This window comes from Paracoccus gahaiensis, assembly GCF_005048225.1.
GTDB lineage: Bacteria > Pseudomonadota > Alphaproteobacteria > Rhodobacterales > Rhodobacteraceae > Paracoccus > Paracoccus gahaiensis.
Map to the genome: position 1 here is coordinate 1 of NZ_SUNI01000011.1, position 54,601 is coordinate 54,601.

Genomic DNA, 54,601 nt, shown 5'->3' on the forward strand with positions numbered 1-54,601 from the left:
TCGGACCGATGGCGGACCATGGCTGGCCCTCACGCCTTCCGAATACATCTGCAGGATCTGGACATCCGAGCCAGACAGATTCATCCTGAACCCGATCCACCAGATGCCGGGACTGAACACCTCGGCAATATCGATATGGAAAGAGCCGATGGGGTAGCGCTTGAACCTCTGCCGCTTCGGCTTGTCGCCTCCCATGTCAAGCAGTCAAGAGATACCGTGACGCGTGCCGGGCACCGATGCAGTGCCGAGCGCGTCAGATCGGGATAGATGGCTGCAGGGCAGAGAGGCGTTCGGCGCCGCAAACGATCCCCCGGATCGTTTGCTTGACGCTTGAACTCCAGCGGCAGCAGCGTGTGCCGCCGGAAAGCGATGATTGTCGCCTCCTCCGCCTCGGTCAGGATCGTCGTGCGCGGCTCCTTCGGCCCGGTCCTGAGATCCTCAACCGTCTGGCGCTTGCGCCATTTCGCAACAGTCTTCAGGTTGATGCCAAGGTCCCGGCTCAGCGTCGCGAGCGAAGCTTGCCATCATTCGGGCCGACCCTCGGACCGATGGCCGGCCAGCCCTCATTATTGCAGCTCTGACAGCGTGCTTGGTCGTGGCGCTTCCGTGACGAGCTTGTCCCATAGGGCATCCTTCCATTCCTGAGAAAGGATCGCACCATCAAACCGTCGGATCAAGCACGCGGAATGACCGACGAACTGAGCTATCTGATCGCCCGCGCCAACCGGATGGTCGAGGATGATCTGGCGCGCCGACTTCAGCCCGGCGGCCTTGCCATCGAACAGCTCCGGGTTCTCAAGGCGCTGGAACAGGACGGCCCCTCGCCCATGGGCGCGCTGGCCACGCGGGTTGTTGTCGAGCCCGCGACCCTGACCAAGATCATCGACCGGATGATATCCGAGGGGCTGGTCTTTCGGCGGGCCGACCCCAAGGATCGCCGCAAGGTGATGGTTGCCCTTGCCCCCAAGGGCATCGCGCTTGGTCGCGATCTGCGCAACATCAGCACCGCTCATGACGACCATATCGCCCAGGCCCTTCCCCAGGTCGAGCTGTCGCGCATCACGCGCATCCTGCTGGATCTGGACCTGTCCTGACATCGCCTCAGAGCGCCGGACGGCGATGCCGCGTCGCCACCTCATAGGCATGGGCCTGTGACAGCAGCGCCGCCTCGGACCAGAGGGGGCCTACGAAGATCAGCTCGAACGGCGCGCCCGAGGCGTAATGGCCCGCCGGAACCGTGACGCCGGGAAGACCCGCGATGTTCAGCTCTCCCACGGTGGTTTCCTGGATCGTCTCGGTCCCGTGCAGGGGTGGCAGTTCCTGACGCATCTGCGGAAAGGCCAGCGCGTCCAGCTGGTGATCATGAAAGACGGCGTCGATGATGCGCAGATAGCTGGCCTTCAGGGCGATGAATTCGGGCAGGGCGGGGGGACGGGTGGGGTCTTCCATCGCGGCCCGGAAATCGGGCAGGCTGTGCAAATAGGACAGCACGCCGCCGGGGCCGAAGGCGTCCTCGGCCGCGGTGGCCTGCGCGAATTCGGCAAAGGTCTTCAGCGCCGCATCCGGTCCGAGCCGCCGCAGATAGCAGCCCATGTCATAGGCCACCGATTCCATCCCCCGCGCATCGAAATTGGCCAAGGGTCCGGTCGGCTGGCGCAGATCCGCGAATCCGGTCCCGGCAAGGGGGTCGGCGATCAGGATCGCCCCGGCGGCCTCCAGCTCCGAACAGGCGCGCCGATAGAGGTCGGTCGTTTCCGCAGACAGAGGCTGGTCGCGCCAGCCCGGTCCGTACAGACCGATGCGCTTGCCCCGCAGCCCCTCGGCCGACAGGCCCGCCGCATAGCCGCCGGCGGGGATCTTGCCGGTGCTGGCCAGGGTCTTGGGGTCTTCGGCGCTGTAGCCTGCCAGAACGTCCAGGCACAGGGCCGCATCCGTGACCGTGCGTGCGATCGGGCCGACCACGTCGCGATTGGCCGACAGGGGCACCACGCCCGCATTGGGCACCAGCCCGATGGTCGGCTTGATCCCCACCAGCCCCTGCGCCGAGGCCGGGTTCTGGATCGAGCCGCCGGTTTCCTCGGCCAATCCCACCACGCACATGCAGGCGGCCACCGCCGCCGCCGTTCCCGCACTGGACCCGCCCGGCACCCGGTCGGGGATCACGGGATTGATCGTCGGTCCCGCCCAGCTGTCATTGGCATGGCTGCCGGTATGGCTGAGGACCGGGACGTTGGTCTTGCCCAGAATGACCGCATCCGCGGCGCGTATCCGGGCGACGACCGGGCTGTCGGTGGCGGGCATCAGATCGACCCCGCCGGTCCCGGAATAAAGCAGCCGCCACCCCGCCGTGGTCGGAAATCCAACCATGTCCATCGGGTCCTTGACCACGACCGGCACCCCGGCCAGAGGTCCCATGGGCTCGCCCGCCGCCAGCCTGCGGTCGATGTCGCGCGCGGTCTCCAGCGCCTTTTGGTTCTCGAAAATGATCGCGTTGACAGTGCCGTTCAGCCGCCGGATCTGCGCCAGATGCGCCTCGGCCAGCGCCTCGGCGGTGAAGGTCCCGTCGCAAAGGCCGTCGCGGATGGCGCCGATGGTCAGCCCGTCCAGATCCTGCAGGGGATCGGCCTTGGACATCGGAAGCGGTGCCCCGGTCACAGCTGCACGCCCTTGGTCAGCGCCCCGTCGATCACCAGATTGGTGCCGCTGGTGAAGCTGGAGGCGGGGCTGGCCAGAAACACCACGCCCCGGGCGATCTCTTCGGGCGTGGCCATGCGGCCCATCGGGTTCAGGCCAAGGGCGGTGGCGAACAGGTCGGGGTTGCCCGTCTCGATCTGCTGCCAGATGCCGCCCTCGAAATAGGTGTTGCCCGGAGAGACGGTGTTGGCCCGGATGCCCTTGGGCGCCAGCTTGAAGGCCAGCCCCTGCGCGTAATGCACCAGCGCCGCCTTGAAGGCGCCATAGGCCGCGCCGGTGAAATCGATCTCTCGCCCCGAGACCGAGGACACCAGCGTGATCGAGGGCGCCTTCGACGCCTCCAGCCAGGGCATCGCGGCATTCACCAGCCGTACCGAATGCATCATGTCGGTGTCGAAGCCCGCCTGCCACGCGGCCTCGTCATCGGCCACCGCCAGGGCCGAGACATTGCCGATCACGATGTCGATGCCGCCCATCGCCTGCGCGCTCTCGCTGACCCAGGCCTCCAGCGCGGCCTTGTCGGTCACGTCGACCGCCGTGCCACGCACGCCCAGATCGGCGGCTGTCGCATCGACATCGGCCTGCGTGCGGGCGCAGATCGCCACCTGCGCGCCCTCTGCCGCCAGAATTTCGGCGCAGCGCCGCCCGATGCCCTTGCTGCCGCCGGTGATCACGGCCCGTAGGCCCGTCAGTCCAAGATCCATTGTCTGCCCCTCACTTCACATAGCGCTTCAGGATCGATGCCCCGACGCTGTATTTCGGATCGACCATGTTGCCCAAGCGGACCTTGCCGCACATCGTCAGCAGCATATAGGCGTCGGCCTCGGACTGTCCCGTCTCGGCCGCCAGCCAGCGGACCAGCTCGCGATAGGCGATGCGCGAGGCATCCTCCAGCGGGCGGGCCGAGCCGATGAACATCATCATCTCCTTGGTCTCCAACTGCGGCCAGCTGTTGCCATGGCCTTTGATCAGGTCGATCTGCAATTCGACCGTGGCGGGGATCTCCAGCGCGACGCCGCACAGCTCTCCGTCGCCCTGGATCGCATGGCAGTCGCCCAGATACAGATAGCCGCCCGGCGTGTTGACCGGCAGATAGATGATCGCGCCCGGCCCCACATCCGGCAAGTCCATGTTGCCGCCGTAATAGTCGGGCTGCAGGGACGAGATCGCCTCGATCTCGGGCGAGGTGCCGATGGTGCCGATGAACGGCTCATAGGGCAGGGTCAGGGTGTCGGACCAATGCACGCCGCCCTCGTCCACAACGATTTTCTTGACCTTCTCGGGCAGGGGGGCGTTCAGCATCGCGGTGTTGCCGGTGCCGACCAGACCGCCGAATTCCGGGATCAGGCAGGTGGTGCCCACCGGCTGCGCGCCCCGCGGCGTGATCGAGATGATCCGCACCGCCAGCGCATCGCCCTTTTCCGCGCCCCGCACATGGATCGGCCCGGTCTGCGGATTGAGGAACGGAAAGTTCAGGATCTCGGACGGCTTGTCGCTTTCCGAAGTGATCTTGCCCTCGAACGCATCATGGGTTTCGACCGTCACCACCGCGCCCGGATCGACCTCCAGCACCGGCTGGACATAGGGGCCGTAGACATAGTGGAACTTGCCCTGATCGGCGATGGTGATGGTGTGGCGGTCGCCCGCCCGGCCCTTGGCGACGCCCTTGCGCGCCATGATCGAAGTGTCCAGCCAACTCATGTTTGCTCCTTCCAGCTTTTCGTTTTGCGCGCTCAGATGGTCAGATGCCGCCGCACGGCGTCGCGCGACGATATTTCGTCCGGCCCCAGTGTGGCCACGATGCGGCCCTTTTCCATGACATAGCCCCGCTGTGCCATCGACACGATCAGGTCCAGGTTCTGTTCGACCAGCAGCACTGCCACCCCCGTCTGCGCGTTCAGTTCGCGCATGTTGCGCGAGATATCCTTGATGATCGAGGGCTGAATGCCCTCGGACGGCTCGTCCAGCAGCATCAGGCGGGGATGGCTGACCATCACCCGCCCAATGGCCAGTTGCTGCTGCTGGCCGCCCGACAGGGTACCCGCCCGCTGCCGGGCGCGGTCCTTGAGGATCGGGAAGAACCGGTGGATCAGGTCGTAGTCGGGGGCCGGACGCCCTGCGCCCGCGACCTCGCCCACCATCAGGTTCTCGCGCACGCTGAGGTCGGGGAACACGTCGCGGCCCTGCGGGATATAGCCGATGCCCTGCAGGGCGCGGTGGTTGGCGCCATCCTGCGTCACGTCCTGTCCGCCAAAGCGGATGCTGCCCCCGCTGGCGGGCAACAACCCGATCAGCGTGCGCATCAGGGTGCTTTTGCCCACGCCGTTGCGGCCGATGACGGCCACGATCTCGCCCTCGTTCAGGGTCAGGTCGACGCCTTGCAGGACCTGTTCGCCGCCATAGCCGCTGCACAGGCCGGTGGTCTGCAAAAGGACGGTGTCATTCATCTGCGGCCCCCAGATAGATTTCCTGCACACCGGGATGGGCGGTGATCTGGTCGATGCTGCCTTGGGCGAAGATGGCGCCCATGTGCAGGACGGTCACGCTGTGGGCGATCTGCTGGACGAAGGCCATGTCATGTTCGACGGCCAGGATGGTGATGCCGCGCGCGTTCAGGTCGTGCAGCATCTCTCCGGTCTTGCGGGTCTCGTCGGGGGACATGCCCGCCGTGGGTTCGTCCAGCAGCAGAAGGCGCGGCTCGACACCCACGGCCATGCCGATCTCCAGCCATTGCTGCTGGCCGTGGGACAGCACGCCCGCCGGGGTCGCGGCCTCGGCGGTCAGGCTGGTGAACTCCAGCACCCGGCGCACGGTCTCGGTCAGGCTGGCGCCGTGCAGATGGTGCTGGAAGGCGATCTGAAGGTTCTGGCGCACGCTGAGCGCCTTGAAGATGCCGGGGACCTGGAACTTGACGCTGATCCCCTCGCGGATGCGCTGGAAGGACCGCAGGGGGGTGATGTCGCGGCCGCGAAAGGTGATCGTGCCGCTGTCGGGGGCATGTTCGCCCAAGAGCAGCCGGAAGAAGGACGACTTGCCCGCCCCGTTCGGTCCGATCAGGCAATGCATCGCGCCTTCGTCCAGTGCAAAGTCGATGTCGCGGGCGACGGTCACGCCGCCGAAGCGCTTGTTCAGCTTGCTGACCTGCAGGATCTGGGTCATCGCCCGGCCTTTCCGAAGATGCGCCCAAGGCGCTGCATCAGCGTCGCCACCACGCCATCGGGCGTGACCATGACGGTGAAGACCAGAAGCGCGCCCATCACGACCAGCGCATATTGGCTGCCATAGATGGTGAGGGCCTGGAACCCTGCGATGACCAGCACGCTGCCCAGGAGCGTCGCGGTGATGTCGCGCCGTCCGCCGACAGCGACCCAGACAATCGGCAGCGCCGCCGAGGTCAGCCCCATGCTGGAGGGTGTGATGTACTGCCCCCAGGCCGTGTAAAGCGCGCCCGACAGCCCGGCCAGAGCGCCCCCCAACCCGAAGGCCAGCATCTGGTACAGGCGGATGTCATAGCCCAGCATCTCGGTCCGTTCGGGGTTCTCGCGGATGGCGACCAGCACATTGCCGAAGGGCGCGTTCAGCAGCATGCGCAGGCCCAGATACACGATCACCACCATCGCCAGCAGCACGTAATACAGCGCCGTCCCGGAATAGAGGACCACGTCCCCGCCGAACCACGGCACCGTCAGGGGCGGCATGCCGGACATGCCGTTGAATCCGTTCAGCCGCGCCGTCCCGATGGCCCATTGCGGGCCTGCGGTCTGCGCCATGAACGTCTCCAGCACCAGCGTGACGGACAGGGTGACGATGCCGATGAAGACGCCCTTGATGCGGCCATAGAACATGAAATAGCCGATCAGCAGGGCGAATGCTGCGCCAAGGCCCACCGACAGGATCAGCGCCAGCCATGTCAGCCCATAGGCCGATCCGATGTTGATCGTGATGACCCCGTAGGCATAGCCCGCCAGCCCGAAGAACGCGGTCTGCCCGAAGCTCAGCGCGCCGCAATATCCCCAGACCACGCCCAGCCCCATCGCCATGAAGGTCCAGACGAGGAAGTAGGCGGCATTGCCGACCGTATAATCGTTGCTGAACAGCGGATAGACGGCCGCAGCCAGCACGACCGCCGCCATGGCGACCCAGAAGGCCGGGCCGCGGCCCATGGTCTGCGGCCCCTCCAGACGCGACAGCCACTGGCGGGCGCGCGACCGGGCGGGGGCGGCCAGGGCGTCCAGCGCCTCGGCGCGGCTCATCGCTGCCACCGCTTGACGACGGCGGACAATCCGCCGGGCATGATCCGGATGACGACGATGACGGCGACCAGCAGGCCGATCTGGCCGAAGAGCTGCCCATACCATGCGGTCAGGCTGGCCTTGATGATGGCGAGGATCGCGGCGGCAGGGGCGGCGCCCAGGAAGATGTCCGCGCCGCCCACGACCACGGTCACGAAGCTTTCCACGATGAAGGTCGCGCCCATGGTCGGCACCATCGTCATCGTCGGCGCGTAGAGCCCGCCCGCCAGCCCCGCCAGCCCGGCACCAAGGCCGAAGGTCAGTCCGTAGACGCGCCGCGTGTCGACCCCAAGCGCGCGCGCCATGGCGGGCCGCTGGATCGTCGCGCGGGCGATCACGCCGAAGCGGGTGTGGTAGAACAGCAGATAGAGCCCGCCCAGCAGCCCCACCGCCGCCGCGAACAGCACCAGCCGGTAAAGCGAATAGGACCGATCCCCCAGGGCCATGCTGCCCAAAGGCGTGCCCACCCCCTGCATGGTCGGCCCCAGCAGGATCAGCACGCCCTGCGTGGCGATCAGGCTGATCCCCCAGGTGGCGATGATGCTGTCCATGGGCCGGTGATACAGATGCCGCATCACGGTGCGCTCGAGGACCATCCCGATGGCCGCCGCCGCCAGCGCCCCGCACAGGATCGCGATCGGCAGGGCCAGCCCCGCCCGCGCGGTCGCGGCGGTGACATAGGCGCCGCACATGATGAATTCACCATGCGCCAGATTGATCACCCCCATCATCCCGAAGATGACCGCAAGCCCGGCGCAGGAGATGACCAGGAAGGCGAAGGCATCGCCGAACTGATAGGTGATGGAAAAGATCGCCGTGAAGAACTCCACGTGCCGCGCCTCCGTCGATGGATGGGTGGGGGATCCGGGCGGGACCGGCGCGGCCCCGCCCGAGGGTCCGTGTCAGGGCGCCGGGGGCGGGCTGGAGGGCGTGTATTGCGCACTGGGATCGTTCTGGGTCAGATCGCAGCCCGCATCGCCCAGCCAGTAGGGCTCGATGTTCTCCCATGTCTCGGGGAAGGTGATCGAATGGTCATCCTCGACCTTGGCCAGGAAGATGGTGTGGGACATGTGCTGGCTTTTCGGGTCCAGGCAGACATTGCCGGACGGCCCGTCGAAGCAGACATCGCCCTCGGCCAGCACCGCGCGGATCGCGTCGTGATCGGTGCTGCCCGCGCGTTCCACCATCTGCTTGTAGAGGTTGATCCCGATATAGGAATTCGCGGCTTCCTGGTTGATATAGGGCTCGTCGGGGAACATGGCGCGGAAGCGCTCGACGAAATCCTGCGAGGCGGGGCTGTCGATCTCCTCGATATAGTTCGTCGTCACATACATGTCGGCAAGGCTGGGCGGGGTGAAGCGCTTGTGCTCGTAGCCCTGTCCCACGTTGACGGACGACGCCATCGGCAGCCCGACATCGGCGGCATTCGCCTGTTCGTAATACGAGGCCTGCGCTGCACCGACCAGCAGGGTCACCACGAAGTCGGCCTCGCTTTGCTGGATGTTCTGGATGGTCTGCGAGAATTGTGACACGCCAAGCGGGATGAATTCCTCGCCCGCCATGGTGCCGCCGTTCTCCTCGACGATCTGGCGCACCCATTCGGCCGAGATCTGGCCGAAGTTGTAATCCGCCGCCAGCGTGTAGACATTGGGGCCGTAGGTTTCCATCATCCACGGGATCAGGGTCGAGAACTGCTGTTCGGGAACGGCGCCCGTCACGATCATGTTGGCATCGCAGACGCCACCCTCGTACTGGTTATTGTAGAAGGCCAGCCCGTCGAACTGGTTCACGATGGGCCGATAGGCCTCGCGCGAGGCCGAGGAAAAGCCCGCGAAGACGACATCGACCTCGTCCTGCTGCAGGACCCGGCGCATGAATTCCTGATAGCGGCGGTTGTCGGACTGGGTGTCATAGACCACCAGCTCGATCGGGCGCCCGTCGATGCCGCCCGCATCGTTGATCTCCTTGGTGGCCAGCTCGATGGCATGGACCTTGACGGCGGTGGCGGCGGCGAAATCGCCCGACTGGTCCTCGAGGACGCCGATCTTGATCGGGCCGTCCTGTGCCAGGGCGGGCTGCCCAGCCATGATGGTTCCTGTCAGCAGAGCGGCAAGCAGAGGGCGGTTCGGTGACTGTCTCATCTGGTCATTCTCCTGTTGGGGGCCGGGGTGTCGGGGCGGTCTTCGGCGGGGACCCAAGAATGCGCGGAAGGCTCCGCGGCATGAGGGGCCCGGGCCAGATGCTCGCGCGCCAGTTCGTCGATGGGCAGGCGCCGGTTCATGGCGGCCAGCCGCAGCCGTTCATATGCGTCATCATGGTTCAGGCCATGCGCCAGCATCAGGTCCAAGACCGCCCGGGTGACGATCCGGCGCCCCGCCATGCGCTGGCGCAGGCTGTGGATCTCGCGATCCGCCTTCCGACGCTGGTCGTGCTCGTTCACCGCCAGAAGCAGGGCAGTGAACACCCCGGAACTGCGGATCGGCTTCATGATGTGGCTGGCGCAGCCCTGGGCCACGACACGGGCCAGCTGGCTGGGCGCCTCGCTGCCGATCAGCGCGATGCAGGGCAGGGCGTCCGGCGCCGTGCGGGGTGGCAGCCCCTCGGTGACCAAGTCGGCCAGCACGATGTCGCTGCCCGCCAGCGCGTCAGGCAGGGCCGGGTCCTGCGGGTCGATGCTGCGCACGTCCAGGCCAAGCCTGCCCAGCACGCCGACCAGCATCTGCCGGTTGGCATCCTCGGCATGGATCACCAGCGCCCGCAGGCCACGGAAATTCTTGGTGATCGCGCCCTTCATCGCACCACCCGCAGGTGGCCGGGGGCCTGCCGGGGGGCAATGTCGCCGACGCTGGCCCAGACCAGATAGGGGTCGGGCCAGACGGGGGCCGGATCCTCGTGCAGGATGTCGAAGGTTCCGTGATCGGTCGACCGGCCGATGCGCGGGCGCAGGCAGCAATGCAGGTTGTCGGGATCGACCGTGACCAGCCCCTGCGGCGCCGCGAACCGGATGCCGCCAAGGGCTGCACGCACGTCGGCAAAGCCCGTCGACCCGGCCTTTGCCACGGCAAGCGCCAGCAGATGGATGGCGATATAGGCGGCTTCGGCATCCGCGCAGGCCCGACCCAGATGCCCATAACGGCGGTCCCATTGCGCGGTGAAGCGGTCGTTCGCCTCCGACCGGATGGTCGAGAAATAAACCGACGAGGACAGATGCCCCGCCGCGCTGTCCCCGATCATCGGCAGTTCCGCCTCGGACAGGCTGCAGCTGGCGATGGGCAGCGCACGCGGCTGGTCGATCCCTGCCGCCGCCGCTTCGGCCCGCAGCAGCCGGAAGAACTCGTAGCAGGAATTTCCGATTAGCGTCGTGAAGATGAAATCGGGCCGGTCCGACACGATCTGGCGGGCGACGGCCCGCAGATCGGTCTCGCCCACCGGGAAATACCGCTCTCCGATGACGGCGCCGCCGACCTCGGACAGGGCCTCGCGCAGGATACGGTTGTTTTCCCACGCCCAGATGTAGTTCGAGCCGACCAGCCAGCCGCGCTTGCCGTGATGGCACAGCAGATGGCGCACCAGGGGGATGATGTGCTGATTGGGGGCCGCGCCGGTATAGACGACGTTCTCGCTGGTCTCGAACCCCTCGTAATGGGACGGGTACCACAGCAGGGAGTCGTTCTTTTCGAACAGCGGCAGCACGTCCTTGCGGCTGGAGGACGTGTAGCAGCCAAGGACGTGGGTCAGCCCCCGGTCCACCAGCAATGCCTGCATGGCCTCGCCATAGGCGGACTGCACGCCTCCGGGATCGACGGCCACGGGGTGCAGCGTGACGCCAGCCTGTCGGTCGGCATTCACCTCGGCGATGGCCAGGTCCGCGCCGGCGCGCATCGACCGGCCGACGGCTGCGTAGGATCCCGTGGTCGAAAGCACGATACCGATGTCCAGCTGCCGTCTTGTCATCGCCGGGTCCCACCATACAAAAAGCCCCCATGGCGACAGGATTATCGCTCAAGGAGGCCATGTTGCCGTGCGCATCATGCGCTATGTTCAGGAATTCAGGTCGAAGCCGCATCGTTGAGGCTGACCCTAAGGACGCCAGACGGAGCAGGGGTTTGTCAATCAAAAATGACCTGGCATTTCCTCATATGAGCCGACAGTCATGGATGCTGGTTTTTTTGGCAGACGGGGCAGGGAAAAGGTGCGAACGGCACATCTGGCACGCAGTGTCCTGTGTCGGTCCCGTCTCAGATGCACGGGAACCGCCGTTGGTGTCGGGGATGACCTGAACATTGGGGCGGTCAAACGATGCGTCGTCGTAGCGGCACTGCATGACCCGATGAGTGCCGGCTTACGAGGCTGTCGGCCACGGGCTCTACACCGTTCCCAAGCATGCGCGGCTCCAAAGACCGCCGTCCACATCCGTGATGTCGATACCGGATCGTGGGGCATCAACGCCGAGCTGTTTTCCGATGGCGCGTGCCCGGGACGATGTCTGGACGTTGATCCTGGCGGGTCAGCCTATGCAGATCATCGGGCTGAATCGAGTTGCCGGTGGCGATGCTCATGCACGGCCCGCCGGTCGGCCCGGGAAAGGGTCGCCGAAGCCTTCGAAGACCGGGCGCGACAGCAGGAAGCCCTGCATCAGTTCGACGCCCAGATCGCGCAGCACGTCGAACTCGGCCGCGGTCTCGATGCCCTCGCAGATGATGGTGATGTCGAGGTCGCGAAACAGCCCGACAAGGTTGGTGACGATGGCGCGGCGCACCGGATCGCGGTCGATGCCCCGGATCAGTGCCATGTCCAGTTTGACGATGTCGGGCTGGAATTCTGACAGCAGCCCCAGATTGGCATAGCCCGCGCCGAAATCGTCAATCGCGGTCTTGAAGCCGATGCCGCGATAGGTGTGCAGGATGTTCAGCACTTGGGCCGTGTCCAGCTGTTCGGACTCGGTGAACTCGAAAATGATCCGCTCGGGGGGCAGCCCGAAGCGCTCGGCGGCGATCAGGGTCTGGCGGATGCAGGCGCGCGGCTCGTAGACCGCGTTCGGCATGAAGTTGATCGACAGCAGGGCCGGGCCGTCGGTCAGGTTCAGCCCCGCCGCCAGCTCGATCGCCTTGGAGCGGCACTGCTGGTCGAAGGCATAGCGGTTCGCCTCGGTGACCTGAGACAGCACGCTCTGGGCGCCTTCCGCATTCGGGCCGCGCACCAGCGCCTCATGCGCGAAGATGCGCGAGGCGCCGATATCGACGATTGGCTGGAAGGCCATGGAGAAGGGCAGCGCGAAGGCCGCCCCGTCCTTGCAGCCGTGGCACGTGCTGGGCATGGCAGGGGACTTTCGCGTTGGGGAGGAGGGTGCGGATCGGCGATTGTGAACAGAACAGTTTACACTGTCTGCAAATCAGGCCCCGATCAAGCCTAAAAGAGCAGACAAATCCATCAGGCGCAAGGAAGGGTCCGCTGGTGCGCCAAGCCCGTTTATCCGGCACGAAAGCGACCGCAGATCCCGCGTCTGATGTATTCTGCTGCAAGTCAACCTGGGCGTCGCGACATCTACCTACGCGGCAAATGGGCCGCTGCGACAGGCGGCACGACCATGACCCCGACGACACCACCGTGCCGCGTGAGGGTGACGCAATCGTCCCTTTTCTAAAGCACATCTGACAGGCCGGTCGGATCGCCTCAGCTCCCCCGCGTCAGCGCATGTTCCAACGCCTTGATGACCCGCGCCGTCAGCCCCTGCGGGTCCGGCGGGACGACGTCGGCCCAAGCCCGCTCCAGCGCGGCCTCGGTCGAGAAGGCCGAGGCCTTGCGGATCCGCGCCAGCTCGTCCCAGCTGACCGGGCAGGCGACCGGGGCGCCGGGGCGGGCGCGGACCGAGAAGGGGGCGATGGCGGTGGCGCCGCGTTCGTTGCGCAGCCAGTCGATGAAGATGCGGCCCTTGCGGCGGGCCTTGGACATCTCGGCGGTGAAGCGCTTGGGCTCGGACTGCGCCGCCAGCAGGGCCACGCCCCGGCTGAACAGCCGGACGGTGTCCCACCCGGCCTGGCGGCGCAGCGGCACGACGATATGGATGCCCTTGCCGCCCGACAGCATCGCCCATGACGCCAGACCCAGACCGTCCAGCCTGTCGCGCAGGTCCAGCGCGGCGCGGCGGGTGGCGGCGAAGCCCAGCCCCTCGTCGGGGTCCAGGTCGAAGACCAGACGGTCGGGCCGGTCCAGCCGGTCGCGCCGTGCGCCCCAGATGTGGAACTCGACCGTGCCCATCTGCACCGCGCCGACGATCCCCGCCGCATCGGTCGCATAGGCATGGGGGCTGGTCTCGCCCGCGCTGTCCGCGATCGCCTGGATCCTCAGCGCGTCGGGAAAGCCCTTGCCGGGGTGCTTCTGGAAGAACCGCTCGCCCGCCATGCCCTCGGGCAGGCGCAGCAGGGACAGGGGGCGGTCGGCCAGCTCGGGCAGCATCAGGGGGGCCGCGGCGGCGTAGTAGTCGGCCAGCCCGGCCTTGGTCAGGCGGGGCTTGTCGAAGATCACCCGGTTGGCGCTGCTGATCGCGATCCCGGCGGTGATGGGGCGGTCCTTCCGGGCCTGTACCGGGGGGCAGGGCTCGGACGGCGGATCGGCGCGCAGGCCCAGGAAGACGGCATGGCGCAGGCGGCCCTGGGCGGTCGTCTCGGCATAGTCGACCTCGATGCGCAGTTCGGGCGCGATCCAAGTCACGCCCGCCGCCTCGCGGCGCGGGACCTTCAGCGGGGCCGTCCCCCGCACCAGCGGCGCCATGCGGCGGGCCAGATCCGCCATCGCCTCGGCATCGAAGCCGGTGCCGACCTTGCCCAGATAGGCCAGCGCCTCCCCCTGCCGGTCCGCCACGGCCAGCGAGGCGAAGGGCCGCCCCCGGCGGTCGCTGGCCTGCCATCCGACGATCAGGAACTCGCCCCGCCGGCGGCACTTGATCTTGAGCCAGTCGCGGCTGCGCCCGCCGCGATAGGGGGCATCCACGCGCTTGGCGATCACCCCCTCGCCGCCCATGCCGCAGATCATCGCGAAGGCCTCGTCGGCCTGGCCGTGGATGATCGGCGACAGGGTTACCGCGCCCATCGGCGGCAGGGGGCGCAGCAGCTTCTCCAACGCCTTGCGCCGCTTGGTGAGGGGCAGGGCGGTCAGGTCGCGCCCGTCCAGATGCAGCAGGTCGAAGGCGACATAGCGGAACGGCCCGCCCGCCTTGATCGCATCCTGTAGGGTGCCGAAGCCCTGCAGGCCGCCGCCCGCGACGATTTCTCCGTCCAGCAGGGCGGCCTTGCAGGGCAGGTCGCGCAAAGCGGGCAGCAGCTCGGCGAAACGGTCGGTCCAGTCATGGCCCCCGCGCGTGAGGATGCGGGGCCCGCCCTGGCCCAGGGCCACCTGCGCGCGATAGCCGTCCAGCTTCAGCTCGTGCCAATGGGCACCGGCGTCGGCCAGATCGTCGGTCAGCGTGGCCAGCTGCACCGGCTGGTGCCGGGGCAGGGCGCCCGGATGCACGGGCAGGGCGGCGGGCTTGTCGGCCCGGATCGCCGCGAAGGTCCGCCCCGAGGCCACGCTGGTCCTGTGGCGCGCCACGGGGTCGCGCTGATGCGCCGCCTCGTCGTCGATCTTGACCAGCAGCCAGTTCTCGCGCTTGGCATCCGACGCCTTGCGGCCCTTCATGCGGATCAGGTTCCAGTCGCCGGTCATCCGCTGGCCGTGCAGGCGGAACTTCAGGTGCCCCTTGGACAGGCCGCGCGCGGCGGGCTCCAAGGGCTGCCACCAGCCCAGGTCCCACAGCAGGACGGTGCCCGCGCCGTAATGGCCCTTGGGGATCAGCCCCTCGAAGGTCAGGTAGGACAGGGGATGATCCTCGGTCCGCACCGCCAGCCGCTTGTCGGCGGGGTCCAGCGACGGCCCCCGCGTCACCGCCCAGGACAGCAGCACGCCGCCCCATTCCAGCCGCAGATCCCAGTGCAGCCGCGTGGCGTCGTGGTTCTGCATGGAATAGCGCAGCCCGAGGCGCGAGGGCGTGCCATCGTCGGACGGCTCGGGCGTGGCGCCGAAATCGCGCTTGTCCAGATAGATGCCAAGGCCCGCCATCAGGCGGATTTCGGCTTGGCGCGGGGCTTGCGGGCGGGTTTCTTTGCCGCCTTGGGCTTGCCGCCGTCCTTTTTCAGGCTGTCCTTCAGCGCCGACATCAGATCGACCACGTTCCCGCCTGAGGGGCGCGCCTCGTCATCGTCGCCCGCCTTGGCGCGCGGGGTCTTGCGGTTCTTCCGCTTGGCCTGGATCAGGTCGCGCAGGGCCTTGTCATAGTGGTCCCGGAACGCCTCCGCGTCGAACGGCGACGATTTGCGCCGGATCAGCTGCGTGGCGACTTCCAGCAGGTCCGCGTCGCTGGCGCCGTCCTCGATCGAGGCGAAGAGCGGCTCGGCCTCGCGGATCTCGTCCTCGTAGCGCAGCGTCTCCAGCAGCAGCCCGTCGCCGCAGGGGCGGATCGCGCAGAGATATTCGCGGCCCCGCATGGTCAACTGGCCAAGCGCGGTCTTCTTCTCGGCCCGCAGGGCGTCGCGGACGACGCGGTAGGCATCCTCGGCCAGATCGTCGGTGGGCACGACGTAATAGGGCTTGTTGTAGTACAGCGGCGGGATCTCGGACTGGTCGACGAACTGCACCAACTCTAGCGTCTTCCGGGTGTCCAGCTTGATCGCGTCGATCTCTTCGGGGTCCAGCAGCAGATAGTCGCCGCCCTCGACCTCATAGCCCTTGAGGATGTCCTCGGCCTTGACCGGGCCCAGCCCCGCCACCGTCTTCTGATAGCGCACCGGCTTGCCGGAGGGCCCGTGGATCTGGCGGAACGACACCCGCGCGCCCGATTTGGTCGCGGGATGCAGTTCCACCGGAATGGCGACAAGGGACAGGCGCAGCTGACCCTTCCAGACGGCGCGCGATGCCATGGCGATCTCCGGGTTGGCGGCGGTGAGGGTCAGACTGCACCGGACCGGGGGGCAACGCAATGCGGCGGGTGACAGGGAGACCGATCCCCAGTCCCCCCGAGGGACTATGCCCTGTCCGAAACGGAAATCCTGATGACCCTGCAGAACGAGGAAACCCGGCCTTTCGACACGATGTCAGTGGCCCTGGGCACGACCCCGCGCGCCGATCCGGCGGGTACCCTTGGCGTCGATCTGGATGACAACGGCCATATCGCCATCGATGCCATGCAGAGAACCAGCCTGGACGGTGTCTCCGCGATCGGCGACGTCCCGAACGGGATCGACCAGATCGCCGTCGCGACGGGACAGGGCGCCGTGGCCGCGAGCGCGATCCACGATGACCTGTCCGCATCCAGATCCTGACCGCCGCCACGCGGACTGCTTGGGGGGCCAAGCGACCCGGTCAGGCCTTGGCACGCGCGAAGGCCTCGGTGATGGCCCGCATGACGGCGGCCGCATCGGTCTGGTGCACCATGTGACCGCTGCCCGGGACCGGATGATAGCTGCTATGGGGGATGGCATCATGCAGCCGCCCGGACTGCGCGTCCGGATCGATCAGGCGATCCTCGGACCCGGCGACGATGACGACCGGCATGGTCAGGGTCGGATAGCGGGCCACGGTGGCGGCGACCATGGGGATCAGCAGGGCGGATTCTGCCGCCGATGCGTGCAACTGCGACGGACGCACGACCATCTCCATGGGAAAGCCGCCGAACTTCGCGGGCACCGGTGCCGGGCCGAAGATCTTGCGCAGCAGAAGGGGCCAGACCAGCCGGCTGGTCAGCGGGGCCACGGCATGGCGCAGGATGTCGCCCAGGACGGGCACGGCCGGACCCGCCATCAGCAGCATGTCCAGCCGCGGCGTCGGGTAGTAATAACCCGAGGCCAGCACGAGGCCGCGCACGATGCCGGGATGCCTCAGCGCCAGCGCGACCGCCACGGACGCGCCCCAGGAATGGCCCAGCACGACGGCCCCCGTGACCCCCATCTGCCCCAGAGCCGCGCTGACGAGATCCGCCTGCGCATCCGCGCTCCAGACCCGCCCCCGGGGCCGGGTGCTGTGCCCATAGCCGGGGCGATCAAAGACGATGACGCGATGCGTCCGGGCCGCCAGACCCACCAGCCCGCTGGAGACGAAGTCCGCGATCATGCTGCCGTTGCCATGCAGCAGCACAAGGGTTGGACCGTCGCCGACCTCGACATAGTGCAGACGCACGCCGTCCACGTCCAGAAAGCGCCCCGTCGGCGGGTTCTGCGCCTCTGCCCGTCGGGCGAGGCAATGATTGACCAGGGCGGACACGGTCAGGACGGCGGCGATCGCGGCCAGACGCCTTGCCCCCCATCGCGGCCCCGGCGGGGAATGCCGGTCAGGTGCGGCGGTCGGCGGCAAATGTCTGGTCATGCTCTGTCTCCGTCAGCAGGAAGGGACCGCCGCCCCGTTTGCCGGGCGGCGCAGATGGGGGTCACAGGTGCAGAAGGACCCGGATCCGCCCGGACCCGGTGGCACGGGCCGAGGTCTGGGCCCCGTGATCCATCAGCCGCGACAACACCTCGGCCTGCCGGGGCGGCAGATAGCCGAGGCGCTGCCCCTGTTCGGTTTCCACGGCGACCGCCGCAGGGTCGAACCGCCAGTCATGGACCCGTCGCAGGCGCAGCGATTGCCCGGCGACCTGTGCCCGGCTGTCCGGCGGCGGATTGGCAAGGTAGGTGTCCAGCACCTCGATGGGCTCCGGACGGATGCGGCCCGCCAAGGCCGCCGAGGGGATGGCGGCCGTCAGGGCCAGGCCAAGCATCATGCGCCGTTCCATCATCTCACCTCCGGCCCGATCGCGCGCCGCTGGCGGGCCGCGCGGCGTCCGGATCGGACCGTATTTCAACATGGACGACCTCTTCGGGTGCTCTGGTCATCGGCGGGCTGCGGAACCGGGCACCGCGCGCCTGAACGGACGACTTCAGGGCGGCGCGGATCTGGCCCTCGACGCCCGCGATCGCCTTGTCCACGGCGGGCGCAAACAGGAGGTCGGGCGTGTCGGTGCGCGCGGGGTATCGAGGCGTGCTGTCCGTGGGAAACATGGGGTTCTCCATCGCTGAGACGCGGATGCCGACACGGGCGACTGCCCCCGCCGGGTGACCGCGCGCATGGCACCGCGTCAGCTCACCGACGGTCCGAACCAGCATGTCGGGGCTTTGTTCCTAGACGCCGAGCGGATCCGCCCGGTCGCCGCATCGCGCGCCGGGCCTGTCCTGATCGGACCGGCGTCCATGTCGGGAACATTTGCAGGCGCCGGCTGTTTGAGAGCCGCCATGACGAAAGGTCGACATGGGTGTCATGGACGCGGACAGCCTGACGACCCAAGACCATGAGGGCCATCCTTCTGCCCGTAATCGCCAAGTGCCGACAGTGCATCCGACATGATGCACGCCGGGGTCGCGAGGGGCGGGACACTGCAGATAGTCAAAACGTAAGGGTGCCACGACCGACATGACACGCAGCACCCTGACCCTGCCGCGCGGAAGCGCCGTCCGCGCGGTCTGGGACTCTGTCCGGACCAGCCTGTGGTTCCTGCCCTCGCTGATGGGAGGGTTGGCGCCGATCCTGGTGATCGCGGCGATCGCGGCGGATACCTGGCTTGGCCAGGGGCCGGAGGGCGGCTTTCCCCGCCTGATCTATGTCAGCCAACCGGACGAGGCGCGCGATTTCCTTGCCACGATCCTCACCTCGATGATCACCATGGCCAGCCTCGTCTTCTCGATCACGATGGTGGTGCTGACGCTGGCGGCGAGCCAGTTCGGGCCACGACTGATCCGAAGCTTCATGGGGCGCCTTCAGACGCAGTTCGTCCTGGGCGCGTTCGTGCTGACGATCATCTACTGCCTGCTGCTGCTGGCGTCCCTCGCGTCGCAGGACGAGGCCGCGTCATCCGCCTATCTGTCCGTGACGATCGCGACGGTGCTGACCGTCGTCAGCGTCGCGCTGCTGGTGCTTTACATCCATGTGCTGGCGAACTCGATCATCTCGGAAAGCCTCATCGAGGCCGTGGGCCACGAACTGGACCAGGGGATCGCGCAACTGCCTCCGCTTGGCCAGGCGGATGACCCCGAAGCGGCGCTGCCCGAGGATTTCGCGGATCGCGCCGCCTTCCATGGCACCGAAAGGTCCGGATATGTGCAGGCCATCGATTTCGAGGGTCTCACCGATCTGGCCAGGTCGCATGACGTGATCGTGGGACTGCATCTGCGGGCGGGCAATTTCGCGGTTCAGGACGGGCGCTGCTTCGGGATCTATCCGAAGGGCAAGGCCACCGAGGATTTGGCGCGCCGGATCGCCGGGACGATCAGGCTGGGCGTGCACCGGACACCCGCGCAGGATCTGGAATTCTCGATCCGCCATCTGGTGGAGATCGCGGTCCGGGCCCTCTCTCCGGGGATCAATGATCCCTATACGGCCGTCGCGGTCATTCACCGCCTGTCCGCATCATGGTCGCAGCTGCTGGGCAAGGCGGTGCCCCCCGGCGTCTTTCAGGACCAGGACGGCCGATTGCGCGTCATCTGCCCGCGCCCGACCTATGCTCTTCTGCTGAACGCATCCTTCAGTCAGATCCGGCAGAACAGCACCCACACGCCGCTGGTCATCATCCAGCTGCTGAAATCGATGCACGCCATCTCGTTCTGCGTCCGGACATCCGAGCAGCGCACCGCCCTCCGTGATCAGGTGGATGCCATCCTGGACGACGCGCGGCGCACGATCCCGAACATGGCGGATCTTGACGATATCGAACAGCATGGCCGCACGGCAAGGGACGCGTTGCGGGAGGGCGCCGCCGGAGAGCAGGGGTTGGGCTAGGCAGGAAAGGGCTGCGGACAGAGAGCGGGACCGGCCGACGGGATCGGATCTGTCGCAGGTTGCGCCCGCCGGTCGAAGTGAGGGTGGGTTCATCGACGCGCACCGCGATGCGCACGGGGCCTGGCCATCGAGGCGCCCTCGGTCCGAGCCCGATGGACAAGGCCGATCTGCAGCGTTCCACCGCCGCGGTCCGTGGCGCAACTTCGAGGCCGTGGAAGACGCGACCCTCAAGTGGGTGGACTGGTTCAACAACCGGCGCTTGCCAGAGCCCATCGCAAACGCCCGCTGAAGCCGAGGCCAACGTCTCCGCAGCTCTGGAAATCGAGGCCATGGCCGCATAACTTACCTAAATCTACCCCGGCAAACCTGGTGCGGTTCAATGTCGACACGCGCCGGCTCTGCCGCAGGCGCCACGTCAAACCGGGTCATGAGGGCGAGACCATGTTCCCCGCGAACCGTCTCTCCGATCGCAACGCGGAAAGGCTCTGAGGATGCCCCGGGTGGTCGCACCATGTTTCGCCTTGCTGGCATTTGGCAGCAGCTTCTGGCTGCTCGTCTGCCTTCTCGCGGGCACCCGAGAACCTTGGGATGCCGAGGCGTATTGGACGATCGCCTACCCGTCTTCTGGTCTTCTGGCAGGGATCATCGGGTTCCGATTTGACAGCCGCGGGTGGTTGGCGGGTCTGGTTCTGACGCTGTCGCAGTTTCCGGTCATGCTGATGCTCGCAGGTCTCGGGCCGATGTCTGCCTTCGGGCTGGTCCTGCTGGGCGCGCTGGCCGTCCCGACCATGATCGCATCAACCGCAGGCAGCTGGCTGGGCCGTCGAAGCAGGCGGCGCTGATGTCGCCCACGCATTCTGAAGACAAGGGTCTCGAAGACCCGACAATCGCGACATCCCCGCCAAGGCGCCGCCTCGTCGGATCATCATCCGGACACCGGGACACAACTGGGCAAGCTCTGCGCACTGCGATTGACCTGTTTCGTGCCGACGGTTCGCCGATGGCCAGACCGACCCCAGGGATTGCTTGGATCTAAGCGTTTGCGCAAGTGCCCGTCCAGCGCCCAAATTCTGCCGTTCCGCCGCCCAAAGTGAGGCGGCCCCGTTTCAAGGACGACCCCGAGGTCGCAGGCGCGGTGCGTCAGACCCAGGGTCCGGCGGCAGCCGTCACCGGACGGCCGCATGCCCCAGCCCGCGCATGTCCCCCGACCGAACGCAGCCCGGCCTCGCATCCGCATGGCCCTTGCTGTACCTGCGTCCAGTCGCCAGGGCGCCATGAACAGGGGATGGTCCGGCATGGACCTTCGTCACCCGATCCGCCGATTCTGGACCAGGGCCAGCCTGGCGACCCGCTTTGCCGTGGTGGGCGGGCTGGTGCTGTCGGTGTTCATGGGACTTGCGGGCTGGCTCTTGACCGACCACATCCGCCAGGTGGTGGTGCGCAATACGGCCACGGCGGCGGCGCTGTACATGGACAGCTTCCTGCATCCGCTGGTCGAGGATCACGTCGCCGGAACCGCGCCATCCCCCGCCATGCGCCGCGCCTTGTCCGAGGTACTGCCGGCCACCGTGATGGGCGACCGCATCCTGTCCTACAAGGTCTTGGCCCAGGGCGGGCTGGTCATCGCCGCCTCGAACCCCGACCTGATCGGCCGCAGCTTTCCCCCGTCCGAGGAACTGGCGCAGGCCTGGTCCGGCCGCATCGCCGCCATCTTCGAGGAGGAGGATCTTGCCGAACACGCCCTGAGCGTGCCGCTGCTGAAGATCTACAGCCCGATCCGCGCCGACTGGACCGGAGAGATCATCGCCGTGGCCGAACTGTATGTCGCCGATCCCGCGCTCAAGGCCGACCTGTCGGCGGCGCGGGCCATGGCACTGGCCGGGGTGGGCGGGGGCGGGCTGGCCCTGGGGCTGATCCTTTACGCGATCGTGCGTCAGGGCAGCCATACCATCGACCGCCAGCGCCGCGATCTGGACCGCCGGCTGGCCGACATGCGCCGCCTGTCGGAGCACAATGGCCAGCTGCGCCTGTGGGTTCAGCAGGCGGCGGGCCGGGCCGCCGCCACGACCGAGGGCGGGCTGCGCCAGATCGCGCGCGGGCTGGTCTTGCCAGAGCTGTCGCATCTGCCCGCAGGTAGCATCCTGCGGCTGGCCATCGAGGCGCATCAGGCGCGCTGCCCGACCCCCGTCGCCCTGGTGGCGGAGGCCGCCGGCGATCCTTCCCTGACGCCGGGGCTGCGCATCTGCCTGTTCCGCTTTGTCCAGGAGGGGCTGAACAACGCCGCCCGCCATGCCGGTAGCGCGGGGATGGCCGTGCGGCTGGAGGGCGGGGTCGCGCTGCTGCGCGTGACGGTCATGCTGACGGTCTCAGAGGATGGCGATGCGGTCTTTGCCGCGCTGGAGGGCGGCGCGCGCGGCTATCTGCTCAAGGGCATCGGCGGGGCCGAGCTGGTCGCCACGCTGGAGCCGGTGATGCAGGGCGAAAGCCATGTCGCACCCTCGCTGGCCGCGCGGATGCTGGCGCGGTTGCGCAGCCCCGCATCCTCCTTGCGCGATGGCCTCGCCCTGCTGACCCCGCGCGAGGAGGAGGTGCTGCGCCTGGTCTCGGAAGGGCTGTCCAACAAGGAGATCGCCCGCCGCACCGATGTGCAGGAGCGGACGATCACGCATCACATGACGCAGATCCTGCAAAAGCTGCACCTGCGCAACAGCACCGAGGCGGCGTTGCTGGCGCAGAGGGAATGGCGCACCGGCTAGCCGCCGCGCCATCCGCCGGGCCGCGTGTCAGCGGCTGAACGAGGACAACCGCTCGACATCCTGACCGGTCGCCGTCCGCTCGACCACCGTGCGGCCCTGGGTGTCCTTCAGTTCATAGCGGCCGTATTCCAGCTCTTCGCGCCAGCCATCGGCATAGGTGACCTCGATCCCCCTGGCCGAGCGCTCGATTTCGGTCGGGCGAGACCCGGCCTGCCCGCCGCCGACCGCCCCGCCGCCCGCCGAGCCACCTCCAGCCGTACCCGAGGGCTGGTCATTGCGCCCCCGGCCCCGCCCGCCATAATCGTCGGTGCCCCGGTCGTCGCCTCCGCGGTCGTCACCGCCTCGGTCATCGCCTCCGTGCTGCCCGAAGGAAAAGAAGCCCGGCACCGGCACCACGCGCCGCCCCGCGAGGGTCGCCGCCAGATCCGCGATGACATAGTCCAGACCGGCAAGGCGCAGGCCCACCGTGCGGGGGCCGCTGGCGAAGCCCGCAGCGCTCCGGCTCACGGCTTCGGCCAGGTCGGCCCAGCTGATCTGGCGGGTGCCGTCGCGAAAGGCGGGCGCATCGGGCCGTTGGCGGGCATGGCGGGCGAGGGCGTCGAAGATCGGTGTCATCGAACGGAAACCTTGTGCGGGGCGCGGGACGGTCGGGGCATGAAGCGCAGCGGCTCTGCCCGCTCCTGCAGGGCGCAGACCCAGGGGTCGGTCTCGTAATAGCGGCCCCAGCACGCCGCATCGGGCAGGCATTGGGATCGCGCGGGGGCCAGGGGCAGCAGGGGAACGCCGGTCCGCTGCAGCAGGGCGACCAAGGCGGCGGTGGCGGTGAACAGGCCCCAGGTCTTGCCGCGCAGACGACCCTCGGCGGCGATCGCCTCGATCAGCGGCAGGGTGGCGATCGGGCGGGGACAGGCCATCGACACGACCTCAAGGATGTCGGCGTCCCGGACCTTGCGCCCGCTGCGCTCTGCCAGCAGCCGCGCCACGGGACGGTCCAGATAGACCTGCGAAAAGAACCCATGCGCCCCGTCACGCAGCCCCGCCGCCCCAGGACCGCGCCCGAGGCCGAGCGCGCCACGGCCAGCGGGACCGCGGGCAGGGTCATGGTGGCCCCATGCGTGTCTCGGAAATGCATCTGGATCATCAGGGCTGCGGCCTGCCAGCCGGGGTCCGGCGGGGACAGGATCTGCATGTGCATGGCGTGGTCCGAGGGGTGGCGCAGTGCGTGCATGGCGGGGCCTTTGCGAGGTTCGTGCCCCCACCTGACGCCCGAAGCTTGCAGCAGGCTTACAGCACCGCGCGAGGACATCACGACGCTGTGACATAGCGATTTCCATTGATCCGGCACCTGCGTCCCGCCATGTCTGCAGGCAAGCAAGAGGAGAAGCGCATGCGTGTCCTGCTGATTGAGGATGAGGCCGATATCGCCGATGCGCTGGTCCGGTTCCTGCGCGCTCAGGGTCATGCGGTGGATCATGCGCTTGATCTTGGGACCGCGCGGGCGGCGCTGGACGTGGCCGTGTTCGACGCGATCCTGCTGAATCTGGCGCTGCTGGACGGATCGGGGCTGACGCTGCTGCGCGATCTGCGTCGGACGGGCAACCGCGTGCCGGTGATCATCGCCACGGCCCGCGACCAGATCAGTGAGCGCATCGCGGGCTTGAATGCGGGGGCGGACGATTATGTCGTGAAACCCTATGATCTGGCCGAGATCGAGGCCCGCTTGCGCGCCCATGCCCGCCGCGCCTCCGGCGATCGGCCACGGAGAGCCGGTTGGGCGGGCTGCGGGTGGACCGGGCCGGGGCCGGCTGTTCCGGGACGAGACCGAGATCCGCCTGACCTCGCGCGAATGGGCGTTGTTCGACGCGCTTCTGTCGGCGCGGGGCAGGGTGCTGTCCAAGCAGGTGCTCGAGGATCGCCTCTACGCTTTCGACGATGCGATCGAGGGGAATGCGGTCGAGGTCTATGTCTCGCGCCTGCGGGGCAAGCTGGGGGCCGATGCGATCCAGACGCGCCGCGGATTGGGATACCTGATCCCGTGACGCGGCCCTGGTCCCTGCGGACGCGACTGGTGCGCCGCGTGGTGCTGGGCGCCTGTGCCGCGTGGCTGGCGGGGGTCGCGCTGGCGGCGCTGGTCATTTCGCACGAGATGTCCGAGCTGATGGATGACAGTCTTGCGGGGTCTGCGCGATTGTCGCTGGCGCTGTATCGGGGGGCGGGGCAGGTGGGGGCGCTGGCGGCAGATGACAGCGCGATCCGGATCGTCGATGCGGGGGTCGCGGTGACCGACGCCCCCTGGCCGCCGGTGGGTGTCGATGGGGGGCAGGACGTTCCGGGGTGGCGGGTCTTCCGGCTGGCCGATCCCGACAGCGACATCGTCGTCGAGGTCGGCCATACCAATGCCTGGCGCCGCGACGAGCTGCGAGAAAGCCTGACCTGGCTGGTGGCCCTGATGCTGCCGGTGCTGATGGCGGCGCCCCTCGCGATCCGGGGGGCGGTCGGATCGGCGCTGCGCCCGGCGACACGCTTCGCGACCGAACTGCGCGGGCGGTCCGCGCAGGACCTGTCGCCTGTCGCGACCCCGGATCTGCCGGTCGAGCTGGCCCCGATCCCGCAGGCGCTGAACGGCTATCTGGACATCATCCGCGCCCGGATCGACGCCGAACGCCAGTTCGCCACCAATGCCGCGCATGAGTTGCGCACGCCCCTCGCCGCCGCCTCGGGCCAGGCGCAGCTGATCGCCGCAGGGCTGGCCGATGGCGGGGCGGCGGGGCGGCTGGCGGGTGCACTCGGCCGGATGGGTCATCTGGTCGAGCGCCTGCTGCACCTGTCGCGTGCCGAAGCGGGCGCGATGGGCGCGGGACCCTGCGATCTGGTCCGCGTGGCGCGGATGGTCATAGACGATCTCGGCCTGCCCGTGACCTTCGACGATGCCGAGATGACAAAGGCCCTCGTCGCGGTCGATCCTGACGCGCTGTCGCTGATCCTGCGCAACCTTCTGCGCAACGCCGCCGATCACGGGACCGGGGACCTGCGCGTCGTGCTGTCCCAAGGCCCCGGCCTGACGGTGTCGAATGCCGTCGCCCCGGGTGCCGCGTTCCGGCACGGCACCTTCGAAAAATCGGCCGGCTCTCAGGGGGCGGGGCTGGGCCTTGCCATCGTCGCCCGGGTGGCTGGGGCGCAGGGCATTGGCATCGAGTACGCGATGGGCCGGGACCGCGCCTCTGTCAGCCTGCGCTTTGGACCGGCGGGCGCTCAGCTGCCCTAGCCCAATGACGGTGCCATCGCCTCCCAGCTCTGGTCCATGGGCCAGGCGGCGCCGAGGGGCAGCGCGACATGTCCATGGAGGCACGAGATCTGCCCTGCCAACCCCGGATGCAGGTGGCCGGTCCCGCGCAGCCATCCCGCCCAACCGCCTGCGGCAAGGACGGCCACGACCAGCGTGACCAGGCCACGCATGACCGATCTCGTCACATGCTGTCTTCGTCCGACAGCGCCCGCTTGGTGCCGGTCAGCATCGACAAGACCAGGTTCTCTCGGTGGCGCAGGCTCTCGACCAGCACGCCCGCGACATGCAGCCCCGCCAGCACCAGGATCAGCGTGGCCAGGGCCTCGTGGACCTCCTCCATCGCGGACGATCCCCAGAACGCGTCGGTCGTCTGCAGCCAGCCGGTCAGCGCGGTGCCGGTGACCGTCAGCAGCAGCGCCGCGATCATCGCGCCGCCCGCCGGGTTGTGGCCCAGAGTGCGGCGTTCCCGCCCGGCGCGCAGGTCGCGCAGATAGGCCAGCACTGCGCGCGGCCCGCGGATGAAATCCGCAAACCGGGCGTGGCGGGGGCCGATCAGCCCCCAGACCAGCCGTGCCGTGATCAGCCCCGCAATGGCGTAACCCAACCGTTCGTGCAGGACCTTGGGCCCCTCGGCGGTCAGCCAGACCCCCGCGATCAGCGCGACCAGCGACCAGTGGAACAGCCGCACGAAGCCGTCCCATACCCGGACCCTGTCAGTCATCGCTGCCCACGGCCTCGAAGGTGGCGGGGTCGAAGAACGTCTCGACCCGATTGCCGTCCTGGTCGCGGCCATAGACCTCATAGCAGCCGTCTTCGGTCTTGACGTTGCTGACGGTCCAGCCCTGGGCGATCAGGTCGGCGGTCAGCTCCTCGACCGGGCGCCAGTCGGCCTGGGGAACGTCGCAGCGCTCGGCCGCCACGGCGGGAAAGGCCAGTCCGGCCAGGATCAGGGCAAGAAGGGGGGGACGCATGGAAATCTCCGTCATCGGTGTTTCGATGCGGACAGCCATGGACGGTGGACCTTGCAGCAACCTTACAGGTCGCGCAGGTGCGTCATATGCAGGGGCGGACGTCCTCGGAGCACGGGGATGCTTTGACGGCACGACATTCGCGCGTAGTATCCGGCGACCGCCCGGCGTTCCGACAAGACGCGATCGGTTTCCAGCGACAGCCCCCGCCCGCCGCGGCGACAGGATATTTTCTCGATGAAAGCCATGCTTGCGGATCGCGCGAATCTGGCCCTGCTGGCGGTGGCGCTGCTGGGCCTGCTCTTCGGGCTGGGGCTCATGGCGGTGGGCCGGCCCGGTGCGGCCACGCTGGCCTTCAGCGGCGGCGTGATCCCGGTGCTGGCGGCCCTGCTGGTCGAGATCCTGCGCAGTCTGGCCCGCCGCGAGGTCGGGCTGGATATCGTCGCCGCCATGTCGATGTCCGCCGCGCTGATCTTTGACGAGACGCTGGCTGCAGCGGTCGTGGCGCTGATGTATTCGGGCGGCACGTTCCTGGAAAGCTTTGCCGCCGGCCGCGCGCGGCGCGAGATGACCGACCTGCTGTCCCGCGTCCCCCGCACTGCGACCCTGCATCAGGGCGACACACTGACCGAGGTCGCGCTGGAGTAAGCGGGGCAAATTTCCGGGCATGATCGTTGGGCTCTTGATCTTGGTCTGATTCAAGATCGTATGAGCCTGCCGTCAGATGATGCCTTTGAGATGCTGAGCGCCGACAGTTTGCGTCGGCTCGTCATTGATCTGTCGCAGCGGCTTCATTCCCTCGAAGACCAGGTGTCCCAACTCGAGACGGCCGAGACGTCGCAAGTGGCGCTCCAGGTGGAGAACCAGGAACTGCGCGATGAGATCGCGCGGCTGAAGAACCTGCCCCCTCGGCCTCCCTTCAAGTCATCCGGCATGGAGAAGGCTACGGAACGCGAGGTTCGCAAATCTGGCGGTCCATCACGGCGCCGCGGTGCCAAGCGGGACCGGGATCGTGTCACCCGCGAAGAGGTACTGACGACCAAGGCTCCCACCGGGTCGCGCTTCAAAGGCTACGAGACAGTTCTGGTCCGTGAGCTGGCGATCTCGTCCGAAGTTGTCCGCTATCGCCGCGAGCGCTGGCTGAGTCCAGAGGGCAAGACGATCATCGCACCGTTGCCAGCGGCACTGCTCGGCGGTTTTGGCGCCAACCTGCGTCGGTTCTGTCTTGTCCTTCATGCCCAGGGGCAGGTCACGACGGAACGGCTGACCTTGATCCTGAACGGGATCGGCATGGAAATCTCCAAGCGGCAGGTCGTGCGCATCCTGACCAGTCGTCTTGACTGCTTTATCGAAGAGGATCAAGCAGTCCTTCGGGCCGGCCTGGCAACAGCACCCTTCATCAGCGTGAATGACACTGGCGCCCGCCACGCCCGCCGCGACGGGATCACGACACAGATCGGCGGAGCCGGCTTTACCGTGTTTCGGACAGGCCGCTCGAAGTCGCGGCTGAATTTCCTGTCACTCTTGCGGGCCGGTCGCGAGGATTACGTGATCAACGATGCAGCACTCGATTACATGCGCCGTCGCAAGGTCGCGCCGGACGTCGCCGCTCATCTTGCCGCCCATCCAAAGACCTTATTGACCTCGCAGATGGCCTGGTACGAGCACCTGGTAGCACTTCGCAGAGATGTCTTCGACCGAACCTTGCTGCGTGAGGTCAGCGAGGGCGCCTTCTGGGGCGCGGTGCGCCATCACGGACTGATGGAAAACACGGTGGTCGTGTCCGATGATGCCGGGCAGTTCCGTGTCCCCAATCATGCCTTGTGTTGGGTACATGCCGAGCGCCTGCTGCAGAAGCTGATGCCAAAGACGCCCCAACAGGTGCGCAAGATCGAGAAGATCCGGGACGAGATCTGGACACTGTATCGGGATCTGAAGCTCTGGAAGCTGACCCCTGCTGAGGCAGACTGCCCCATGCTTGCCAAGCGCTTCGACAACATCTTCACGCAGCTGACCGGCTACAAGGACTTGGACCAGCTGCTAGCCCGCTTGCACAGACAAAAGCACGAACTGCTGAAAGTGCTGGAGCGGCCGGAAATTCCACTCCACACCAATGCCTCGGAAAACGACCTGCGTGCCTGCGTGACCAAACGGCGGATCTCAGGCGGCACAATGAGCATTGATGGCCGCCAGGCCCGCGATGTCATGCTTGGGTTGATGAAGACCTGTCGAAAGCTCGGCATCTCCTTCTTCGTCTATCTGGGCGATAGGCTCGGCCTCAACCAGTCGGCTGGACACGTCCCGTTCCTCCCTGACCTTGTCGCGGGGCAGCCTGTCTGAACTGAGCTGCCCGGAAATTTGCCCCGCTTACGCGCCGGACCGGATCCTGCCCGGAGCCCCGGGGTCGCTTGACACGCGGATCGCCACGGCGATGCGGACAGGCACCGCCGCAACGGTGGGCGGAGACGCTGCCGGCTGGTGATGGCCAGATGCCGCACGCATCCTGCACCATCGGGGATCAACCTGCCGTCCTTCGAGAAGGATGATCTGGATCAAGGCGCGGGTTTGCCCCGCGCCTATTGTCGGGCCCGGGCGCATCCCTCGACTTGGGGGGTGGTTCGTCGCGATGCCGTTCCCCATCGGCCGTCGCAGAGGTGCTGACATGGACGTTCCAGGCTGGCTGAACGATCAGGTGTTGCGGATGGAGTGGCTGTCGGATCTGGTGACGGCGGGGGTGCAGGCGGTCGGGCTGGACCCGGCCTCGCAGATCGGCGGCTCGGTGCAATTCTTCTTCTATGACGTGATCAAGATCCTGATCCTGCTCTCGGTGCTGATCTTCACGATTTCCTATGTTCAAAGCTTCTTTCCGCCCGAACGCACGCGGCAGATCCTGCGTGGCCGGTCCGGGAGCGGGGCCAGCACCCTGGCCGCATTGCTGGGCGCGATCACGCCCTTCTGCTCGTGCTCGTCGATCCCGCTGTTCATTGGCTTCACGGCGGCGGGCCTGCCTCTGGGCGTGACCTTCGCATTCCTGATCTCGTCGCCGCTGGTGGACCTGGCCTCGGTGATCCTGTTGGCGTCGATCTTCACCTGGCCGATCGCGCTGGCCTATGTGGGCGTCGGCCTGCTGGTGGCGATCCTGGGCGGCACGCTGATCGGCAGGCTGGGAATGGAGGGTCAAGTCGCGGGCTTCGTGCGCAACGTCCCTGTGAGCGACAGGGATCAGGCCCTGACCCGCCCCGAGCGCCTGGCCTATGCCCGGGGCCAGGTGACCGGGATCGTGCGCAAGGTCTGGCCCTATGTGCTGATCGGGGTGGGCATCGGCGCGGCCATCCACAACTGGGTGCCGGCCTCGACCATCGGCGCCCTGCTGGGCCAGGACAAATGGTGGGCGGTGCCGGTGGCCACGCTGGTGGGCATCCCGATCTATGCCGACATCTTCGGCACCCTGCCGATCGCCGAGGCGCTGGTCGGCAAGGGTGTGGGCCTGGGCACCGTGCTGGCCTTCATGATGGCGGTCACGGCGCTGTCGCTGCCCTCGCTGATCATGCTCAGGCGCGTGGTCGGGCTGCCGCTGCTGGCCACATTCGTGGGCGTGGTGACGGGGGGCATCCTGACCATCGGCTTCACCTTCAACGCCATCACCCATCTGTTCAACTGAAAGGACCCCCCCATGATCATCGAGATCCTCGGCCCCGGCTGCAAGAAATGCGTCACCCTGGGCGACAACGCCAAGGCGGCGGCAGAGGCGGCCGGCAGAGCGGCCCGGATCGTCAAGGTCACCGACTTTGCCAAGATTGCCGCCTATGGCGTCATGTCCACGCCGGGTCTGGTCGTGGACGGCAAGGTCCTGTCGGCCGGCAAGGTGCTGAGCGTCGAGGAGATCGGGCGCCTGCTGTGATCCTCTGTTGGCGCGAGACACGGCGGATCGACAGCCGTGGCAGCCTTGCCGAGGGCAAGGAGGCGCAGCCGTGCCGGACACCGACCTCGCCGGTCGCCGTGACGCCATTGAACCAGACGTCGACCCGAAGGGCCTGACCCAAGATGCCCTGCCGCGGCCAGGTCCGCCGACAGCGAAATATCCAGCAGATCGGCTGTCCGTGCCTCGGGCCACAGGCGGGCGAAGGCCTCGCGGATTCGAGCGACCGATTTATCCGGGGCATGTATCAGGGCAATCCGCGGGGCTCCTCCGTGGCAGGTTTGCAAAAATGTGATCGCATCATCAATCTATTTTGAGCCTGTAAATAGCGTTCAAGAAAGATATCTTGATTTTTGCGATCGCAAAAAATGCGAAGGCGAGAAGGTGCTTATCGCAGGAGACGAGGATGACCGATATCTGCCAGAACCTCATCGCCGGCGTTTGGCGCGAAGGGGTCGGGACGGTCGAGAACCGCAGCCCGTCGGACCCGGCCGACCTGATCGGCCGTCACGCCCGCGCCAACGCCCAAGATATGGCCGAAGCCGCAGCTGCGGCCGCCGAAGCGGCAGGGGGGTGGGCGGAAACCTCGCCGCAAGTCCGCGCCGATCTTCTCGACCGCATCGCTGCAGCCATCACCGGGCAGGAGGGTGATCTGGCCCGAATGCTCGCACGGGAACAGGGCAAGGTGTTGCCCAACGCTCTGGCCGAAGTGCGCCGTGCCGCCCATATCTTCCGCTTTTTCGCTGGTGAGGCCCTGCGCCTGCGCGGCGAGGCTTTGGCCTCCGTTCGCGCGGGTGTCGATGTCGAGATCACGCGAGAGCCGCTTGGCGTCGTCGGGCTGATCACGCCCTGGAACTTTCCCATCGCCATCCCCGCCTGGAAGATCGCGCCGGCCTTGGCCTATGGCAACGCCGTCATCCTGAAGCCCGCCGAACTGACGCCGGGCACGGCGTGGATGCTGGCCCGGATCATCCACGAGGCGGGCTGCCCGGCGGGGGTCTTCAACCTGCTGGTGGGACCGGGGCGCGTGCTGGGCCAGGCGATGGTCGATCATCGGCGCATCGCCGCCATCAGCTTTACCGGCTCGGTTCCGGTGGGGCGGGGGCTGGCGCGGGCTTGCGCCGAGACGATGACCAAGGTTCAGCTTGAGATGGGCGGCCGCAATCCGATGATTGTCCTGCATGATGCCGATCTGCCCGTCGCGGTGGCGGCCTGTCTGGACGGGGCGTTCTTCCAGACCGGGCAGCGCTGCACGGCGTCCTCTCGGCTGATCGTGCAGGACGGCATCCACGACCGCTTCGTGGCCGAACTGACGCGCCAGATGCAGGCTCTGCGCGTCGGTCCCGCACTGGAGGAGGGCAGCCAGATCGGCCCCGTCGCCAGCGAAGGCCAGTTGCGCGGCAATCTGGATTACGTGGCCCTGGCCCGGGCCGAGGGCTGCACGGTGATCGGCGGCGACCGGTTGGACAGTGCCACGGGCGGATACTTCCAGGCCCCGGCCCTGTTCGTGGGCGCAGGCAACGACATGCGCAGCGCACGAGAGGAGATCTTTGGCCCCTGCGCCAGCGTCATTCGCGTCGCCGATTACGATGAGGCCCTGGCGGTTGCCAACGACACCGCGTTCGGCCTGTCCTCGGGGATCTGCACGACCAGCCTGCGCCATGCGCGCGATTTCCGGCGTCGCTCGGCGGCGGGGATGGTGATGGTGAACCTGCCGACGGCGGGGGTGGATTATCATGTGCCCTTCGGGGGGCGAAAGGGCTCCAGCATGGGGTCGCGCGAACAGGGCAGCATGGCGGCCGAGTTCTATACCTCGGTCAAGACGGCCTACGTGTTCGCGGGCTAGGGGCCGCGGCCAGCAGGTCGCGCCCAGCCAGCGTCAGCCCGTCGCGGATGTCCGATTGCAGCGCCTCGGTCAGGCCCGCCGGGTCGCGCCGGCGCAGGGCCGCCAGGATCTCCTTGTGGCGGTCGATGCTGTAATGGTGCTGGGCCACGGCCATCAGCTGACGCTGGAACGGGCCCAGTTGCAGCCACAGGCTGTCGATCAGCGGCATCGCGGCCTGATCGGGATTGGCGCAATACATCGCGCGGTGAAATGCGTGGTTCAGCCGGGTCATGCCCACCGCATCGCCCTGCCGTGCCAGCTCGTCCAGATCGGCGTCGATCGCCGCCAGCGCGTCGATGGTGCGATCCGCAAGATGAGGCAGACAGCGCAGGGCGGCATGCGTCTCCAGTGCGACGCGCAGCGCCACCAGTTCGTCGAACCGGGCCGAGGTCATCACCGGGATGCGCAAGCGGCGGTTTTCCAGAACCTCGATGGCGTTCTCCGAGGACAGCCGCCGGATCGCCTCGCGCACGGGGGTCTGGGACAGGTGCAATTGATCGGCGAGGCCCCGGATGGTCAGCTTGTGCCCGGGCGGCAGCGCGCCGGTCATGATCGCCGCGCGCAGCCGGGCATAGGTGTGCTCCTGGGTCGTCATCTCCTCGGGCTGGTCGAGAAGGGGAATGTCAGAGACGAGGATGTCCATGGGCGGCCTTGGCTGATGTCGCGCGATCATAGCGGGGAACCGGCTTGACACAAGGCCAGGGCGATGTATCAACTCTCCAAACGCTATCACATTATGACGGAAGGTGCCCCATGAACGCGATGACCAAGCCCTATGCTGGCACCGGCTCCCATGTCGGCAGCCTCTATGCCGCGACCGCCAACCCCACGCGGGTCCGCCCCCCCTTGCAGGGCAGCCACCAGACCGACATCTGCGTGGTCGGGGCGGGCTTCACCGGCCTGTCGACCGCGCTGCATCTGGCCGAAAAGGGCTACACGGTCACCATCATCGAGGGCGCGCGGGTGGGCTGGGGGGCATCCGGGCGCAATGGCGGGCAGATCGTCAATGGGCTGAACGCCAGTCTGGCCAAGATCGATCGTCAGTTCGGCCATGACACCGCCCGGTTCGTCGCGGGGCTGGTGACCGAGGGCGGTGACATCATCCGCGCGCGGGCGAAGAAATACGCCATCCGCTGCGATCTGAAGCAGGGCAACATCCTGACCGCCATGTCCGCCAGTGACATGAAGGAGCTGGAGGGCCGCCAGAGGCTGTGGGAACGCTATGGCATCACCTGCCAGGAGCTGCTGGGGCCGGACCAGATCCGCCAGCATATCGGGTCCGACCTGTATGTCGGCGGCCAGCTGGACCACAAGGGCGGGCATCTGCATCCGCTGAATCTGGCGCAGGGCGAGGCCGAGGCGTTCGAGGCAAACGGCGGCACCATCTTCGAGATGTCGCCGGTCACCTCGGTCGACACGACCGGCGCGACGCCGGTGGTGCGGACCGCGCAGGGCCGGGTCGAGTGCAAGACGCTGGTCCTGTGCGGCAATGCCTATCTGGGCGACGTGGTGCCGGCGCTGACATGGCGCGTGATGCCCGTGACCACGCAGATCATGGCGACCCGGCCCCTGAGCGCCGAGATGGCCGCCCGTCTGCTGCCCACCGATCATTGCGTCGAGGATATCCGCTATATTCCAGACTATTACCGCCTGTCCGCCGACAAGCGCCTGCTGATCGGCGGCGGCTCGGTCTATGGGGGCGTCGATGATCTGAACATCCAGAGCAAGCTGCGCCGCAACCTGTATCGCATCTTCCCCGAGCTGCGCGGCATCGAGGTCGACTACAGCTGGAGCGGCAATTTCGCCCTGTCCTTCACCCGCGTTCCGCAGATGGGCCGGATCGGCGCCAACACCTATTTCGCCCATGGCTACAGCGGCCATGGCGTCACCGGCACCCACACCTTCGGGCGCATCCTGTCCGAGGTGATCGATGGCGACCAGACCCGGTTCGACACCTTTGCCGCCCTGCCCTGGTATCCCTTCCCCGGCGGGCGCACCTTTCGTGTGCCCTATTCGGTGATGGGGTCGTGGTATTACGCGCTTCGCGACAAGCTGGGGATCTGACCGACCACCAAAAAGCCCGGCTGCGACCCCGCAGGGGGCGACGGCCCGGGCCCTTCCAACAACGGAGAACCCGATGACCCGATCCTGCGCCCTGATGCTGTTCCTGATGACGACGGCCGCCCATGCCCAAGGGCCCGATCCGCGCTGACCAATGCGGTTTATTACGCCGATCCCAACATGGCCGCGACGCCGCTGGTCGACCCCGAGGTAGCGGGCGATCCGGGCATCTATCCGGCAGAGGCGGTCCGCGCAAAGCTGTTCACCCTGCGCCCGCATACGCCGCGCTATGACCGGCTGTTGACCCGCGCCTGGACCACGCTGAAGACCGGCCGATGAGCGGCGCGCCCTTCCTGCGCATCCAGAACCTGTCCAAGCGCTTCGGCACCGTCTCGGCGGTGGACGACGTGTCGCTGCACATCGCGCAGGGGGAACTGTTCTGCCTGCTGGGCGGGTCGGGCAGCGGCAAATCCACCTTGCTGCGCATGCTGGCTGGGTTCGAAGAGGTCACTTCGGGCAGCATCAGCATCGACGGTCAGGATATGACCGCGATGCCCCCCGACCGCCGCCCCACCAACATGATGTTTCAGTCCTATGCCCTGTTCCCGCATCTGAGCGTCGAGCGCAACATCGCCTATGGGTTGCACCGCGACTGCCGCCCCCGCGTCGAGATCCGCGACCGCGTGGCCGAGATGCTGGCGCTGGTGCAGATGGCCGGCTTTGGCGGGCGAAAGCCCGACCAACTGTCGGGCGGGCAGCGTCAGCGCGTGGCGCTGGCCCGCGCGCTGGTCAAGAAGCCGCGCCTGCTGCTGCTGGACGAACCGTTGGGCGCGCTGGACAAGAAGCTGCGCGAGGAAACGCAGATGCAGCTTCTGGACATTCAGCGGGCCTTAGGCATCACCTTCCTGATCGTCACCCACGATCAGGACGAGGCGATGACCCTGTCCTCGCGCGTGGGCGTGATGACGGACGGGCGCATCGTGCAGACCGGCACCCCGCGCGAGGTCTACGAGTATCCCCAAAGCCGCTTCGTCGCGGGCTTCATCGGGCAGGTGAACCTGTTCGAGGGACGCATCACCCAGGACGAGGTGGACCATGTCGAGATCACCTGCGCCACGACCGGCGCGCGGATCATGGTGGCCCATGGCATGGCCTGCACCATGGGCCAGCCGGCAACGGTGGCGATCCGGCCCGAAAGGATCACCCTGTCACGCGCGCGCCTGCCCGATCTGCCCAATCGCCTGACCGGCACGGTCGAGGGGGTCGGTTATCTTGGCAACCTCTCGGTCTATCGCGTCGCGGTGGCGGGGGGGACCCTGCTCCTTGATCATCCCAATGATTTGTTCGTCGGGCTTACTCGGCCCACTGGGGCCACGGTCCCCTCCTCATCGGTGAAGCGGCTTTTCCTCATGTCGTCTGCTCCTTCGTGATGAAGCAAACTTTACATTAAACTAAGGGATATTCCGGGGGGCAGGTCAGGCCTGATGATGGTCGTCAACTTGTCGATCGGGCTCTACACCCCGCCGGTGGGCACGACGCTGTTCATCTCGGCGGGCATCGCCCGGGTGGGCATCGGAGAGACCGTGCGCGCGCTGGTGCCCTTCTATCTGGTGGCGCTGTTCGTGCTGATGCTGATCTCGTATGTTCCGGCGCTGACCATCTACTGAGCCGCACCCGGAGGCTCGGCCTGCCTGAAGCGGCATCCCAGCTGCGTCAGGCAGGCCCTTGCTTCGGCCTCGTGGGTCTGTGCGGCCTCCGCGATCCAGTCGGCGAACCGCGCCACGATCCGCCGGTTCAGGTGGCGCGACGGACAGACCATCCAGTAGGCGGGAAAGTCGATCACCGGAAAGTCCAGCGACAAAGGCACCAGATCGCCGCGCTGCACATCGGCCAGGCACAGGTTCACGCTGTCCAGCGCCACGCCCATCCCCTGCCGCGCCAGCTCCAGCGACATCGAGGACCGATCGAAGGCCATGGGATAGATCAGGTCGGGCAGATCCACCTGGTTCAGCGCCAGCCACAGGTCCCACCGGAACATCGTCTTGACGCTGTCGATCAGCACCGCATGGCGCAGCTGCTCGCCCGGATCGTCCGAGATCGCCTGCAGCCGGTCGCGATAACCGGGGCTGCACATCGGCATGACAAGATCATGCATCACCCCTAGCACCGACAGGCCGGCCCACTGCCCATGACCATAGCGCAGATCGAAATCCGCAATCTCGGTCTCGAACGAAGTGAAGTCCTGCGTGGCGTCCACGCGGATGCTCCATTCCGGGTTCGCCGTCAGGAAGGCGCCGATGCGCGGCCCCAACCAGCGCACCCCAAAGCTGGGGCTGACGCGCAGGATCAGGTTGCGCAGGTCACGCTGGCGGATGATGGCGCTGCGGGCGTTGCGGATGGCCCCGAAGGCATGGGTCGCCGTTTGGAACAGGATGTCGCCGTCATGGGTCAGGATCAGCTTGCGCCTCTCGCGCCGGAACAGACGGACCCCGAACTGCGCCTCGAGCAGCCGGATCTGCTGGCTGACGGCCGAGGGTGTGACGCCCAGTTCGATGGCCGCAGCACCGACCGATCCCTGCCGAGCCACGGTCTCGAAACACTCGATGGCCTTGATGTTGATGTCGCGCATGATGGGGTGACAGTCGACAAAAAGGATGCTGCTGTCCAGCAGGTCGCCTTTTCGGTCGCCGCATCTGTATCGACTCCCCGAACGGCATTTGACAAAAGGAGCAGGGGCGCATCTGAAATCAACCGCTTCTGCATAGAGCACGGAAACGCGGTAGGAGCGGGTGCTGCAGCCTCGCGGCAACCGACTGAAATTGCAGGCTCCTTCATTTCGTCATGAAACGCTTACGAAATCGTCGGCCTGCTGTCATGGTTTGTCCCTAGCCCGGTCTCCACACCCCCATGCTTAGAATTTGCGAGGACCGATGACCCGTACCATCCTGACCGCCGCCACCGTCAGCCTGCTGGCCCTGCAGGCTGCCCATGCCGAATTCGCGCTGGACGCCCGCTATTCCGATGCCGATGGCGACATGATCGCCGACATCCCGACCGACGAGGCGCAGCTGTCCGATCCCGACACGCTGGTCTTCGCCTATACCCCGGTCGAGGATCCCGCCGTCTATGCCGAGGTCTGGCAGGAATTCCTGGACCACATGGCCGAGGTCACCGGCAAGCAAGTGCAGTTCTTCCCGGTCAACAGCAACGCCGCCCAGATCGAGGCGATGCGCGCGGGCCGCCTGCATGTCGCGGGCTTCAACACCGGCTCGAACCCGCTGGCCGTGGCCTGCGCAGGCTTCCGGCCCTTCGCGATGATGGCTGCCGAGGACGGCAGCTTCGGCTATGAGATGGAAATCATCACCCATGCCGACAGCGACATGCAGGAGGTCGAGGATATCCGCGGCGGGCAGATGGCCTTCACCGCCGAGACGTCGAACTCCGGCTTCAAGGCCCCCTCGGCGCTGCTCCAGGCGGAATACGACATGGTCGCAGGCACCGATTTCGAACCGGTCTTCTCGGGCGCGCATGACAACTCGATCCTGGGCGTGGCCAATCGCGACTATCCGGCGGCGGCCATCGCCAATTCGGTCAAGACCCGCATGATCGAGCGCGAGGTGGTGACCGAGGATCAGTTCCGCACGCTCTATACCTCGGAAACCTTCCCGACGACCGGCTACGGCGTCGCCCACAACCTGACCCCCGAGCTGCAGGAGAACATCCGCCGCGCCTTCTTCGACTTCGACTGGTCGGGCACCGCGCTGGAGGAGGAATTCAGCAATTCGGGCGAATCCCAGTTCATCGAGATCAATTTCGCCGAGACCTGGTCCGTGGTGCGCCAGATCGACGAGACGATGGGCGTGGAATATTCCTGCAGCTGACGCCGCCCGCACGATCCGGGGCCGGGGGTGCGATGCATCCCCGGCCCCCCGCTTTCCAGGAACGGACCCCGACATGCTGGACCTCAACGGCCTGACCAAGACCTACAAGACCGGCGACCGGGCGGTGAACGATGTCAGCCTGTCGGTGCCCAAGGGGCAGATCGTCGGGCTGATCGGGCCGTCGGGGGCGGGCAAGTCCTCGCTCATCCGCTGCATCAACCGGCTGGTCGAGCCGACCGCGGGCCGCATCACCCTGGCCGGGACCGAGCTGACCGGCCTGGGCCCGCGCGCGCTGCGCCGCCAGCGCCGCCGCATCGGGATGATCTTTCAGGAATACGCACTGGTCGAACGCCTGACGGTGATGGAGAACGTGCTGTCGGGCCGCTTGGGCTATGTCAGCTTCTGGCAAAGCTTCACCCGCCGCTTTCCCCCCGCCGACATCGCGCGGGCCTATGCGCTGCTGGACCGGGTGGGCCTGCTGGACCATGCCGACAAGCGCGCCGACGCGCTGTCGGGCGGCCAGCGCCAGCGCGTGGGCATCGCGCGCGCCCTGGCGCAGGACCCCGAGCTGCTGCTGGTCGACGAGCCCACCGCCAGCCTGGACCCCAAGACCAGCCGCCAGATCATGCGCCTGCTGACCGAGATCTGCGCCGAACGCGACCTGCCCGCCATCGTCAACATCCATGACGTCGCCTTGGCCCGGCAGTTCCTGCCGCGCATCGTCGGCCTGCGCGCCGGGCAGGTGGTCTTCGACGGCACGCCGGCGGATCTGACCGACATTGCCCTGACCCGCATCTATGGCGACGAGGACTGGGACGCCATGCGCCGCGCCGAGGCCGAGGACGAGGCCGAGACCCGCGAGGCGCTGGCCGCCCGCGACGCGATGGTCCTGGCATGACGGCGGCCTATCCGACCCGCTGGCGCCGCCCGCCGCAGATCATCAGGAACCGGCGCCTGGCCCGCGCGCTGCAGCTGGGCTTCGCGCTGTGGTTCATCGCGGCGCTGGCCACACTGGACCTGGACTGGGCGCGCGTGGCCGAGGGCTGGTCCCGGGCCCTGCGCTTTGTCGAGGGCTTCCTGCAGCCCGATTTCACCAGCCGCTGGCGCGACATCTCGCGCGGGCTGGTCGAAAGCCTGACGATGACGCTGACCTCGACCGTGGTGGGCGTGGCGATCTCGATCCCCATCGGCATCGGGGCGGCGCGCAATCTGGCGCCCCGCTGGATCTATGCGATCTGCCGCTCGATCATTGCCGTCAGCCGCGCGGTGCAGGAGATCATCATCGCGATCTTTTTCGTGGCCATGTTCGGCTTCGGCCCCTTCGCGGGCTTCCTGACGCTGTCCTTCGCGACCATCGGCTTCATCGCCAAGCTGCTGGCCGACGACATCGAGGATCTGGACGAGGCGCAGGTCGAGGCCGTGCGCGCGACCGGCGCGGGCTGGATGCAGGTCATCAACTATGCGGTCCAGCCGCAGGTGATGCCGCGCCTGATCGGGCTGTCGGTCTATCGCCTGGACATCAATTTCCGCGAAAGCGCGGTGATCGGCATCGTGGGGGCGGGCGGCATCGGGGCGACGCTGAACACCTCAATCGACCGCTATGAATATGACAGCGCGGGGGCCATCCTGCTGATCATCATCGCCATCGTGATGGTCGCGGAATATGGCAGCTCCTATCTCAGGAAGTTCCTGCAATGACCGATGCCACGGATCACCTGACGGGCGACCGGATCTGGACCTGGCGGACCCCGCGTCACCGGCTGCTGCTGTGGGCGGGCTGGCTGGGGCTGGTCGCGCTGTTCGTCTTCTGCTGGCAGGTGATGACGCGCGGCACCATCTGGGCCTTCGTGCAGGACGCGCCCCGGCAGGCGGCCGACATCACCGACCGGATGTTCCCGCCCGCCCTCGGCTATCTGCCCGAGCTGATGGTGCCCTTGTGGGACACGCTGAACATGGCGACCCTTGGGACCATGCTGGGGGTGGTCATGGCGGTGCCGGTGGCCTTCCTGGCGGCGCGCAACACCTCGCCCTCGCCGCGCCTGCTGCGGCCGCTGGCGATGTTCGTCATCGTCGCCTCGCGCTCGATCAACGCGCTGATCTGGGCGCTGCTGCTGGTGGCGATCCTGGGGCCGGGGCTGCTGGCGGGCATCATCGCCATCGCGCTCCGCTCGATCGGCTTCATCGGCAAGCTGCTCTACGAGGCGATCGAGGAGACCGACCCCCGCCAGATCGAGGCCGTCACCGCCACCGGCGCCGGCCCCGCGCAGATCCTGACCTATGGGATCGTGCCGCAGGTGCTGCCGACCTTCTGGGGCATCACCGTCTTCCGGTGGGACATCAACATCCGCGAAAGCGCCATCCTGGGACTGGTCGGCGCGGGCGGGCTGGGGCTGAAGCTGCAGGCCTCGCTGAACACGCTGGCCTGGCCGCAGGTCACGATGATCATGATCGTGATCCTGGGCACCGTGGTCGTGTCAGAATGGATCTCGGCCAGGGTGCGCCGCGCCCTGATCTGAGGCTCGGACCGGCTCCGCGCGGGTCATGCAGGCCGGAGGGGTGGCGCGGTCCTTGGCCCGGGGATAACCATGGCCTAGATGCAAAGGCGGTTCGGCCCCCGGTGCGGCCTTCGCCGATAACGCAGGAGCCGCCATGCTGGATATTCTGGTCTTTCTGGGGTCCGTCAGGACCAGCACACCGCCCCGACCCGCGCGGCTTGGAGAGCGGGTGGCCCGCGCCTGCACCGCCCGGTTGACCGGGATGGGACTGCAGGCCAGCCTGATCGACCCGCTGGATTTCCCGCGTGAGGCAGCCTTCAAGCCGCATTTCGCCTATGCCGAGAGCCGGGCTCCTGAGGCATTGGACGACCTCGCCGCCCGGATCACGGCGGCGGACGGCTATGTCATGGTCAGCCCGGAATACAACCATTCGCTCAGCCCGGCACTGGCCGATCTGCTCAACCATTTCGGCAGCTCGCTGTTTTCCTACAAGCCCTCGGTCATCGCCACCTATTCGGCGGGGCAGTGGGGCGGCACGCGGGCGGCGATGGCGATGCGGGGCTTTCTGTCCGAACTGGGCTGCCTGCCGGTCTCGGCGATGATCCATGTCCCCCATGCGCAAAAGGTGTGGGACGCGGAGGGGGCCTATCTGGACGGCGTCGATGCCGAGCGCTGGCAGGGCTATCTGGACCGCAGCTTTCAGCAATTGGCATGGTGGGCCCAAGCCGCCCGGGACAGACGGACTGATGCGCAGGCCGTCCGGCCCGATGCCTTCCGCACCCACCCGGGCGAACGCAACGCGCCGTGACCTTGATCAAAGGAAGCGCCGCGATAAGGTTGATCGGAGGGCAGGGGGTCTGCTGATGCCGGGCGCCGCAGGATGGATCGTGCCGCCCTCCGTGGCAATGCCCCCGCAACGGCTTCCCTGTCCTGTCGCCGATGACCGGACCGGCGACGTTTCCGGCGGCCGAAATGCGGGGCACTCCCTGTCGGGGAAAGGCTCGTCAAGATGGCATGTCAGCCTCCGTCGGCTATCGCAGACCGTCAAAGGTCGCCCGCAGATCGTCGACGAACATGCCGGGACGCTCCAAGGCTGCAAAATGACCGCCCTCGCCATGCTCCGAAAAATGCACGAGACGGTCGAACCGGGCCTCGGCCCATCGGCGCGACAGGCGGACCTGCTCGCCACGGAACATCGAGATGCCGGCCGGGGTTCTCATGGCGTCCTGCGGCATTCCGCCCGCCCGCATTGCCTGCATCCCCTCCCAATAGAGCCGCGCCGACGTCGGCCCGGCGTTCGGCAGCCAGTAGAGCATGATGTCGTCGATCATCTCGTCGAGATCAAAGACGCTCTCGGGATCACCGCCGCTGTCGGACACATCCTGAAACAGCGCATAGATCCAGGCGGCCAGGCCCACGGGCGAATCCGCGAGCGCGAACGCCACCGATTGCGGCCGCGTGCCCTGAAGCTTCATGTAGGCGGAATAGTCCGCGTCATAGCGCGCCGCGTCCGAGAGCATCTGCCGCTCTTCGGTGTCGGCATTCGCGACCTCGGCCTGACTGGGCTGGAAGGGGACGAAATTGAGGTGGATCCCGGCAAGCCCCGCAGGGGCCATGTGCCCGAGGATCATGGTGACCATCGCGCCCCAGTCCCCACCCTGCGCACCCCAGCTGTCATATCCAAGCCGGGCCATCAGCGTCGCCCACGCGGCCGCGATGCGCGCGGGGGTCCAGCCGGGCTCGGTGGGTTTGCCCGAGAAGCCGAAGCCGGGCATGGACGGAATGACAAGATGAAACGCGTCCCTTGCGGTTCCTCCATGCGCGGTCGGGTTGACCAGCGGATCGATGACATGCCGGAATTCTAGGACCGAGCCCGGCCAGCCATGCGTCAGCAGAAGCGGCATCGCCTCCGGATGCGCCGAGCGGATATGCAGGAAGTGGATGTCGACTCCGTCGATCTGTGTGATCTGCGGGTTCCATCCGTTCAGCAGGGCCTCGCAGCGCCGCCACTCATAGCCGTTCTGCCAGCGCGCGACCAAGGCGCGCAGCTTCTCCAGGGGTGGGCCTTGGCGCCCGTCCTCGACGGGGCTCTGATCGGGCCACCGGGTGCGGGACAGGCGGTCACCAAGATCCTTGAGATCGGCCTGGGGAATGTCGAGGATGAACGGCCTGACGGCGTCTGACATGATGGGGTGCTCTTGTGTGCGTGATCTGAGGGGCATAGACCATCGCCTTAAATAAACTAAACGCAGACGTAAAGTTTATTCGCTCAGGTCCGGAGGATGAAGCAGGAATGGTGCACGAAAGAAAGGCTGGCAAAAGCCGTGGCGGTCGGCCCTCGCTTGAACACGCGGCCGATATCGATGCGCGAATCCTGTCCGCCGCCGCCGCCCTCTTCATCGAGCGCGGGGTGGACGGGACCAGCCTAGAGGCGGTCGCGACGGCAGCCGCGGTGAGCAAACCGACCCTCTATGCGCGCTATGCGGACAAGTCCGGGCTTTTCGTCGCGGTCATCCGGGCGCATGTCGCGGCGGCACTGCCACCGATCGAGGGATCTGCCGCCGGAACCTCGCCGGAGCAACGTCTCCGCCAGGTCGGGCGGGCGGTGATCGAAGGCGCCCTGCAGCCCGTGCCATTGGGCCTCATGCGCCTGTATATTGCCGAGGTGCCGCGTCATGGCGACCTGGTTCGCGAGGTCGACCGCTTGGGTCGCGAGGCGGCACTGAAGACGATTTCAAGCGCGATCGCTGATCCCGAGGACGCGGACTCCGTCGATCGCGCCCAGATCATCGCAGCCGCATTTCTCGACCTGGTCTTCGTGCCCCATCAGATGCGTGCATTGCTGGGAGACTTGCCGGACGATGCAGATCCGCTGCACCCGGCTCTGGATGAGCGGATCGAGACGGCGGTGACATTCTTCCGGTCGACCGGGCTTCTTGCCAGCGACAGAACGCCTGAGAGGTCTTCTGGACCCCCTGGGGACCGGACTGTGTGAGAATGCCGTTTCGGTGAGCCTGCCCCAGCTGTGAGAGGCGCTGACGAGGATGAAGACATCGTCGGCAAACCCCATCACCGGCGGAAACAGCCGCAGGGCGCCCAAGGCACCGACCCTGGCGCGGTCAGGTCCTCTTGTCGCTGATCCTCCCAAAGACTCACAGGGGGGCAGGAGGATCACGCAGGCCGCCTGTTCATCCGGACGATCAGGGCGAGGCCGACGGCCAACAGGCCCAGTGCGACGCCAAGGACAGCGATGAACGACGTCTCGAAGGCAGCATTGGCCGCGTCGAGAAGTTGGGCCGACGCAGCGGCACCAGCCGCCTCGGCATGCTGCAGGGCCTGGTCGATGCCCAGAGCGGAGGGCCCCACATCCGCCAAGGATGACGGTGCCTCGTAGGAGCGGGCATAGACCGCCGCCAGAATGCTGCCGAACACGGTGACACCAATGGCGCCGCCCAGCTCGTAGGAGACCTCCTCGACCGAAGCGGCCGTGCTTGCGCTTTCCCGGGGCGCGTTGTGCATGATGGACGCAGACGCGGTCGTCATCGTCATCCCGACGCCAATGCCGACCAGGGTGAGCGCGAGGATCTGGATGGGCAGCGAACTGATCGAGACCAGATGAAGACCCAAGCCCAAGGCGATTGCGCCCATGCCCACCGGCAGCAGGATGCGATCTCCGATCCTCGTGATCAACCGGCCTGTCAGGGGTCCGGCAGCAAAGGATGCAAGCGGCAAGGGCAGAAGCTGGATGCCCGCCTGCAAGGGCGACAGGCCCATGACCAGTTGGAACCGCTGCGTCATCGCCAGCGACAGGCCCATCAGGCAGGCGGCCGCGAACAGCGCCGCGATGACGGCGCTGCTGAACGCGGGATTGGCGAAGACCCGCAGATCCAGCATCGGATGCGTCGCCCGCCGCTGTCCGCGGATGAACAGCGCGATGAAGCCGACGCCGACGCTGGCGGCGATGATGGCCACGGCGAAGGACGGAACGGGCTTGCCGAATTCCTTGATCGCCAGGGTCGTCGCCACCAGTCCCACCATGATCTGCACCGAGGCCGACAGGCTGAACGGATGGCCCCCTTCCGAGGCCTGCTTTCCCACGATGAGCAGCCCCGCGACGAAGGCGATCAGCACGATCGGGACGTTGATCAGGAACACCGACCCCCACCAGAAGAATTCCAGCAGGATGCCACCCAGGATGGGACCGAAGGCCGCCCCCCCGGAGGCCACGGCGGCCCAGACACCGATGGCAAAGTTGCGCTCTGCATCATCCTCGAACGTATGGCGGATGATGGCCAGCGTGGCGGGCATCATCATGGCCGCGCCGATGGCCAGCGCGACGCGGCCGGCGATCAGCACCTCCGGCGTCGGGGCAAAGGCCGCCAGCAGCGATGCGGCGCCGAAGACCAGCAGACCGCCCAGAAACATCACCCGCGGGCCGAACCTGTCGCCAAGCGCGCCCGACGCGGGCAGCAGACCTGCAACCGTCAGCGCATAGGCGTTGACGATCCAGAGCTTTTCGGATGGCGTGGCGTCCAGTTCGGCGGTCAGTCGCGGCAAGGCGGTATAGAGGACCGTCATGTCGATGACGATCAACAGCAGCGCGCTTGAGACCACGGCCAGCACAAGCCAGCGATTTCCCGAATCCATGTCTTTTTCCTCTTCGGCTTGCGCCAGATTCGCGGCTGATATAAATCCATACGTATGTAATGGAAAGGGGCCGGATGGGACGCCACAAAACGGTTGATCGCGACAACCTTCTCGACCTGGCCGAGGATATCGTTCGCAGCCAGGGGGCCGCGGCGTTGACCATCGACTCCCTGGCCAAGGCGGCGGGCATTACCAAGGGAGGGGTCCAGTATACGTTCCCCAGCAAGGCGGCGCTGATCGACGCGCTCTGCGCGCGCTGGATGGAAAGCTACGAGACGCTGTTTGCCACGATGATCGCGCCCGATCCGACGCCGGTCGACGTGATCGATGCCCATGTCGGTGCGACGTTCACCGACAGCGGCCCCGCGCAAGCGAAGGCCGCAAGCATGATGACCTTGATGCTTCAGTCGCCAGAGTTCATGGCGGCCACGCAGACATGGTATCGACAGCGCATGCAGGCCCTTGATCCGTCGGCACCGGAGGATCGACAGGCACGGTTGGCGTTTCTGGCCACCGAGGGGGCATTCTTCCTGCGCTATTTCGGGTTTCTGGACATCGCGGATGAGGACTGGGCGGCGATCCATCGTGACATCCGATCAAGCCTGACGACAAGGCGTCAGGCGACGTCGGACGAGTGAACGGAGGCTGAGACGCATCCGTATCATGGCCGCGGATCGGGCAGCGACCTGGACCTCGACGGGATGCGTTTCGGGACAGTTTGGCCCCGCAGGGCGGTCCCACAAGCGTGGCAGGCAAACGCCCCCGGTGCCGAACATGTGGCCGTCCTGGCACGCCTTCCCCGTCAGCGGGGCGTCATGCCCCGCACAGCCGACATGAACAGCCGGTGTCCCGATCATTTCAGTCCGAAACCGCCTTGCCCTCGACCGGCGGAATATGACATCATGACGTCATTGCAGTCGGGTGCCGTCAATGTCGAAAAGCAAGACTGCCAGCGCCAAATCCGAGGACGCCAAGAAGGTGAACACATCGCTGCGGCTTCATCGGAAAACCCTGAAGGCGCTGAAGACCCGTGCCATCGAAGATGACACGAGCGTCCAGAAGATCATGGAAGAGCTGGTCGACGGCTATCTCAAGAAGGCGGGAACCAAGAAATCATGAAGCAGTCACAGCGCAGTGTCCTGATCCTGCCCGGAATGCTGGCGGACGAGGACCTCGGCACCACGATCGGGGATTTGGAGATCCAGGTCAGCCAACCCGACGCGGAGACGGATTTCGAAATTCTGGACAACCATATCGGATCTCTCCAGATGTCGGGCCAGGTGCTGATCAGGGCCGGAAAGACCCTGACCCTTCTGGGAGGGCATGAGGGGCTGATCTCGCAAGGAGCGGCCTCGAAGGGGAACCTTGTCACGGGACTGAAGGACGGACCTGTCAAGGACGCCCTGCAGCATGTCCCTCCCTTGCGCGGTCTGCTGGGGGTCGGGTCCGGGACCATAAGCCACCGGGACCTGTCCATGACCGATGACGAGAACAAGACGCTGGTTCGCGCGCATCTGACCACGCTGAACCCGAAAGGTGGGGGAGACGCCGTGACGATCGCGGCGCTGCACCCGCTTCGCGGATATGACGAGGCCCTCGAACAGCTGCGCGATCACCTCCGGGCGAGCGCCGAGACCGCCTCGCCCGACGCTGCGGACCTGTCCCCGATGCTGTTTCCGGATCAGCCGCGATACAACGCCAAGCCTGACGTCGCCATCGTCGAGAATGCCACGGCCTGGCAGAGCGCCGGCGATGTCATCACCGTCTATCTGCAGGTGGCCCGCGAGAATGAAGCCGGGATCATCGCCGACCATGACACGGAATTTCTGCACGATTACCGGGTGGCGCTGCGAAAGGTCAGATCGGTCCTGAGCCTCTTCAAGGGCGTCTATCCGGAAGAGCAGACCGCAAAGTTCAAGGGCATTGCATCAGAGCTGATGTCTCCGACGGGCCGGCTGCGGGATCTGGACGTCTACCTTCTTGCCCGGGACGACTATTTCGCGATGCTGCCTCCCTCCCTGCACAAGGGACTGGCTCTGATGTTCGAGATGTTCCGCAAGGAGCGTCGTGGCGCCCACCGCGCCTTGGCGGCCCATCTCAGAAGTTCCGGGTATCACTCTGCCATCACCGACCTGCAGGCCGCGTTTGCTGGCACCGACGGCCCGCCAAAGGGCCCGATGGCGGACGCCTCGGTGGGCGACTATGCCCGTCGCCTGATCTGGAAGCGCTATCGCAAGGTGTGCCGGATCGCCCGCGGGATCACGGCCGACACGCCCGACGACCAGGTCCACGAGCTGCGGATCGGCTGCAAGAAGCTGCGCTATCTGATGGAGTTCTTTGCGCCGCTCTATCCGGCGGCAGCCGTCAAGCCCATCCTGAAGCCCCTCAAGCGCCTTCAGGACAATCTGGGCCTGTTCAACGACTATTCGGTGCAGCAGGCATTCCTGCAGAGGTTCATGGACGGTCACGAGCCGCTCGGCCACAAGCAGGACCTTGTCCTGGCGCAGAGCATCGGGGCGTTGATCGCGGTGCTGCACGAACGCCAGAAAGAGGAGCGTGCCCGGATCATGGCAAGCTTCTCCCAGTTCGATGGCGCCGACATTCGCAGCCAGTTCCGCTCCCTGTTCAACGCCAAGGAAGCCTGAGATGAAGATTGTCGCCTGCTACAGCAACAAGGGGGGCGTCGGAAAGACCGCCGCCTCGGTCAACCTGGCCTATGCCTTCGCCGAGACCGGCAGCCGGGTCCTGCTCTGCGATCTGGATCCCCAGGGGGCCTCGGGCTTCTACTTCCGGGTGAAGCCGTCGCAGAAGCTGGACAATGACGCGTTCTTCGAAGAGGCCAAACAGGTCGCAAAGGCCATCCGCGGCAGTGATTACGACAATCTGGACATCCTGCCCGCGAACATGACCTTCCGCGATTTCGACGTCTTCCTGTCCCGGATGAAGAACAGCCAGTCCCGGCTCAAGAAATCGCTGAAGGCCGTCGGCAGCGACTATGACATCATCGTTCTCGACTGCCCTCCCAACATCTCGACATTGTCCGAGAACGTCCTGCAGGCAGCGGATCTGATCGTCGTCCCGGTCATTCCCACCACCCTGTCCGAGAGGACATTCGAGCAGCTTCTGGAGTTTGTCGAAGGCCAGGAGGCGACCAAGGTCAGCAAGAAGAAGATCGCGGCATTCTTCTCGATGGTGCAGCGCCAGAAGGTCCTTCACGGCGAGACCATGGCACGGATGCGCGACACCTATCCGAAACGGATCCTCAAGGCCGCGTTGCCGTTCTCGACGGATGTCGAACGCATGGGGGTCAATCGGGCCCCGGTGCTGGCGTTCGCGTCCGACCGGCCGTCCGCGAAAGCATACCGGCAGATCTTTGCGGAAGTTCAGACACGATTGAGGGAGAGCTGAGCACGATGGAACCATCGCTGGAGATCGAGCGGAAATTCCTGGTCACGACCCTGCCGGATCTGGCGGCGGCCAGCAGGTCATCCCTTCGCCAGGGCTATCTTACCGTGCCGGAGGATTCTGTCGAGGTCCGGCTTCGCCAGACCGATGGAACCTTCATCCTCTGCGTGAAATCCGGCGAGGGGATCGTCCGGGGCGAACGCGAGATCGAGATCAGCGAGGCTCAGTTCCAGCTGCTCTGGCCCCAGACAGAGGGCCGCCGCGTCGAGAAGACCCGGTGGACCGGCGGCCTGGATCAGGGACTGACCTTCGAGCTGGACATCTTCGGGGGTGCTCTGGCGCCGCTGATGATGGTCGAGGTCGAGTTCCGATCCGAGGCCGAGGCCCATCAGTTCGTCGCCCCGGACTGGTTCGGGCGCGATGTCAGCACCGACAGGCGCTTTGGCAACAAGTCGTTGGCGCTGTCGGGCGCTTCCTTCATCCGCGAGCTGTCCGGTGGCTGAAAAGCGGTACGGAGTTCTCTGCCAGCTCCCCGGAAAGGGGAAGGAACGCATTGTCCTGGTCAGCCGGCAAGGCAGCAAGGAATGGATCCACCCGAAGGGACGCCGCATTCCGGGCATGTCGGGGCGCGGGTCTGCCCGCCGTGAGGCCTATGAAGAGGGCGGGCTCAGGGGCCGCATCCACGCCGACCGGAAAACGGTCGTGAAATGCCGGCAGGGCGGAAAGAAGATCCGGCTGACGCTCTATACGATGCGCGTCGAGAAGATGCTGAAGCGGTGGCCCGAGAGCCGCAAACGCGACAGGATCGTCGTATCCGCATCCAAGGCCGAGCGTCTGCTGCGTTGCCCCGGGATGCTCGAGGGACTTCGATCGCTGACGAAGAAGAAACGATAAGGTCGGGGCAAGGCCTTGCCCTGCATTTCAGGGGCCGCCACGGCGGCCCCTCACGACTCAGAACGGCCTCCGCGGGGGCCGCAACCGACGAGGCGAGATTGGGTATCGAGATTGAACGCAAGTTCCTTGTGACCAGCGGGGATTGGCGTGGCCAGACCCTTGGCTGTCATCACATCAAGGATTATCTGGTCGCGCGCTTCGACACCGGCAAGGCGCGCATCCGGGTCTTCGATGATCAGGCGACCCTGACCATCAAGGGCAACCGCACCGGGGTGTCGCGCAGCGAGTTTCATTTCGATCTGTCCCGGGATCAGGCCCGCGACATGATCGCCGAGTTTTCCACTGCCCCGATCCTGGAGAAGCGGCGCCATGACATCCAGTTTTCCGGCCTGCTCTGGCAGGTCGACGAGTATCTCGGGGCGCTGTCGGGTCTTGTGACCTGCGACGTGGAACTTCCGCATGAACATCACGACTTTTCCCGCCCTCTCTGGGCCGGACGCGACATCACCCATGACAGCAGGTACAGTTCGGCGCAGCTTGCCCGGGCGATGCATGCCGATGGCTTCGTGCTGGCGGATTTCCTGACGAGCGGCTGATAATGGTGCCATATCAACCCCCTCCGTGTCGTTTCCGAGAGAACACGACCGAACGGCGTCTGTGCCCGGCCCGCCGGCACATGACACCGTCACAATCCAAGCGCGAGAGATTGCCGGGAAGGGGTGGCGGCTGCAGGAAACCGCAGTCGTCTTCACGAGACGCTCTGTGTCAGACACGTCTCTCTTCGCCCCATTTCCCGAACGCGGCGCGCAAGTCCGCGTCGCGGGCCACGGCCTGATCGGGGCTCAGGCCCCCGCTGGCCGCCGCCCATGCGGCGCGGATCGCCCGGACCCCGGCGGCGGGCCCGCCGGGATGGCCGTGGATGCCGCCGCCGCCCAGATACATCAGGTCCAGCGTCTGCCCGGTGCGGCGCCAGGTCTCGAAGGCCTGCCCGCCCCATTGGCCCGAACAGACCACCGGCAGCGCCCGGTCGGCCTCCGAGAAGATCGGCGTCGTCACATCGGCAAAGGACTGCACGAAGCTGTCGTCGCCCTCCCAGTATTTCGCGGCGATGCCGTTGATCTGGAACTGGTCCACGCCCAGCAACCGCCAGATCTTCTGATAGGGGCGGAAGTCGAAGCCGAAGCCTGGATGCCGGGTCAGCAGGTCCCATCCGTTGCGATGCGCGTGCAGGCACAAGGCCGACCGCTTGCGCAGAAACGCCATTCCCCCCGGTCCGATCGAGTTGATGTTGACGACCGCCGCGGTGCCGCCATGGGCCAGCACATGATCGTGGTTGCGCATCATCACGTCGGGATCGGCCGCCGAGATGCCGAAGGCATACATGACCCGCTTGCCGGTCCGCTGCTCGTGGTCGTGGATCACCGGCATGATCGCCTCGACCCGCGCGGCCAGGGGCGCATAGGCGGGGTTCATCATCTTCTCGTCGTCCTTTATGAAGTCGACGCCCGCGTCGCAGAGCGTCCGCACGACCTCGGCCGTCTCGTCGGGGGTCAGCCCCAGGGAGGGCTTGATGATCGAGGCGATGATCGGCCCCTCGGCCACCCCCGTCAGGCGCCGCGAGCCCTCGATCCCGAATTGCGGCCCCGGATGGCAGGCGAACTCGGGCGGCAGGTGCAGATCCAGGATGCGGATGCCGGTCAGCCCGCGCGCCGCGAAGACCCCGCCAAGCGTCACCGTCATCAGCGCCGCGATGTCGGTGCCGATGCTGTCCAGCGGATAGGCGATCACCGCCTCGGCACGCTGGACGGGGCCGGCAGGGCCGCCCGCCTCGGGCAGCGAGGGGGTGGGTTGAGGGTCCAGGATCGTCACCGCCTCGACCCGCGCGGCGTGGCGGGCGCGCAGGGCGTCCGTCTCTGCGGGCAGGTCGGTGAAGGTGCCGGTGGACTGGTCGGCGGCGATCTTGTCGGCCATGGCGCGGGGATCGCCGGGGGTCTCGATGCGGTAGGTGACGCGGATCATCGGGCTCATGCCGGGGGTCCTCTGCGCGGGCCGCCGCCGTCGCGGATCCAGCCGAAATAATCCTGCGACCCCATCTGGCCGCCCTTCAGCGCGATCTGCAACCCGTCATGCGGGCCGCTGCCATAAGCCCGGCACAGCGCCGCACCGGGGATCGTGGGGGCCAGCGCGGTCAGCGCCTGTAACCCCATCTGCCCCATCGCATGGCCCGAGGTATCCCCGCCCGAGATCACCGCCCGCCGGATCCCCGACCCGCGCAGCACCCCGTCGAGGATCCGGCCCAGGGCCTCGCCGATGCGGCGGTTGGCCTCGTCGGGCGGCCTGCCGCTGGCGGCCAGCGCCTGCCTGAACGCTGCCACCTGGTCGCCCCGATGCCCGGCGGCGGAATGGATCAGCGGGCTCTGCCCCGCCTCTGCCGCAGCCAGAGCGGCGCGGATCAGGCGGGTTTCCTCGGTCCGCAGATCGGCCTCGCTGCCGCAGGCGGCGCGGGCGTCGAAGGGCAGGGGCGCGAAGCCGTGCCCCGCCGCCCAGTCCAGCTGCGCCGCCGTCACCGGCGAGACCGACCCCGACACGACCGCGATGCGGCCCACCGCCCCCGCCGATCCGGGCGGCGGGACGATGGGGATCTCGCCGGTCTGTTGCCAATGCCGCACCAGCGCATATTCGACGCCCTGGCTGCCCGCCACCAGCCCCATCCGGGCGCAGTTTTGCCAGATCAGCGCCCCCGCCGCCGCCTCGCTGCCGGGCTCCATGCTGTCCAGCGACAGGATGCGCGCGCCCGCAGCCAGCGCAGCCTCCAGCCGGGCCTGCGGGTCAGTGGCCAAAGCCTCCAGATCGATCAGCGCGCCTGGCAGGTCTGTCTGAGCGGCCAGATGCGCCAGCAGGTCGGATTCGGCCATGGGCGTGACGGGGTGATGGGCCATGACCGGGTGCCGGTCCAGCCGGAACACGCCCTGCGGCGCCCCCGCGAAGAGATGCCCGAAGGCCTGATAGCGGCGCATGGCCGGCGCCGCCGTCAGCAGGGGCACCGCGACCGAGGGGCGCACGCCCAGCCCCGCCGCGATCGCCGCCCCGATCGAGCCCGCATGGGGCGCGGAATCGAAGGTCGAGCAGATCTTGTAATGCAGCAGGTCCGGCTGCAGCGCGTCCAGAAGCCGGAACAGCGGCGGCAGATGCGCGCCCATCCAGTCCGGCGTTTCGGCCCGGGCGGTGGTGGCAAGCCCCACGCCCGCGACATCCGCGAAGCGGGCCAGCAGGTCCGGCCCGGGCGCTTGGGTGAACAGGACCGAGGGCAGGCCCGCGAAGGCCAGCACCTCCATCACCGCCGCAGAGCCGGTGAAATCATCCCCCAGCCAGGCGATGCGCAGTCGTGCCATCCGCCCCTCCTCTGCGCTTGACATGCTCCAGAGATTATCATCTCATCATACCAGTAAAGGCAAGATGATTCCGGGGGGAACAGATGACCAAGGTGGCGCTCTTGGGGGCAGGGGGGAAGATGGGGGTGCGTCTTGCCACCAATCTGGCCCGGTCCGACTTCGACGTGGCCCCCGTCGAGATCGGCGAGGCCGGGCGCGCCCGCCTGAAGGCCGAGCTTGGGCTGGACTGCCTCGACCGCGACGCAGCGCTGCAGGGGGCAGGGGTGGTCATCCTGGCCGTGCCCGACACGGTCATCCGCGCCGTGGCCGCCGAGGTGGTGCCGATGCTGGCGCCGGGCACCATGGTCGTGGTGCTGGACGCCGCCGCGCCCTTCGCAGGCCACCTGCCCGACCGCGCGGACGTCACCTATTTCGTCACCCATCCCTGCCACCCGCCGATCTTCAACGACGAATCCACGCCCGAGGGACGGGCCGACCATTTCGGCGGCGTCGCGGCAAAACAGGGCGTCGTGAACGCGCTGATGCAGGGCCCCGAGGATCACTATGCCTTGGGCGACCGCATCGCGCGGGCCATCTATGCCCCGGTCGCGCGCAGCCATCGGGTCACCGTCAGGCAGATGGCTATGCTGGAGCCGGGCCTGTCGGAAACCGTCTGCGCCTCGCTGCTGTCGGTGATGCGCGAGGCGATGGACGAATGCGTGGCCCGCAGCGGCGTCAGCCACGACTGCGCCCGCGATTTCCTGCTGGGCCACATGAACATCCTGGGCGCGGTGATCTTCGAGGAACGGCAGGGCGCCTTCTCGGACGCCTGCAACAAGGCCATCGAATTCGGCAAGCCGATGCTGATGCGCGACGACTGGAAGCGCGTCTTCGAATGGGACGAGATCGCCGCCAGCATCGACCGCATCACCTGAGATGGACCATCTACCACCGTCGAAACCGTCAGGGAGGAGCGGGCCAAGGTCCGTCTGACATCAAAAGGGAGAAGATCATGTCACTGAAACGCCGGCTGATGATTTCAGCCTTGGGCCTGGCCGTGGCCATGCCGGGCATCGCCGCAGCCGAAGGGTTGATCGCCATCATCACCCCCAGCCACGACAACCCCTTCTTCAAGGCCGAGGCGGTGGGGGCCGAGGCCCGGGCGCAGGAACTGGGATACGAGACCGTCGTGATGGTCCATGACGACGATCCC

Annotated in this window: 58 protein-coding genes and 3 pseudogenes (1 of these 61 cut by a window edge); 33 read left to right on the forward strand and 28 right to left on the reverse strand. The window is 67.0% G+C overall.

The genetic code is table 11. The features are described from left to right. Positions 1-117: 117 nt before the first annotated feature. Positions 118-624, reverse strand: a pseudogene (locus FA743_RS11750) (transposase family protein); the annotation flags it as partial. Positions 625-686: 62 nt separating this feature from the next. Between FA743_RS11750 and FA743_RS11755 the strand changes: the two are divergent. Further along, a complete protein-coding gene (locus tag FA743_RS11755) occupies positions 687-1,094 on the forward strand; it encodes a MarR family winged helix-turn-helix transcriptional regulator (RefSeq protein WP_136886304.1) in 408 nt (135 codons plus the stop codon). Positions 1,095-1,101: 7 nt separating this feature from the next. Here the strand turns inward: FA743_RS11755 and FA743_RS11760 are convergent, their stop codons facing one another. From FA743_RS11760 to ku, 13 genes are all read right to left on the reverse strand, one after another. Beyond that, positions 1,102-2,655: an amidase gene (locus FA743_RS11760; RefSeq protein ID WP_246054943.1), complete on the reverse strand. Its 1,554-nt coding sequence runs from the start codon at positions 2,653-2,655 to the stop codon at positions 1,102-1,104. Beyond that, entirely contained in the window at positions 2,652-3,398 is a 747-nt protein-coding gene (locus tag FA743_RS11765) for an SDR family NAD(P)-dependent oxidoreductase (protein ID WP_136886305.1), read from the reverse strand. Before FA743_RS11765 ends, FA743_RS11760 begins: the two co-directional genes overlap by 4 nt. 10 nt (positions 3,399-3,408) lie before the next feature. Further along, the gene (locus FA743_RS11770; protein WP_136886306.1) at positions 3,409-4,395 is read right to left on the reverse strand and encodes an acetamidase/formamidase family protein; all 987 of its coding nucleotides are present in this window, start codon (positions 4,393-4,395) and stop codon (positions 3,409-3,411) included. 32 nt (positions 4,396-4,427) lie between these two features. After that, on the reverse strand, positions 4,428-5,141 hold the full coding sequence (locus tag FA743_RS11775; RefSeq protein WP_136886307.1) for an ABC transporter ATP-binding protein: 714 nt from the start codon (positions 5,139-5,141) through the stop codon (positions 4,428-4,430). After that, positions 5,134-5,853, reverse strand: a complete 720-nt coding sequence (locus FA743_RS11780) for an ABC transporter ATP-binding protein (protein WP_136886308.1) — start codon at positions 5,851-5,853, stop codon at positions 5,134-5,136. The genes FA743_RS11775 and FA743_RS11780 overlap by 8 nt, the downstream gene beginning before the upstream one ends. After that, entirely contained in the window at positions 5,850-6,947 is a 1,098-nt protein-coding gene (locus FA743_RS11785) for an ABC transporter permease subunit (RefSeq protein ID WP_136886309.1), read from the reverse strand. Before FA743_RS11785 ends, FA743_RS11780 begins: the two co-directional genes overlap by 4 nt. Beyond that, positions 6,944-7,816, reverse strand: a complete 873-nt coding sequence (locus FA743_RS11790) for an ABC transporter permease subunit (protein ID WP_136886310.1) — start codon at positions 7,814-7,816, stop codon at positions 6,944-6,946. Before FA743_RS11790 ends, FA743_RS11785 begins: the two co-directional genes overlap by 4 nt. A 72-nt stretch (positions 7,817-7,888) precedes the next feature. After that, positions 7,889-9,073 carry an urea ABC transporter substrate-binding protein gene (locus tag FA743_RS11795; protein WP_246054944.1) on the reverse strand — a complete coding sequence of 395 codons (1,185 nt, stop codon included), beginning with the start codon at positions 9,071-9,073 and terminating at the stop codon, positions 7,889-7,891. Between the two features lie 50 nt (positions 9,074-9,123). Beyond that, positions 9,124-9,780 (reverse strand): ANTAR domain-containing response regulator, encoded by a 657-nt coding sequence (locus tag FA743_RS11800; protein ID WP_136886312.1) that lies wholly within the window; start codon positions 9,778-9,780, stop codon positions 9,124-9,126. Next, on the reverse strand, positions 9,777-10,940 hold the full coding sequence (locus FA743_RS11805) for a transporter substrate-binding domain-containing protein (RefSeq protein WP_136886313.1): 1,164 nt from the start codon (positions 10,938-10,940) through the stop codon (positions 9,777-9,779). The genes FA743_RS11800 and FA743_RS11805 overlap by 4 nt, the downstream gene beginning before the upstream one ends. 601 nt (positions 10,941-11,541) lie before the next feature. Continuing rightward, positions 11,542-12,303 (reverse strand): EAL domain-containing protein, encoded by a 762-nt coding sequence (locus FA743_RS11810; protein ID WP_136886314.1) that lies wholly within the window; start codon positions 12,301-12,303, stop codon positions 11,542-11,544. 356 nt (positions 12,304-12,659) lie between these two features. After that, a complete protein-coding gene (ligD, locus tag FA743_RS11815) occupies positions 12,660-15,080 on the reverse strand; it encodes a DNA ligase D (RefSeq protein ID WP_136886315.1) in 2,421 nt (806 codons plus the stop codon). Beyond that, positions 15,080-15,937, reverse strand: coding sequence for a non-homologous end joining protein Ku (ku, locus tag FA743_RS11820; RefSeq protein ID WP_136886316.1), 858 nt, complete (start codon positions 15,935-15,937; stop codon positions 15,080-15,082). Before ku ends, ligD begins: the two co-directional genes overlap by 1 nt. A gap of 132 nt (positions 15,938-16,069) precedes the next feature. Here ku and FA743_RS11825 point away from each other — a divergent pair, with 132 nt between their 5' ends. Then, the gene (locus FA743_RS11825) at positions 16,070-16,339 is read left to right on the forward strand and encodes an FAD-dependent oxidoreductase (protein ID WP_136886317.1); all 270 of its coding nucleotides are present in this window, start codon (positions 16,070-16,072) and stop codon (positions 16,337-16,339) included. Between the two features lie 40 nt (positions 16,340-16,379). Here the strand turns inward: FA743_RS11825 and FA743_RS11830 are convergent, their stop codons facing one another. From FA743_RS11830 to FA743_RS20330, 3 genes are all read right to left on the reverse strand, one after another. Continuing rightward, positions 16,380-17,378: an alpha/beta fold hydrolase gene (locus tag FA743_RS11830; protein ID WP_136886318.1), complete on the reverse strand. Its 999-nt coding sequence runs from the start codon at positions 17,376-17,378 to the stop codon at positions 16,380-16,382. Positions 17,379-17,439: 61 nt separating this feature from the next. Next, positions 17,440-17,772: an HIRAN domain-containing protein gene (locus FA743_RS11835; protein ID WP_169308867.1), complete on the reverse strand. Its 333-nt coding sequence runs from the start codon at positions 17,770-17,772 to the stop codon at positions 17,440-17,442. A 16-nt stretch (positions 17,773-17,788) separates the two neighbouring features. Further along, complete coding sequence (locus FA743_RS20330) at positions 17,789-18,049, reverse strand: ferritin family protein (RefSeq protein WP_169308868.1); 261 nt, start codon at positions 18,047-18,049, stop codon at positions 17,789-17,791. A gap of 409 nt (positions 18,050-18,458) precedes the next feature. Between FA743_RS20330 and FA743_RS11840 the strand changes: the two genes are divergently transcribed. The 4 genes and pseudogenes from FA743_RS11840 to FA743_RS11855 all read left to right on the forward strand — a co-directional run bounded on the left by FA743_RS11840 (position 18,459) and on the right by FA743_RS11855 (position 22,576). After that, complete coding sequence (locus FA743_RS11840) at positions 18,459-19,820, forward strand: DUF2254 domain-containing protein (protein WP_136886320.1); 1,362 nt, start codon at positions 18,459-18,461, stop codon at positions 19,818-19,820. A 175-nt stretch (positions 19,821-19,995) separates the two neighbouring features. Then, positions 19,996-20,161 (forward strand): annotated as a pseudogene (locus FA743_RS11845) (IS3 family transposase); the annotation flags it as partial. 150 nt (positions 20,162-20,311) lie between these two features. Then, complete coding sequence (locus FA743_RS11850) at positions 20,312-20,662, forward strand: hypothetical protein (protein ID WP_136886321.1); 351 nt, start codon at positions 20,312-20,314, stop codon at positions 20,660-20,662. Between the two features lie 453 nt (positions 20,663-21,115). Beyond that, a complete protein-coding gene (locus FA743_RS11855) occupies positions 21,116-22,576 on the forward strand; it encodes a LuxR C-terminal-related transcriptional regulator (protein ID WP_169308869.1) in 1,461 nt (486 codons plus the stop codon). A 27-nt stretch (positions 22,577-22,603) separates the two neighbouring features. On the opposite strand, the gene FA743_RS11860 is transcribed toward FA743_RS11855, so the two are convergent. Both FA743_RS11860 and FA743_RS11865 read right to left on the reverse strand, forming a co-directional pair. Next, positions 22,604-23,191 (reverse strand): hypothetical protein, encoded by a 588-nt coding sequence (locus FA743_RS11860; RefSeq protein WP_169308870.1) that lies wholly within the window; start codon positions 23,189-23,191, stop codon positions 22,604-22,606. Next, positions 23,188-23,910: a thermostable hemolysin gene (locus FA743_RS11865; protein WP_136886324.1), complete on the reverse strand. Its 723-nt coding sequence runs from the start codon at positions 23,908-23,910 to the stop codon at positions 23,188-23,190. The genes FA743_RS11860 and FA743_RS11865 overlap by 4 nt, the downstream gene beginning before the upstream one ends. A 53-nt stretch (positions 23,911-23,963) precedes the next feature. Here FA743_RS11865 and FA743_RS20620 point away from each other — a divergent pair. The 3 genes and pseudogenes from FA743_RS20620 to FA743_RS11875 all read left to right on the forward strand — a co-directional run. Next, positions 23,964-24,239, forward strand: a pseudogene (locus FA743_RS20620) (response regulator); the annotation flags it as partial. A 67-nt stretch (positions 24,240-24,306) separates the two neighbouring features. After that, complete coding sequence (locus FA743_RS20625; protein ID WP_246054948.1) at positions 24,307-24,615, forward strand: winged helix-turn-helix domain-containing protein; 309 nt, start codon at positions 24,307-24,309, stop codon at positions 24,613-24,615. Then, positions 24,612-25,841, forward strand: a complete 1,230-nt coding sequence (locus tag FA743_RS11875; RefSeq protein WP_136886325.1) for a sensor histidine kinase — start codon at positions 24,612-24,614, stop codon at positions 25,839-25,841. The genes FA743_RS20625 and FA743_RS11875 overlap by 4 nt, the downstream gene beginning before the upstream one ends. Here the strand turns inward: FA743_RS11875 and FA743_RS11880 are convergent. From FA743_RS11880 to FA743_RS11890, 3 genes are read right to left on the reverse strand one after another with little or no spacing between them, the layout of a single operon-like run. Continuing rightward, positions 25,838-26,032, reverse strand: a complete 195-nt coding sequence (locus FA743_RS11880; RefSeq protein ID WP_136886326.1) for a hypothetical protein — start codon at positions 26,030-26,032, stop codon at positions 25,838-25,840. The genes FA743_RS11875 and FA743_RS11880 overlap by 4 nt on opposite strands. 11 nt (positions 26,033-26,043) lie before the next feature. Beyond that, on the reverse strand, positions 26,044-26,583 hold the full coding sequence (locus FA743_RS11885) for a cytochrome b/b6 domain-containing protein (protein ID WP_136886327.1): 540 nt from the start codon (positions 26,581-26,583) through the stop codon (positions 26,044-26,046). Then, positions 26,576-26,833 (reverse strand): PepSY domain-containing protein, encoded by a 258-nt coding sequence (locus FA743_RS11890; protein ID WP_169308873.1) that lies wholly within the window; start codon positions 26,831-26,833, stop codon positions 26,576-26,578. The genes FA743_RS11885 and FA743_RS11890 overlap by 8 nt, the downstream gene beginning before the upstream one ends. Positions 26,834-27,067: 234 nt before the next feature. On the opposite strand from FA743_RS11890, the gene FA743_RS11895 reads away from it, so the two are divergent. The 5 genes from FA743_RS11895 to FA743_RS11920 all read left to right on the forward strand — a co-directional run bounded on the left by FA743_RS11895 (position 27,068) and on the right by FA743_RS11920 (position 32,595). Beyond that, positions 27,068-27,478, forward strand: coding sequence for a hypothetical protein (locus FA743_RS11895; protein WP_211242259.1), 411 nt, complete (start codon positions 27,068-27,070; stop codon positions 27,476-27,478). 60 nt (positions 27,479-27,538) lie between these two features. Next, the gene (locus FA743_RS11900) at positions 27,539-29,170 is read left to right on the forward strand and encodes an IS66 family transposase (RefSeq protein WP_136886329.1); all 1,632 of its coding nucleotides are present in this window, start codon (positions 27,539-27,541) and stop codon (positions 29,168-29,170) included. A 322-nt stretch (positions 29,171-29,492) separates the two neighbouring features. Further along, complete coding sequence (locus tag FA743_RS11905; RefSeq protein WP_136886330.1) at positions 29,493-30,491, forward strand: permease; 999 nt, start codon at positions 29,493-29,495, stop codon at positions 30,489-30,491. A gap of 12 nt (positions 30,492-30,503) precedes the next feature. Further along, entirely contained in the window at positions 30,504-30,731 is a 228-nt protein-coding gene (locus tag FA743_RS11910) for a thioredoxin family protein (protein ID WP_136886331.1), read from the forward strand. Between the two features lie 424 nt (positions 30,732-31,155). After that, entirely contained in the window at positions 31,156-32,595 is a 1,440-nt protein-coding gene (locus FA743_RS11920) for an aldehyde dehydrogenase family protein (RefSeq protein ID WP_136886333.1), read from the forward strand. Here FA743_RS11920 and FA743_RS11925 read toward each other — a convergent pair. Next, complete coding sequence (locus FA743_RS11925; RefSeq protein WP_136886334.1) at positions 32,567-33,277, reverse strand: GntR family transcriptional regulator; 711 nt, start codon at positions 33,275-33,277, stop codon at positions 32,567-32,569. The genes FA743_RS11920 and FA743_RS11925 overlap by 29 nt on opposite strands. Before the next feature lie 110 nt (positions 33,278-33,387). Between FA743_RS11925 and FA743_RS11930 the strand changes: the two genes are divergently transcribed. The 4 genes from FA743_RS11930 (at position 33,388) to FA743_RS11940 (ending at position 36,362) form a co-directional block, all read left to right on the forward strand. After that, a complete protein-coding gene (locus tag FA743_RS11930; protein WP_136886335.1) occupies positions 33,388-34,698 on the forward strand; it encodes an NAD(P)/FAD-dependent oxidoreductase in 1,311 nt (436 codons plus the stop codon). 177 nt (positions 34,699-34,875) lie between these two features. Further along, positions 34,876-35,034 (forward strand): hypothetical protein, encoded by a 159-nt coding sequence (locus FA743_RS20335; RefSeq protein WP_169308874.1) that lies wholly within the window; start codon positions 34,876-34,878, stop codon positions 35,032-35,034. Beyond that, positions 35,031-36,125: an ABC transporter ATP-binding protein gene (locus tag FA743_RS11935; RefSeq protein WP_136886336.1), complete on the forward strand. Its 1,095-nt coding sequence runs from the start codon at positions 35,031-35,033 to the stop codon at positions 36,123-36,125. Before FA743_RS20335 ends, FA743_RS11935 begins: the two co-directional genes overlap by 4 nt. A gap of 54 nt (positions 36,126-36,179) precedes the next feature. After that, on the forward strand, positions 36,180-36,362 hold the full coding sequence (locus FA743_RS11940; RefSeq protein WP_246054945.1) for a TRAP transporter large permease subunit: 183 nt from the start codon (positions 36,180-36,182) through the stop codon (positions 36,360-36,362). Here the strand turns inward: FA743_RS11940 and FA743_RS11945 are convergent. Then, positions 36,356-37,324, reverse strand: a complete 969-nt coding sequence (locus FA743_RS11945) for a LysR family transcriptional regulator (RefSeq protein ID WP_136886337.1) — start codon at positions 37,322-37,324, stop codon at positions 36,356-36,358. The genes FA743_RS11940 and FA743_RS11945 overlap by 7 nt on opposite strands. A 301-nt stretch (positions 37,325-37,625) precedes the next feature. On the opposite strand from FA743_RS11945, the gene phnD reads away from it, so the two are divergent. The 5 genes from phnD (at position 37,626) to FA743_RS11970 (ending at position 41,879) form a co-directional block, all read left to right on the forward strand. After that, a complete protein-coding gene (phnD, locus tag FA743_RS11950; protein ID WP_136886338.1) occupies positions 37,626-38,576 on the forward strand; it encodes a phosphate/phosphite/phosphonate ABC transporter substrate-binding protein in 951 nt (316 codons plus the stop codon). A 73-nt stretch (positions 38,577-38,649) separates the two neighbouring features. Further along, the gene (phnC, locus tag FA743_RS11955; protein WP_136886339.1) at positions 38,650-39,474 is read left to right on the forward strand and encodes a phosphonate ABC transporter ATP-binding protein; all 825 of its coding nucleotides are present in this window, start codon (positions 38,650-38,652) and stop codon (positions 39,472-39,474) included. Then, complete coding sequence (gene phnE / locus FA743_RS11960; protein ID WP_136886340.1) at positions 39,471-40,274, forward strand: phosphonate ABC transporter, permease protein PhnE; 804 nt, start codon at positions 39,471-39,473, stop codon at positions 40,272-40,274. The genes phnC and phnE (FA743_RS11960) overlap by 4 nt, the downstream gene beginning before the upstream one ends. Continuing rightward, the gene (phnE, locus tag FA743_RS11965) at positions 40,271-41,092 is read left to right on the forward strand and encodes a phosphonate ABC transporter, permease protein PhnE (protein WP_136886341.1); all 822 of its coding nucleotides are present in this window, start codon (positions 40,271-40,273) and stop codon (positions 41,090-41,092) included. The genes phnE (FA743_RS11960) and phnE (FA743_RS11965) overlap by 4 nt, the downstream gene beginning before the upstream one ends. 133 nt (positions 41,093-41,225) lie before the next feature. Then, positions 41,226-41,879, forward strand: a complete 654-nt coding sequence (locus FA743_RS11970) for an NADPH-dependent FMN reductase (RefSeq protein WP_211242260.1) — start codon at positions 41,226-41,228, stop codon at positions 41,877-41,879. A gap of 223 nt (positions 41,880-42,102) precedes the next feature. On the opposite strand, the gene FA743_RS11975 is transcribed toward FA743_RS11970, so the two are convergent. Further along, positions 42,103-43,257: an epoxide hydrolase family protein gene (locus FA743_RS11975; protein WP_136886342.1), complete on the reverse strand. Its 1,155-nt coding sequence runs from the start codon at positions 43,255-43,257 to the stop codon at positions 42,103-42,105. Between the two features lie 107 nt (positions 43,258-43,364). Here FA743_RS11975 and FA743_RS11980 point away from each other — a divergent pair, with 107 nt between their 5' ends. After that, the gene (locus FA743_RS11980) at positions 43,365-44,066 is read left to right on the forward strand and encodes a TetR/AcrR family transcriptional regulator (RefSeq protein WP_136886343.1); all 702 of its coding nucleotides are present in this window, start codon (positions 43,365-43,367) and stop codon (positions 44,064-44,066) included. Positions 44,067-44,242: 176 nt separating this feature from the next. Here FA743_RS11980 and FA743_RS11985 read toward each other — a convergent pair whose 3' ends face one another. Next, positions 44,243-45,718: an MFS transporter gene (locus FA743_RS11985; protein ID WP_136886344.1), complete on the reverse strand. Its 1,476-nt coding sequence runs from the start codon at positions 45,716-45,718 to the stop codon at positions 44,243-44,245. Between the two features lie 74 nt (positions 45,719-45,792). Between FA743_RS11985 and FA743_RS11990 the strand changes: the two genes are divergently transcribed. The 7 genes from FA743_RS11990 to FA743_RS20345 all read left to right on the forward strand — a co-directional run bounded on the left by FA743_RS11990 (position 45,793) and on the right by FA743_RS20345 (position 50,613). Beyond that, positions 45,793-46,356 (forward strand): TetR/AcrR family transcriptional regulator, encoded by a 564-nt coding sequence (locus FA743_RS11990; protein ID WP_136886345.1) that lies wholly within the window; start codon positions 45,793-45,795, stop codon positions 46,354-46,356. A gap of 292 nt (positions 46,357-46,648) precedes the next feature. Then, on the forward strand, positions 46,649-46,837 hold the full coding sequence (locus tag FA743_RS11995; protein ID WP_136886346.1) for a hypothetical protein: 189 nt from the start codon (positions 46,649-46,651) through the stop codon (positions 46,835-46,837). 356 nt (positions 46,838-47,193) lie between these two features. Then, the gene (locus FA743_RS12000) at positions 47,194-48,363 is read left to right on the forward strand and encodes a CHAD domain-containing protein (protein WP_169308875.1); all 1,170 of its coding nucleotides are present in this window, start codon (positions 47,194-47,196) and stop codon (positions 48,361-48,363) included. 1 nt (position 48,364) lies between these two features. Further along, complete coding sequence (locus tag FA743_RS12005; protein WP_136886348.1) at positions 48,365-49,126, forward strand: ParA family protein; 762 nt, start codon at positions 48,365-48,367, stop codon at positions 49,124-49,126. Positions 49,127-49,131: 5 nt separating this feature from the next. Then, positions 49,132-49,626 (forward strand): CYTH domain-containing protein, encoded by a 495-nt coding sequence (locus tag FA743_RS12010; protein WP_136886349.1) that lies wholly within the window; start codon positions 49,132-49,134, stop codon positions 49,624-49,626. Beyond that, complete coding sequence (locus FA743_RS20340) at positions 49,619-50,017, forward strand: NUDIX hydrolase (RefSeq protein WP_169308876.1); 399 nt, start codon at positions 49,619-49,621, stop codon at positions 50,015-50,017. Before FA743_RS12010 ends, FA743_RS20340 begins: the two co-directional genes overlap by 8 nt. Positions 50,018-50,115: 98 nt before the next feature. Further along, complete coding sequence (locus FA743_RS20345; RefSeq protein ID WP_169308877.1) at positions 50,116-50,613, forward strand: CYTH domain-containing protein; 498 nt, start codon at positions 50,116-50,118, stop codon at positions 50,611-50,613. A 169-nt stretch (positions 50,614-50,782) separates the two neighbouring features. Here the strand turns inward: FA743_RS20345 and oiaX are convergent, their stop codons facing one another. Further along, a complete protein-coding gene (gene oiaX / locus FA743_RS12020) occupies positions 50,783-52,045 on the reverse strand; it encodes a 3-oxo-isoapionate-4-phosphate decarboxylase OiaX (RefSeq protein ID WP_211242261.1) in 1,263 nt (420 codons plus the stop codon). After that, positions 52,042-53,409: a four-carbon acid sugar kinase family protein gene (locus FA743_RS12025; RefSeq protein ID WP_136886351.1), complete on the reverse strand. Its 1,368-nt coding sequence runs from the start codon at positions 53,407-53,409 to the stop codon at positions 52,042-52,044. The genes oiaX and FA743_RS12025 overlap by 4 nt, the downstream gene beginning before the upstream one ends. Positions 53,410-53,492: 83 nt before the next feature. Here FA743_RS12025 and FA743_RS12030 point away from each other — a divergent pair, with 83 nt between their 5' ends. Together FA743_RS12030 and FA743_RS12035 are read left to right on the forward strand one after the other, a co-directional pair. After that, on the forward strand, positions 53,493-54,323 hold the full coding sequence (locus FA743_RS12030; protein WP_136886352.1) for a phosphogluconate dehydrogenase C-terminal domain-containing protein: 831 nt from the start codon (positions 53,493-53,495) through the stop codon (positions 54,321-54,323). Positions 54,324-54,400: 77 nt separating this feature from the next. Next, on the forward strand, positions 54,401-54,601 hold the 5' end (the start) of the coding sequence (locus tag FA743_RS12035; protein WP_136886353.1) for a D-ribose ABC transporter substrate-binding protein. Its footprint extends 735 nt past the window's final position; the window shows 201 of its 936 coding nt (coding positions 1-201); it begins with the start codon at positions 54,401-54,403; its stop codon lies off the right edge, out of view.

Excerpts from the sequence above, each read along its gene's own strand:
- FA743_RS11800 (WP_136886312.1), bottom strand. The coding sequence starts at position 9,780 with ATGAAGGGCGCGATCACCAAGAATTTCCGTGGCCTGCGGGCGCTGGTG.
- FA743_RS11855 (WP_169308869.1), top strand. The coding sequence starts at position 21,116 with ATGGACCTTCGTCACCCGATCCGCCGATTCTGGACCAGGGCCAGCCTG.
- FA743_RS11945 (WP_136886337.1), bottom strand. The coding sequence starts at position 37,324 with ATGCGCGACATCAACATCAAGGCCATCGAGTGTTTCGAGACCGTGGCT.
- FA743_RS11770 (WP_136886306.1), bottom strand. The coding sequence starts at position 4,395 with ATGAGTTGGCTGGACACTTCGATCATGGCGCGCAAGGGCGTCGCCAAG.
- ligD (WP_136886315.1), bottom strand. The coding sequence starts at position 15,080 with ATGGCGGGCCTTGGCATCTATCTGGACAAGCGCGATTTCGGCGCCACG.
- FA743_RS11980 (WP_136886343.1), top strand. The coding sequence starts at position 43,365 with ATGGTGCACGAAAGAAAGGCTGGCAAAAGCCGTGGCGGTCGGCCCTCG.
- FA743_RS11930 (WP_136886335.1), top strand. The coding sequence starts at position 33,388 with ATGAACGCGATGACCAAGCCCTATGCTGGCACCGGCTCCCATGTCGGC.
- FA743_RS11785 (WP_136886309.1), bottom strand. The coding sequence starts at position 6,947 with ATGAGCCGCGCCGAGGCGCTGGACGCCCTGGCCGCCCCCGCCCGGTCG.
- FA743_RS11865 (WP_136886324.1), bottom strand. The coding sequence starts at position 23,910 with ATGGAAATCGCTATGTCACAGCGTCGTGATGTCCTCGCGCGGTGCTGT.
- phnE (WP_136886341.1), top strand. The coding sequence starts at position 40,271 with ATGACCGATGCCACGGATCACCTGACGGGCGACCGGATCTGGACCTGG.
- FA743_RS11805 (WP_136886313.1), bottom strand. The coding sequence starts at position 10,940 with ATGACAAGACGGCAGCTGGACATCGGTATCGTGCTTTCGACCACGGGA.
- FA743_RS11835 (WP_169308867.1), bottom strand. The coding sequence starts at position 17,772 with ATGATGCTTGGCCTGGCCCTGACGGCCGCCATCCCCTCGGCGGCCTTG.
- FA743_RS12005 (WP_136886348.1), top strand. The coding sequence starts at position 48,365 with ATGAAGATTGTCGCCTGCTACAGCAACAAGGGGGGCGTCGGAAAGACC.
- phnE (WP_136886340.1), top strand. The coding sequence starts at position 39,471 with ATGACGGCGGCCTATCCGACCCGCTGGCGCCGCCCGCCGCAGATCATC.
- FA743_RS11940 (WP_246054945.1), top strand. The coding sequence starts at position 36,180 with ATGATGGTCGTCAACTTGTCGATCGGGCTCTACACCCCGCCGGTGGGC.
- FA743_RS11840 (WP_136886320.1), top strand. The coding sequence starts at position 18,459 with ATGACACGCAGCACCCTGACCCTGCCGCGCGGAAGCGCCGTCCGCGCG.
- FA743_RS11895 (WP_211242259.1), top strand. The coding sequence starts at position 27,068 with ATGAAAGCCATGCTTGCGGATCGCGCGAATCTGGCCCTGCTGGCGGTG.
- oiaX (WP_211242261.1), bottom strand. The coding sequence starts at position 52,045 with ATGAGCCCGATGATCCGCGTCACCTACCGCATCGAGACCCCCGGCGAT.
- FA743_RS11795 (WP_246054944.1), bottom strand. The coding sequence starts at position 9,073 with ATGGCTGGGCAGCCCGCCCTGGCACAGGACGGCCCGATCAAGATCGGC.
- FA743_RS12000 (WP_169308875.1), top strand. The coding sequence starts at position 47,194 with ATGACCGATGACGAGAACAAGACGCTGGTTCGCGCGCATCTGACCACG.
- FA743_RS20625 (WP_246054948.1), top strand. The coding sequence starts at position 24,307 with ATGCCCGCCGCGCCTCCGGCGATCGGCCACGGAGAGCCGGTTGGGCGG.
- FA743_RS11810 (WP_136886314.1), bottom strand. The coding sequence starts at position 12,303 with ATGCCCAGCACGTGCCACGGCTGCAAGGACGGGGCGGCCTTCGCGCTG.
- FA743_RS11900 (WP_136886329.1), top strand. The coding sequence starts at position 27,539 with ATGAGCCTGCCGTCAGATGATGCCTTTGAGATGCTGAGCGCCGACAGT.
- FA743_RS11780 (WP_136886308.1), bottom strand. The coding sequence starts at position 5,853 with ATGACCCAGATCCTGCAGGTCAGCAAGCTGAACAAGCGCTTCGGCGGC.
- FA743_RS12030 (WP_136886352.1), top strand. The coding sequence starts at position 53,493 with ATGACCAAGGTGGCGCTCTTGGGGGCAGGGGGGAAGATGGGGGTGCGT.
- FA743_RS12010 (WP_136886349.1), top strand. The coding sequence starts at position 49,132 with ATGGAACCATCGCTGGAGATCGAGCGGAAATTCCTGGTCACGACCCTG.
- FA743_RS11825 (WP_136886317.1), top strand. The coding sequence starts at position 16,070 with ATGACCCTGCAGAACGAGGAAACCCGGCCTTTCGACACGATGTCAGTG.
- FA743_RS11850 (WP_136886321.1), top strand. The coding sequence starts at position 20,312 with ATGCCCCGGGTGGTCGCACCATGTTTCGCCTTGCTGGCATTTGGCAGC.
- FA743_RS12025 (WP_136886351.1), bottom strand. The coding sequence starts at position 53,409 with ATGGCACGACTGCGCATCGCCTGGCTGGGGGATGATTTCACCGGCTCT.
- phnD (WP_136886338.1), top strand. The coding sequence starts at position 37,626 with ATGACCCGTACCATCCTGACCGCCGCCACCGTCAGCCTGCTGGCCCTG.
- FA743_RS11830 (WP_136886318.1), bottom strand. The coding sequence starts at position 17,378 with ATGACCAGACATTTGCCGCCGACCGCCGCACCTGACCGGCATTCCCCG.
- FA743_RS11885 (WP_136886327.1), bottom strand. The coding sequence starts at position 26,583 with ATGACTGACAGGGTCCGGGTATGGGACGGCTTCGTGCGGCTGTTCCAC.
- FA743_RS11920 (WP_136886333.1), top strand. The coding sequence starts at position 31,156 with ATGACCGATATCTGCCAGAACCTCATCGCCGGCGTTTGGCGCGAAGGG.
- FA743_RS11905 (WP_136886330.1), top strand. The coding sequence starts at position 29,493 with ATGGACGTTCCAGGCTGGCTGAACGATCAGGTGTTGCGGATGGAGTGG.
- FA743_RS11910 (WP_136886331.1), top strand. The coding sequence starts at position 30,504 with ATGATCATCGAGATCCTCGGCCCCGGCTGCAAGAAATGCGTCACCCTG.
- FA743_RS11995 (WP_136886346.1), top strand. The coding sequence starts at position 46,649 with ATGTCGAAAAGCAAGACTGCCAGCGCCAAATCCGAGGACGCCAAGAAG.
- FA743_RS11890 (WP_169308873.1), bottom strand. The coding sequence starts at position 26,833 with ATGCGTCCCCCCCTTCTTGCCCTGATCCTGGCCGGACTGGCCTTTCCC.
- FA743_RS11775 (WP_136886307.1), bottom strand. The coding sequence starts at position 5,141 with ATGAATGACACCGTCCTTTTGCAGACCACCGGCCTGTGCAGCGGCTAT.
- FA743_RS11970 (WP_211242260.1), top strand. The coding sequence starts at position 41,226 with ATGCTGGATATTCTGGTCTTTCTGGGGTCCGTCAGGACCAGCACACCG.
- FA743_RS20335 (WP_169308874.1), top strand. The coding sequence starts at position 34,876 with ATGGCCGCGACGCCGCTGGTCGACCCCGAGGTAGCGGGCGATCCGGGC.
- FA743_RS11860 (WP_169308870.1), bottom strand. The coding sequence starts at position 23,191 with ATGACACCGATCTTCGACGCCCTCGCCCGCCATGCCCGCCAACGGCCC.
- FA743_RS20330 (WP_169308868.1), bottom strand. The coding sequence starts at position 18,049 with ATGTTTCCCACGGACAGCACGCCTCGATACCCCGCGCGCACCGACACG.
- FA743_RS11755 (WP_136886304.1), top strand. The coding sequence starts at position 687 with ATGACCGACGAACTGAGCTATCTGATCGCCCGCGCCAACCGGATGGTC.
- FA743_RS11985 (WP_136886344.1), bottom strand. The coding sequence starts at position 45,718 with ATGGATTCGGGAAATCGCTGGCTTGTGCTGGCCGTGGTCTCAAGCGCG.
- FA743_RS11925 (WP_136886334.1), bottom strand. The coding sequence starts at position 33,277 with ATGGACATCCTCGTCTCTGACATTCCCCTTCTCGACCAGCCCGAGGAG.
- phnC (WP_136886339.1), top strand. The coding sequence starts at position 38,650 with ATGCTGGACCTCAACGGCCTGACCAAGACCTACAAGACCGGCGACCGG.
- FA743_RS11880 (WP_136886326.1), bottom strand. The coding sequence starts at position 26,032 with ATGCGTGGCCTGGTCACGCTGGTCGTGGCCGTCCTTGCCGCAGGCGGT.
- ku (WP_136886316.1), bottom strand. The coding sequence starts at position 15,937 with ATGGCATCGCGCGCCGTCTGGAAGGGTCAGCTGCGCCTGTCCCTTGTC.
- FA743_RS11975 (WP_136886342.1), bottom strand. The coding sequence starts at position 43,257 with ATGTCAGACGCCGTCAGGCCGTTCATCCTCGACATTCCCCAGGCCGAT.
- FA743_RS11935 (WP_136886336.1), top strand. The coding sequence starts at position 35,031 with ATGAGCGGCGCGCCCTTCCTGCGCATCCAGAACCTGTCCAAGCGCTTC.
- FA743_RS11990 (WP_136886345.1), top strand. The coding sequence starts at position 45,793 with ATGGGACGCCACAAAACGGTTGATCGCGACAACCTTCTCGACCTGGCC.
- FA743_RS11765 (WP_136886305.1), bottom strand. The coding sequence starts at position 3,398 with ATGGATCTTGGACTGACGGGCCTACGGGCCGTGATCACCGGCGGCAGC.